This window comes from Streptomyces sp. ISL-12 (genome assembly GCF_018614415.1).
Lineage (GTDB): Bacteria > Actinomycetota > Actinomycetes > Streptomycetales > Streptomycetaceae > Streptomyces.
The window spans coordinates 57,672-114,549 of the sequence record NZ_JAGGOO010000006.1 but is presented as its reverse complement, the minus strand read 5'-3'; the positions used below and the strand labels follow the sequence as shown (position 1 = coordinate 114,549).

Here is a 56,878-nt window from a genome sequence, read left to right as displayed (position 1 = left end):
TCCCGCCTGCACTACGACCGCCCGACGGCGACCTTCACCAGGCCCCGCACCTTCGAACTCCTCGGCCATGTACGGGACGTGCTGAACGCGGCCCTCGCCGTCGGCGGCACCAGCTTCGACAGCCTGTACGTCAACGTCAACGGGGAGTCCGGCTACTTCGACCGGTCGCTGGACGCGTACGGCCGCGAGGGACTGCCCTGCGGCCGCTGCGCAACGCCGATGCGCCGCCGGCCGTGGATGAACCGCTCCAGCTACTACTGCCCGAAGTGCCAGCGCCCGCCGCGCGTCACCCCCTAGGTCAGCGCTAGCGCTGGGCGGCGCGCTCGGCGTCGTAGCGCTCGCGGGCGGCCAGCACCTCGTCCATGCTGCCTTCGAGGCACTCGATGAGGGCGACCAGCCGCCGGGCCGTCTCCCGGCCGAGCGGGGTCAGTTCGTAGTCGACGCGGGGCGGGTTGGTCGGCTGGGCCTCGCGGTGCACCAGGCCGTCGCGCTCCAGCGCGTGCAGCGTCTGGGAGAGCATCTTCTCGCTGACGCCGTCCACCCGGCGCCGCAGTTCGTTGAAGCGGAACGAGCCCTCGGACAGGGCTCCGAGCGTGAGTGCGCCCCAGCGCCCGGTGACATGCTCCAGCGTGTCGCGCGAGGGGCAGCCCCGGGAGAACACGTCGTACGGAAGGTCCCGCCCCTCCGCGCGCTCCTGCGTGGTCGACATACCTCCAGCGTACGGCAGCACAGCGCCGCCCGGCAGGCAGCGCCGACCGGCGGAAAGCCCTCCCGGGGGCGCCCCGCCCGCTAGTAGCCGAAGTCCTGCGTCCACCACGGGCCGCCGGAGGCGAAGTGCACGCCGACGCCCAGTGTCCTGAAGTCGCAGTTCAGGATGTTGGCCCGGTGGCCCTCGCTGTTCATCCAGGCGTCCATCACCGCCGCCGCGTCCGCCTGGCCGCGGGCTATGTTCTCGCCGCCGAGGTTGGTTATCCCGGCCGCCTCGGCCCGGTCCCACGGGGTGGCGCCGCTCGGGTCGGTGTGGTCGAAGAAGTCCTGCGCGGCCATGGCCTCGCTGAAGTCCTCCGCCAGTTCGGTCAGCCCGCTGCTGGCGGCGACCGGGGTGCAGCCGACCTTGGCCCGCTCCTCGTTGACGAGCCTGACCACCTCGGCCTCGGCGGCGGTCGCCTGGGAGACCGTGACGGACCGGTCGGCCGCCGCCTCCGACTCCTGCGGTTCCTCCGTGGCCGTGCGCGACGGGGTGGACTCCGTCTTCCCGCCCGCGGTCGCCGCCGGCTTCTTCGGCTCGGCGGTGGTCTTCTCGGGCGCGGGCGAGGCGGAGGCGGACGGCGTCTTCGAGGCGGAGGCGGAGGCGCTGGGGGAGGAGGACGAGGCCGGGCTGCCGGTGCCGGACCCGGCGGACTCCTCGTCGCCGGCGACGCTGCCCGAGGTGCCGCCCTGCTCACTGGGCGTGCTGCCCGGCGAGTCCGCGGCCTGCACCTTGTCGCTGCCGCCGGGGCCCTGGCCGATCCGCAGGCCGTCGAGGCCGGGCACCGCCCCCGTGGTCACCGCGACCGCGCCGAGCGCGACGGCGGCCGAGACGCCGAGCAGTCCCGCACGGACCGGGACGGAGCCCGCCTTCTTCCGGCGGCGCCGGAACCCCGGCCGCCGGCCACCGCCCGCCGCCGCCTCGGGGCCTTCCGGGGTGCCGGGGCCCTCGGGCGGCAGACCGCCGGAGGAGAAGGCGACCGTGGTGCCGGCCGGGTCGTCCGTGCCGAACAGATAGGCGTCGCTCCTGGCCCGGGCCTCGGCGTACGCCTCCGGGTTCAGGTAGGGAGCGGTCCCCCTGAGTGGGACGTCCCCCGTGTAGGAGGCCTGCGGGTCGTGGTCCCGTGCTCCGGAACCGCCCGGCTGTGCGGCTCCCTCGGCGCGGCCGGCGGCGGAGCGTCGGTGGCGTCCCATGTACTGGCCTTCCTCGTCCTCGCGGTCGACTCGTCTCTTGATCAACACGAAACCCACACGATCGAGTGAGTTTCGTATGAGATTCATTGGGTCGGGACGGTACCGCATGGCCCTGGGGGAGGAAGTGCCCACAGGGGTATAGGCCCGTTAGGTTGCCTCCATGAGCGAGGATGTACGGCTGGTCGCCTGGGTACGCGGACACGTCCAGGGCGTGGGTTTCCGCTGGTTCACGCGGGCGCGGGCACTGGAGCTGGGCGAGCTGAGTGGTTTTGCTCTCAATCTGGGCGACGGACGCGTCCAGGTGGTCGCGGAGGGGCCCAAGGATCACTGCGAGGGGCTCCTCGACTGGCTGCGCGGCGACGACACGCCCGGCCGCGTGGACGGAGTCACCGAGATCTGGGACACACCCCGCGGCGGCTACGACGGCTTCGCCATCCGCTGACCCCGGACCCCGGACGGATCCGCGGAGCGGCGCCGGACCCGCCCTCCGGGAGCCGTCCGGAACGGAAACGAGCAGGTGGTTGCCGACAACCGCTTGCCATAACCGGCTCCGCACGGCAGGATCGGCGCCACGCCCCGACGGGCCCGCAGGAGTCGCAGCGCCGCCGTTCCCCGGCCGCGCGCCCCGGGCCGTACGCCAATACGGGGCGTGATCGTGTTGACCGTCAAACTTTTTGGTGAGACGCTGAAAGCCCCGCGCACCTCAGCTGTTTGGCATGGTTGAACGGCAGCAAAAACTCCAAAGTGCCAAGCACCGCGGGTGCGAATCCCTCACGACCCACACCGCATCGGTCGGTCACTCATTGTGGAGGACCATCCATCATGGCAAAGGCGCTTCTCGGTTACGTCGGCGGCTCCGACCCGCGACTCCTCGCCGAGATGCGACGGCTCCAGCAGCGCGTTCAGGATCTGGAATCCGAGCTCGTACGGATCCAGGCGGAGAAGGACGCGCTGGCGGCTGCCGCTTCTCACGACAGGATCATGGAGAGCGTTGACGCACACCAGGCGGAGCCTGCGCTGACCTGATCACTGCAACGCTCCACGCACAGCACCAGCAGTGGTCGGGCTGCCCGTACAGCCGCTCGGTTGCTCAGCATTGCAAGGGACGCTTCGGCGTCCCTTCTTCTTTGCCTCCCCGCAGGGCCCCTCGGCTTCTTTAACGTCTGATGTGCCCTGCGCGTTCAACGGTGAAACCGCAGGGGTCCGAGCGTTCATGGAGTGGGACTCCCCCGGAAGGTAGAGTCCGGCGGCGTGCACCTGAAGGCCCTGACCCTGCGCGGGTTCAAGTCGTTCGCCTCGGCGACCACGCTCCGGTTCGAGCCGGGCATCACGTGCGTCGTCGGACCGAACGGCTCGGGCAAGTCCAACGTCGTGGACGCGCTCAGCTGGGTCATGGGCGAGCAGGGCGCCAAGTCGCTGCGCGGCGGCAAGATGGAGGACGTCATCTTCGCCGGCACCACCGGCCGCCCGCCGCTGGGCCGCGCCGAGGTGTCGCTGACCATCGACAACTCCGACGGGGCGCTGCCCATCGAGTACGCCGAGGTCACCATCACGCGGATCATGTTCCGCAACGGCGGCAGCGAGTACCAGATCAACGGCGAGACCTGCCGGCTGCTCGACATCCAGGAACTGCTCTCCGACTCCGGCATCGGCCGGGAGATGCACGTCATCGTCGGCCAGGGCCAGCTCGACTCCGTACTGCACGCCGACCCCATGGGCCGCCGCGCCTTCATCGAGGAGGCGGCCGGCGTCCTCAAGCACCGCAAGCGCAAGGAGAAGGCGCTGCGGAAGCTGGAGGCGATGAAGGCCAACCTCGCCCGCGTCCAGGACCTCACGGACGAGCTGCGCCGCCAGCTCAAGCCCCTGGGCCGGCAGGCGGCGGTCGCGCGGCGGGCCGCCGTCATCCAGGCCGACCTCCGCGACGCCCGCCTCCGGCTCCTCGCCGACGACCTCGTACGGCTGCGGGAGGCACTGGCGGCCGAGATCGCCGACGAGGCCGCCCTCAAGGAACGCAAGGAGGCCGCCGAGCGGGACCTGGGCCAGGCACTGCGCCGCGAGGCGCTCCTGGAGGACGAGGTCCGCCGGCTCACCCCGCGGCTCCAGCGCGCCCAGCAGACCTGGTACGAGCTGTCCCAGCTGGCCGAACGGGTGCGCGGCACGATCTCGCTGGCCGAGGCACGGGTGAAGAGCGCCACCTCCGCGCCCGAGGAGGAACGGCGCGGCCGGGACCCCGAGGACCTGGAGCGCGAGGCCGCCCGGGTCCGAGAGCAGGAGGCCGAACTGGAGGCCGCCCTGGAAGCGGCCCGGCGCGCCCTGGAGGACACGGTCGCCCACCGCGCCGAGCTGGAACGCGAGCTGGCCGAGGAGGAACGCCGCCTCAAGGACGCCGCCCGCGCCATCGCCGACCGCCGCGAAGGCCTCGCCCGGCTCAGCGGCCAGGTCGGCGCCGCCCGCTCCCGCGCCGCGGCCGCGCAGTCGGAGATAGAGCGCCTGACCGCCGCCCGCGACGAGTCCCAGGAACGCGCCGTCGCCGCCCAGGAGGAGTACGAGGCGCTGAAGGCCGAGGTCGACGGCCTCGACGCCGACGACCACGAACTCGCCGAGCGGCACGAGGCCGCCAAGCGGCAGCTCGCCGAGGCCGAGGCCGCCCTCACCGCCGCCCGCGAGGCGGCCACCTCGGCGGAACGCTCCCGGGCCGCGACCCAGGCCCGGCACGACGCCCTCGCCCTCGGCCTGCGCCGCAAGGACGGCACGGGCGCGCTGCTCGCCGCGCGGGACCGGCTGACCGGGCTGCTCGGCCCGGCCGCCGAACTGCTCACCGTCACGCCGGGCCACGAGGTTCCGCTCGCCGCGGCGTTCGGCGCCGCCGCCGACGCCCTTGCCGTGACCTCCCCGTCCGCCGCCGCCGACGCCCTCCGCCTGCTGCGCAAGCAGGACGCCGGGCGGGCCGCGCTGCTGATCGGCGGCGCCGCCGGCGACGTACCGGACGAGCCCCGCGGGGACGGGCCGCCGTACGCCGCCGACCTGGTGCGCGGGCCGGACGGGCTGATGCCGGCCGTACGGCGGCTGCTGCGCGGGATCGTCGTCGTGGAGACCCTGGAGGACGCCGAGGAACTGGTGTACGCGCGGCCGGAGCTGACCGCCGTGACCGCGGAGGGCGACCTGCTCGGCGCGCACCTCGCGCAGGGCGGCTCGGCCGGGGCGCCCAGCCTGATCGAAGTACAGGCGTCCGTCGACGAGGCCGCCGCCGAGCTGACGGAGCTGGCCGTACGGTGCGAGGAACTGGCCGCGGCGCAGGAAGCCGCCGGGGAGCGGCGCCGGGAGTGCGCCGCGCTGGTGGAGGAGCTGGGGGAGCGGCGCCGGGCCGCCGACCGGGAGAAGTCGGCCGTCGCCCAGCGGCTCGGGCGGCTCGCCGGACAGGCCCGCGGCGCGTCCGGCGAGGCCGAGCGGGCCGCCGCCGCGGCCGGCCGGGCGCAGGAGGCGCTGGACAAGGCGCTCATGGACGTGGAGGAACTGGCCGAGCGGCTCGCCGTCGCCGAGGAGATGCCGGCCGAGGAGGAACCCGACAGCTCCCGGCGGGACCGGCTCGCCGCCGACGGGGCCAATGCCCGGCAGACCGAGATGGAGGCCCGCCTCCAGGCCCGTACGCACGAGGAACGGGTCAAGGGGCTGGCCGGACGGGCCGACTCGCTGGACCGCGCCGCCCGCGCGGAACGCGAGGCACGCGCGCGTGCCGAGCAGCGGCGGGCCCGGCTGCGCCACGAGGCGTCGGTCGCGGGGGCCGTCGCCTCGGGCGCCCGCCAGTTGCTGGCGCACGTCGAGGTCTCCCTCACCCGCGCCGACGCGGAGCGCACCGCCGCCGAGGCCGCCAAGGCCCAGCGGGAACAGGAACTGGCCGCGGCCCGCACCGAGGGACGTGATCTCAAGGCCGAGCTGGACAAGCTCACGGATTCAGTTCACCGGGGCGAGGTACTCGGCGCCGAGAAACGGCTGCGGATCGAGCAGCTGGAGACCAAGGCGCTGGAGGAACTCGGTGTGGAACCGACGGCACTGGTGGACGAGTACGGCCCGCACCAGCCGGTGCCGCCCTCGCCCCCCGCCCAGGGCGAGGAACTCCCCGACGATCCGGACCACCCGCGCAACCGGCCCCGGCCGTACCGGCGGGACGAGCAGGAGAGACGGCTGAAGGCCGCCGAGCGTGCCTACCAGCAGCTCGGCAAGGTCAATCCGCTGGCGCTGGAGGAGTTCGCGGCGCTGGAGGAGCGGCACCAGTTCCTCAGCGAGCAACTGGAGGACCTGAAGAAGACCCGCGCCGATCTGCTCCAGGTGGTCAAGGAGGTCGACGAGCGCGTCGAGCAGGTCTTCAGCGAGGCGTTCCGGGACACCGCCCGTGAGTTCGAGGGCGTGTTCGGCCGGCTGTTCCCCGGCGGGGAGGGGCGGCTGGTGCTGACCGACCCCGGCAACATGCTCAGCACGGGCGTGGACGTCGAGGCCCGGCCGCCGGGCAAGAAGGTCAAGCGGCTGTCGCTGCTGTCCGGCGGGGAGCGGTCGCTGACCGCCGTGGCGCTGCTGGTGTCGATCTTCAAGGCGCGGCCCAGTCCGTTCTACGTGATGGACGAGGTCGAGGCGGCGCTGGACGACACCAACCTGCAACGGCTGATCCGGATCATGCAGGAGCTGCAGGAGGCGTCGCAGCTGATCGTGATCACGCACCAGAAACGGACCATGGAGGTCGCGGACGCGCTGTACGGCGTGTCCATGCAGGGCGACGGGGTGTCCAAGGTCATCAGCCAGCGACTGCGTTGACGGCGGGTCCGTCACGGACGCCCTTCATCGGCCCGTCCCCCGAGCCCATCCCCGAGCCATCTTCAAGGCTCATCTTCAAGACTTGAACGCAAATGGATCATCGATCCCCTGCATGGTTCTCACTTCTCCCCCGCAGAACGTCTCGTAGCTCACACCTTTGACCCTATTGACTTCGAAACTTGAAGGCATAGTCTCTGCAACGTTGCTTTTACCTTCAGGAACCTTCAGGCGGTCCTCGAAGGGAGATCCACCCCGGCAGCGTTGCCGGTGGCCCGAGGAGTACACGTGACCAGCACTGCTGAGGCACCCAAGTCAGGAGCCAGAACGGCTCACCCCGATCATCTCGGGCACGTCATCTTCATCGCGGCGGCGGCCGCGATGGGCGGTTTCCTCTTCGGCTACGACAGTTCCGTGATCAACGGTGCCGTCGAGGCCATCCGGCACCGCTACGACGTCGGATCCGCGCTGCTGGCCCAGGTCATCGCGATCGCGCTGATCGGCTGCGCCATCGGCGCCGCCACCGCCGGCCGGATCGCCGACCGGATCGGCCGCATCCGCTGCATGCAGATCGCCGCGGTCCTGTTCACCGTCAGCGCCATCGGCTCGGCCCTGCCCTTCGCGCTGTGGGACCTGGCCATGTGGCGGGTCATCGGCGGCTTCGCCATCGGCATGGCCTCGGTGATCGGCCCCGCCTACATCGCCGAGGTCTCCCCGCCCGCCTACCGCGGCCGGCTCGGCTCCTTCCAGCAGGCCGCGATCGTCGTCGGCATCGCGGTGTCGCAGCTGGTCAACTGGGGTCTGCTGAACGCCGCGGGCGGCGACCAGCGCGGTGAGCTGATGGGCCTGGAGGCCTGGCAGGTCATGCTCGGCGTCATGGTCGTCCCGGCCGTCCTGTACGGGCTGCTGTCCTTCGCCATCCCCGAGTCCCCGCGCTTTTTGATCTCGGTGGGCAAGCACGACAAGGCCCGCCAGATCCTCGAAGAGGTCGAGGGCAAGAACGTCGACCTCGACGCCCGCGTCGCCGAGATCGAGACGGGCATGCACCGCGAGGAGAAGGCCAGCTTCAAGGAACTCCTCGGCGGCAGCTTCTTCTTCAAGCCGATCGTCTGGATCGGCATCGGCCTCTCCGTCTTCCAGCAGTTCGTCGGCATCAACGTCGCGTTCTACTACTCCTCGACGCTGTGGCAGTCGGTCGGTGTCGACCCGACGGACTCCTTCTTCTACTCGTTCACGACGTCGATCATCAACATCGTCGGCACCGTGATCGCGATGATTTTCGTGGACCGCGTCGGCCGCAAGCCGCTCGCCATCATCGGCTCGGTCGGCATGGTCATCGGCCTGGCGCTGGAGGCCTGGGCGTTCTCCGCCCACCTGGTCGACGGCAAGCTCCCGGCCACCCAGGGCTGGGTCGCCCTGATCGCCGCCCACGTGTTCGTGCTCTTCTTCGCCCTCTCCTGGGGCGTGGTCGTGTGGGTCTTCCTCGGCGAGATGTTCCCCAACCGGCTCCGTGCCGCCGCCCTCGGCGTCGCCGCCGCCGCGCAGTGGATCGCCAACTGGGCCATCACCGCGAGCTTCCCGTCGCTGGCCGAGTGGAACCTCTCCGGCACCTACGTGATCTACACGGTCTTCGCCGCGCTCTCCATCCCGTTCGTCCTGAAGTTCGTCAAGGAGACGAAGGGCAAGGCGCTGGAGGAGATGGGCTGAGCCTCGCTCCGAGGCCCCTCGACTCGAGGAGCCGGGCCAAGTCCCCGCTGCCCCGCTCCTCGACACCCGTAAGACGTACTGCCCGGTCCGGCACACGGACCGGGCAGTACGTCTTTGTCCGGGAAAAGGGGTGGTCGTCGCGGTTCTGCCGCAAGGGGGCGCCGCGATCAGGGCGGTGCCCCGTCCGCCCGCCGTGCGGGAGGGCGGCGCGAGCAGACGGCTCACCCAGCGCCTCCGGACGCTCCCGCGCGGGCTTGGTCCGCCGTGGCTCGACGCGGGACAGGTCCGGCGCGCCGCAGGGCTCCGGGAGCCCCTGCTCGACTTGCGGCCGGCCCATGAGGTGCGGGAACCCTCGGGCGGTGCCCGGGGCGGTGCCCGGGGCGGTCCGTGGAGGGAGGGGTCTGGGCCGGGGTGGCGGCGCACGGTACGCCGGGCCGGACCTGCACGACGCCATCGAGCGGCTGAACGAGGCGCCTGTCCGCACCACGGCCGCGGTCGCTCGCGCGCACCTCGGTCAGCATCCCGCTCACCCGGCTGCGGCAGCCCGGCCGCGGGCGCCGGCTGCGCCGACCAGGCCCCGTCCCACCCGCACGGCCCGACGGCTCCTGGGCCGCACGCCCACCGCCATCACGGCTCCCTGAGCCCGCAGGGCCCGCGGTCCGGGCACGGCCGAGGAACGCGGGCCGTCGGCCGTCCGAGACGCGAAACGGCCCGGCGCGCGGCACCGAGGCGCGCGCCGGGCCGGTCCACGTCTCAGTAAGACAGCGGCTGAGGCTCCCCGCCCCGCTCCGCCGGAACCGTCACCGCCGGCTTGGGCAGCACCACGTACAGCAGGCCGGAGACCACGATCGTGGCCACCCAGCCGAGCCCGTACTCGCCGATGACATTGTTGCCGGCCAGCGGGCCGGTGAACCAGTCCGACGTGGTGAACATCAGGCCCGTCGCCAGACCCAGGGCCCACGCGGTCACCGCGGCGGGGGAGAAGCCGCCCCGGTACCAGTACGCGCTGGTGCGCCCCGTGTCGGAGAGGGCGGCGCCGTCGTACTCCCGCCGGCGCAGCATGTCCGCGCCGAAGACGCCGACCCAGGCCGAGAAGGCGACCGCCAGCAGCGACAGGAACGCGGTGAAGGAGCCCAGGAAGCTGGTCGCCGCCAGCATCAGCACGCTGCCGAAGACGAGGGAGATCACCGCGTTCACCGACACCGCCCAGTGGCGCGGCACCTTGAAGCCGAGGGTCTGCGCGGTGAAGCCCGCCGAGTACATCGACATGGCGTTGATCAGCAGCATGCCGATCAGCGCGATCAGCAGGTACGGCACCGCGATCCAGGTCGGCAGGATCTCCCCGAGGAAGGAGACCGGGTCGGCCGTCGAGGCCAGGTCCGGCGTGGAGACCGCCATGACCGCGCCCATCAGCACCATCGGGAGTACGACGATCCCGGCACCGCCGACCGTCACGCCCACGATCCCCTTCGCGGACGCGGTACGCGGCAGGTAGCGCGTGAAGTCCGGGGCGGACGGGATCCAGCTGACGCCGCCCGCCGCGATCAGACCGATCCCCGTGATCATCGCGGCCACCGACCCGGCGGGCCGGCCGAAGACCGCCGACCAGTCGGTCTCCGCGACCAGATAGCCGAGCACCAGCACCGAGAAGGCGCCGAAGAGGTAGGCCGCGTACTTGTTGCACTTCTGCACGGCGTTGATGCCGAGCCCCGAGATCGCGAACGTGGCGATCACGAAGGCCAGCAGCGTCACCATGTCCAGCAGGGCGTTGGCCCGCACGCCGAACAGGATGTCCAGCACCGTGAGCAGCGCGTACGCGCCGGTCACCGCGTTGATCGTCTCCCAGCCCCAGCGGGCCACCCAGATCAGCGAACCGGGCAGCAGATTGCCCCGCTGCCCGAACACCGCCCGGGACAGCGCCATCCCGGGCGCCCCGCCGCGCTTGCCGGCGATGCCGATCAGCCCGACCAGTCCGTACGAGACGACGGGCGCGCACACCGCGACGACCACCGCCTGCCAGAAGCCGAGCCGGTACGCCACGACCAGGCTCGCGCCCATCGTGAGCAGCAGCACGCTGATGTTGGCGCCGACCCAGGTCGGGAAGAGCCCGCGGACGCGGGCCGTGCGTTCGTGATCGGGCACCTGCTCGATGCCGCGGGTCTCCAGGCCGTGGGCGCCGTCGGTCGCGGCGGCGGTTTCGCTCATGTGGGGGTCCGTGCCTCAAGGGCCCGTGCCTCGTGGGGGAGGGACGGGCGGCGGTCGGGTGATCTACGCGCGTCGCTGCGGGCCCCGCCATCGTACTTTGCTCCCATCGCGTCCCACCAGTGACCTTTGTCCCTTGGAGGAAGTGCCAAGACGGGTGTGCCGCGGGGCCCTGACCGACAGGGGCCATGACTGATACTGGAGCCGTTATGGACATCGTCATCCTTGCTGTAGTCATCGCCGTGGTCGTGATCGGCGCGATCGGCGGGCTGGTCGTCGGCAGCCGCCGTAAGAAGCCGCTGCCGAAGCCGCCGCCCGCCGCGCCCGACATCACCGCCCCTCCGGCCGAGCCGCACGTCGGCGAAGAGGCCGAGACACCGCGCGACGAAACGCGCCGGACGATAGAGGAGGTCGACCTCCCGAGCGGCAGCGGCGCCACCCTCGCCGAGCCGCCCGTCGTCGAAGAGCTCGAAGTACCTCAGCTGGAGGTCCCCGAGCCCACCGCCGGCCGACTGGTCCGGCTCCGTTCCCGCCTCTCCCGTTCGCAGAGCGCGCTCGGCAAGGGCCTGCTCACGCTGCTCTCCCGCGAGCACCTCGACGAGGACACCTGGGAGGAGATCGAGGACACGCTGCTCACCGCCGACGTCGGCGTGCAGCCCACCCAGGAGCTGGTCGAGCGGCTGCGCGAGCGCGTCCGCGTCCTCGGCACCCGCACCCCGGAGGAGCTGCGGGGGCTGCTGCGCGAGGAGCTGATCACCCTGGTCGGCCCCGAGATGGACCGCGCCGTCAGGACCGAGCCTCCCTCCGGCAAGCCCGGCATCGTGATGGTCGTCGGCGTCAACGGCACCGGCAAGACCACCACCACCGGCAAGCTCGCCCGCGTCCTGGTCGCCGACGGCCGCAGCGTCGTGCTGGGCGCCGCCGACACCTTCCGGGCAGCCGCCGCCGACCAGCTCCAGACCTGGGGCGAGCGGGTCGGCGCCCACACCGTGCGCGGCCCCGAGGGCGGCGACCCGGCCTCCGTCGCCTTCGACGCCGTCAAGGAGGGCAAGGAGATCGGCTCCGACGTCGTCCTCATCGACACCGCGGGGCGGCTGCACACCAAGACCGGCCTCATGGACGAGCTGGGCAAGGTCAAGCGCGTGGTGGAGAAGCACGCCCCGCTCGACGAGGTGCTGCTCGTGCTCGACGCCACCACCGGCCAGAACGGCCTCATCCAGGCCCGGGTCTTCGCCGAGGTCGTCGACATCACCGGCATCGTGCTCACCAAGCTGGACGGCACGGCCAAGGGCGGCATCGTGGTCGCCGTCCAGCGCGAGCTGGGCGTACCGGTCAAGCTGATCGGCCTGGGCGAGGGCGCGGACGACCTGGCGCCGTTCGAGCCGGAGGCGTTCGTGGACGCGCTGATCGGTGACTGAATCGATTCCTCCGCCCGCACCGGAAGCGCCCGCCCTCTCGGGGGACGGGCGCTTCCGGGCGTCAGGGGCCAGTACGCCCGGTACGCCCCCGGGCGACCGCCGCCGCTACCCCCGGGACCGGTGCGCCACGTACGCCAGGGTCCCCAGCAGCAGCCGCGCCTCCGGGGGCCGGGTCGCCGAGTCCAGGGCCGGTGGGCGCAGCCACCGCACCGGGCCCCGGCCGCCGCGGTCGGAGGGCGGGGCGGTGATGTGCGCGCCCCGGCCGAGGCCGCGCAGATCGAGGGCGGAGGGCGCGTCCCAGCCCATCCGGTAGAGCAGCCGGGGCAGCTCGGCGGCGCCGCCGGGGGCGACGAAGAAGTGGGCGCGGCCCTGCGGGGTCGCCGTGACCGGGCCGACCGGCAGCCCCATGCGCTCCAGCCGGGCCAGCGCCCGGCAGCCCGCGGGCTCGGCCACCTCGATCACGTCGAACGTCCGGCCGACCGGCAGCATCACCGAGGCGCCCGGGAACCGCGCCCACGCCTCGCTCACCTCGTCCAGCGTCGATCCGGCGGGCACCTCGGGCGCGAAGTCCAGCGGGTGCGCGCCCGGCGCCGGGCAGTCGGCGCGGCCGCAGGAGCAGGCGCCCGCGGCGGCCCGTGCCCCCGGCACCGCGTCCCACCCCCACAGGCCGGTGAACTCGGCCACGGCCGTGCACTCCGACGGGCGGCCGCGGCGCCGCGCGGCGGTCCGGAGGTCGCGAATCCCCCGACTGCTGCCGATCGTGAAGCCCATGCCCCCTCCAACGGGTTCGGCGCACCGGTGGTTACGAAGTGGGTGCGCGCGGTGACTCTGTGTTCCCACCTCCCCAGTGCCGAGCGTTTCAGACGGCGCCTGGAAGCATCCCGGGTGGTGCGCCTGGCGGCGCACGCCCCTGCCGTGCTCCGTTGCACCCACTCCCGAGTGGCTGATGTCAAGTGAATCGCGAGGCCCGCGCCGCGAGTTCATTCGAAGGGGTGGCGAATGGTGGCGTTTGTGGAATCGCCATGGCCGTATGCGTGATCGTGAAATTACTTTGTGTTCATGGCACCTGGGGGCCCATGCGCACGTGGGTATGCCGGAGGCAACTCGGCTTTCCGTTCGAAGAGTGACAACTCTGGGACGGACGGTCCGAACACCGGCATCCTGATAGGGCTTGGCGCACTCGGCGACAGGTGGTCTTGAGGGATGGGGGCGTTCCAGTGAGCGGCAACGGTGGCGGCGGAACGAGCGCTGGGGACGCTGAACACCCCGGGCACGCCGACAAGCGTCCCAACGAGTTGCTCACCTCGTGGTTCGTGCGCAGCGGCTGGTCGAAGGGCGAGCTGGCCCGCCAGGTCAACCGCCAGGCACGCCGGCTGGGCGCCAAACACATCTCCACCGACACCTCCCGCGTACGCCGCTGGCTGGACGGCGAGAACCCCCGCGAGCCGATCCCGAAAATCCTCTCGGAGCTGTTCTCCGAGCGCTTCGGCGTCGTCGTCTCCGTCGAGGACCTGGGCCTGCGCACCGGCCGCCCGACACCCTCCGCGACCGGCGTCGACCTGCCCTGGACGGGCCCGCAGACCGTGGCCCTGCTCAGCGAGTTCTCGCGCAGCGACCTGATGCTGGCGCGGCGCGGCTTCCTCGGGACCTCGCTGGCCCTCTCCGCGGGCCCGTCCCTCATCGAACCCATGCAGCGCTGGCTCGTGCCCACGCCCCCGCCCACCGCGCCGGACCCCGAGCCGGTGCCCGCCGGGCGCGCCCGGGGCCGGCTGTCCAAGCCCGAGCTGGACCTGCTGGAGACCACCACCGTGATGTTCCGGCGGTGGGACGCCCAGTGCGGCGGCGGTCTGCGCCGCAAGGCGGTCGTCGGCCAGCTGCACGAGGTGACCGACCTCCTCCAGGAACCCCAGCCGGAGGCCACCCGCCTCAAGCTGTTCAAGGTCGCCGCCGAGCTGGCCGAGCTGGCCGGCTGGATGTCGTACGACGTCGGGCTCCAGCCCACCGCGCAGAAGTACTTCGTGCTCGCGCTGCACGCCGCCAAGGAGGCGGGGGACCGGCCGCTCGGCTCGTACATCCTGTCCAGCATGAGCCGCCAGATGATCCACCTCGGCCGGCCCGACGACGCCCTGGAGCTGATCCACCTCGCCCAGTACGGCAGCCGGGACTGCGCGAGTCCGCGCACCCAGTCCATGCTGTATGCGATGGAGGCCCGCGCCTACGCCAACATGGGGCAGCCCGGACGCACCCAGCGGGCCGTGCGGATGGCCGAGGACATCTTCGCGGACGCCGACGAGTGGGACGAGCCGGACCCCGACTGGATCCGCTTCTTCTCCGCGGCCGAACTGCACGGCGAGAACAGCCACTCCTTCCGCGACCTCGCCTACGTCGCCGGCCGCAGCCCCGCCTACGCCTCACTGGCCGAGCCCCTGATGAAACAGGCCGTCGGCCTCTTCGCCGAGGACGAGGAGCACCAGCGGTCCTACGCGCTCAACCTGATCGGCCTGGCCACCGTGCACCTGTTGCGCCGCGAGCCCGAGCAGGGCGCCGCCCTCGCCACCGACGCCATCGGGATCGCCAAGAAGGTCCGCTCCGAACGCGTCAACACCCGTATCCGCAAGACCGTCGACACGGCCGTACGCGACTTCGGCGAGCTGGCCGACGTCGTCGACCTCACCGAGCTGCTCGCCAAGGAACTCCCGGAGACCGCCGAGGCGGTCTGAACCCCCGAGAATTCCCACGAACCCCGGCCGCGGCCGGCCCTCCCGAACTGCCCGACTCGGCTCCCCCCACGCCAGGTCACCGGAGGGCCCGCCGCGGCCGGCCTGTGCAGGTTGCGCCACGATAACGATCGCCCGTACCGAGATCAGGCAGTTCATCGACGCGTAACACGCACGGTGTCTTCGTCACGGCGGTGAAACAACGAGGGGCGCCCAACGAAACCGCGCTGCGCCAGTCTCATGGCGCATAACCGGCCCACCCCTCACTCCGCCCAGGCTTCCGCCCGCACGGGGCCGTACCAACGACGAGGAGACGCCGATGGCACCAGCCATCACCCTTGCCGCAGAGGCGCCGACGCTCTCTGCCGCCAACACAGGGTTCATGCTCATCTGTTCCGCCCTGGTGATGCTCATGACCCCCGGCCTGGCCTTCTTCTACGGGGGCATGGTCCGGGTCAAGAGCACGCTGAACATGCTGATGATGAGCTTCATCAGCCTTGGCATCGTCACCGTCCTGTGGGTGCTGTACGGGTTCTCCATGGCGTTCGGCACGGACTCCGGCTCGGTCATCGGCTGGAACTCCGACTGGGTGGGCTTGAGCAACATCGGCCTGACGGAACTGTGGGACGGCTACACCATCCCGGTCTTCGTCTTCCTGGTCTTCCAGCTGATGTTCGCCGTCCTCACCCCCGCCCTGATCAGCGGCGCCCTCGCGGACCGCGTGAAGTTCACGGCGTGGGCGCTGTTCATCGCCCTGTGGGCCACGATCGTGTACTTCCCGGTCGCCCACTGGGTCTGGGGCGCGGGCGGCTGGGCCTTCGAACTGGGCGTGATCGACTTCGCCGGCGGTACGGCCGTGCACATCAACGCCGGTGCCGCGGCGCTCGGCGTCATCCTCGTCATCGGCAAGCGGGTCGGCTTCAAGAAGGACCCGATGCGCCCGCACAACCTGCCGCTGGTCATGCTCGGCGCCGGTCTGCTGTGGTTCGGCTGGTTCGGCTTCAACGCCGGCTCCTGGCTCGGCAACGACGACGGCGTCGGCGCGCTGATGTTCGTCAACACCCAGGTCGCCACCGGCGCCGCCGTCCTCGGCTGGCTCGCCTACGAGAAGATCCGGCACGGCGCCTTCACCACCCTCGGTGCCGCCTCCGGCGCGGTCTCCGGCCTGGTCGCCATCACCCCGGCGGGCGGCGCGGTCTCCCCGCTCGGCGCGATCGCGGTCGGCGTCATCGCCGGTGTCCTGTGCGCCATGGCCGTCGGCCTCAAGTACAAGTTCGGCTACGACGACTCCCTCGACGTCGTCGGCGTCCACATGGTCGGCGGCATCCTCGGCTCCCTGCTCATCGGCTTCTTCGCCACCGGCAAGGGCCAGTCCGACGTCGCGGGCCTCTTCTACGGCGGCGGCCTCGACCAGTTCTGGAAGCAGTGCGCCGGTGTCTTCGGCGTCCTCGCCTACTCCCTGGTCGTCTCCGCGGTCCTCGCCTTCCTGCTGGACAAGACGATCGGCATGCGGGTATCCGAGGACGTCGAGGTGGCCGGCATCGACCAGGCCGAGCACGCCGAGACCGCATACGACTTCAGCGGCGCCGGCGGCGGGGCCGCCCGCACCAGTGCCCTGCCCACGACCGTCGTCGGCGCCGAGAGCAAGAAGGTGGACGCATGAAGCTCATCACCGCCGTCGTCAAGCCGCACCGGCTCGACGAGATCAAGGAAGCCCTCCAGGCCTTCGGAGTACAGGGCCTGACCGTCACCGAGGCCAGCGGCTACGGCCGTCAGCGCGGCCACACCGAGGTCTACCGGGGCGCCGAGTACACCGTCGACCTGGTCCCCAAGATCCGCATCGAGGTGCTGGTCGAGGACGACGACGCCGAACAGCTCATCGAAGTCGTCGTCAAGGCCGCCCGCACCGGCAAGATCGGTGACGGCAAGGTCTGGGCGGTCCCCGTCGAGACGGCCGTCCGGGTCCGCACCGGCGAGCGCGGCCCGGACGCCCTCTGACACGACAGACGAACAGGAGTCGCTGGGTGACGAGCACGGACGTGGCGAACGAAACAGAGGACTCGGGACCCAGCGGCTACGCGGCGGCCCGGCTGCGCCTCCTCACCGAGGGGGCGCGGTCCGGGCCGCCGCGCCGTTCCGCCCTCTCCGCGCTGACCGACGACTGGCTCACCGGCCTCTTCGACCCGGCGGCCGAGGGACTGCGGGGCGTGTCGCTGGTCGCGGTCGGCGGATACGGGCGCGGTGAACTCTCCCCGCGCAGCGACCTCGACCTGCTCCTGCTGCACGACGGCCACGACGACAAGGCGGTCGCCGCCCTCGCAGACCGCCTCTGGTACCCGGTCTGGGACCTCGGTCTCGCCCTCGACCACTCGGTCCGCACACCGGCCGAGGCACGGAAGACGGCCGGCGACGACCTCAAGGTCCACCTCGGCCTCCTCGACGCCCGCCACCTCGCCGGCGACCTCGGCCTGACCGCCGCGCTCCGTACGACGATCCTCGCGGACTGGCGCAACCAGGCCCCCAAGCGCCTGCCCGAACTCCAGGAACTCTGCGCCGAGCGCGCCGAACGCCAGGGCGAGCTGCAGTACCTGCTGGAACCCGACCTGAAGGAGGCGCGCGGCGGACTGCGCGATGCCACCGCCCTGCGCGCCGTCGCCGCCTCCTGGCTCGCCGACGCCCCGCGCGAGGGCCTCGCCGACGCCCGCCGCCGCCTCCTCGACGTCCGCGACGCCCTGCACCTGACGACGGGCCGGGCCACCGACCGGCTGGCCTTGCAGGAGCAGGACCAGGTCGCCGCCGAACTCGGCCTCCTCGACGCCGACACCCTGCTCCGCCAGGTCTACGAGGCCGCGCGCCTCGTCTCGTACGCCAGTGACGTCACCTGGCGCGAGGTGGGCCGGGTGCTGCGGGCCCGGTCGGTGAGACCCCGGCTGCGCGCCATGCTGGGGGGCGGCAAACCCGCGCCCGAGCGCTCCCCGCTCGCCGAGGGCGTCGTCGAACAGGACGGCGAGGTGGTGCTCGCCCGCGCCGCACGCCCCGAACGCGACCCCGTCCTCCCGCTGCGCGCCGCGGCCGCCGCCGCGCAGTCCGGTCTCCCGCTCTCCCTGCACGCCGTACGCCGCCTCGCCGCCACCGTGCGCCCCCTGCCCACGCCCTGGCCCGCCGAGGCCCGCGAGCAGCTCGTCACCCTGCTCGGCTCCGGCCGCCCCACCGTCGAGGTCTGGGAAGCCCTGGAGGCCGAGGGCCTGATCACCCGGCTGCTGCCCGACTGGGAACGGGTGCGCTGCCGCCCCCAGCGCAACGCCGTGCACGTGTGGACCGTCGACCGGCACCTCATCGAGACGGCGGTGCGCGCCTCCTCGTTCACCCGCCGCGTCCACCGCCCCGACCTGCTGCTGGTCGCCGCCCTGCTGCACGACATCGGCAAGGGCTGGCCCGGCGACCACTCGGTGGCCGGCGAGATCATCGCCAAGGACGTGGCCGTACGCGTCGGCTTCGACCACGCCGACGCCGCCGTCCTGGCCACCCTCGTACGCCACCACCTGCTGCTCATCGAGACCGCCACCCGGCGCGACCTCGACGACCCCGCCACCGTACGGGCGGTCGCGGAGGCGGTCGGCACCCAGAGCACGCTGGAACTGCTGCACGCCCTCACCGAGGCGGACGCCCTCGCCACCGGGCCCGCCGCCTGGTCCGCCTGGCGCGGCTCCCTCGTCGCCGACCTGGTCAAACGGGTCTCCGCGGTGCTCTCCGGAGACCCCCTGGAGGACCCGGAGGCCGCCGCGCCCACCGCCGAGCAGGAGCGGCTCGCCCTGGAGGCGTTCCGCACCGGCGGCCCGGTGCTGGCGCTGCGCGCGCAGACGGAGGCACCGGCCGAGGTGCCGGACGCGGCGTCGGGCTCGGTGTCGGGCTCGGTGTCGGGCGGGCAGGAGCCGCTCGGCGTGGAACTGCTGATCGCCGTCCCCGACCAGGCGGGCGTGCTCCCCGCCGTCGCCGGCGTCCTCGCCGTGCACCGGCTGACCGTCCGCACCGCCGAACTGCGCTCCCTGTCGCTGCCGGACGGCGTCGACGGCTCCGTCCTGCTCCTCGACTGGCGGGTCGCCGCCGAGTACGGCTCGCTGCCGCAGGCCGCCCGGCTCCGCGCCGACCTGGTCCGCGCGCTGGACGGCTCCCTGGACATCGCCGCCCGCCTCGCCGAACGGGACGCGGCCTATCCGCGCCGCCGGGGCGTGGTCGCGCCGCCGCCGCGGGTGACGGTCGCCCCGGCGGCCTCCCGCTCCGCGACGGTGATCGAGGTCCGGGCCCAGGACGCGCCGGGGCTGCTCTTCCGCATCGGGCGGGGCCTGGAGGAGGCGGGGGTGCGGGTGCGCAGCGCGCACGCCGGCACGCTGGGGTCCAACGCCGTCGACGCGTTCTACGTGACCGCCGCCGAGGGCGGGCCGCTGCCGGGGGAGGAGGCGGTGTCGGTCGCACGCGGGCTGGAGGAGCTGCTGCGGGGGTGACCGCGCGCTCCCCGTCCGCTCTCCGCAGCGGGCAGGGACGATTTGCTCGCCGGGCCGGATACCCTGGAGAGCGACCCACACCACCGCCGACGCGAGGACCTACGCCGCCGTGTTCGATACTCTCTCCGACCGCCTCTCAGCCACTTTCAAGAGCCTGCGCGGCAAGGGACGGCTGTCCGAGGCGGACATCGACGCCACGGCCCGCGAGATCCGCATCGCGCTGCTGGAAGCGGACGTGGCCCTGCCGGTCGTCCGGGCCTTCATCAAGAAGGTCAAGGAGAGGTCGCTCGGCGCCGAGGTCTCCAAGGCCCTCAACCCGGCCCAGCAGGTCCTCAAGATCGTCAACGAGGAACTGGTCACGATCCTCGGCGGCGAGACCCGCCGGCTGCGGTTCGCCAAGCAGCCGCCCACCGTGATCATGCTGGCCGGTCTCCAGGGCGCCGGTAAGACCACCCTCGCGGGCAAGCTCGGCCGCTGGCTCAAGGAGCAGGGCCACTCGCCGCTGCTGGTCGCCTGTGACCTCCAGCGCCCCAACGCCGTCAACCAGCTCAGCGTCGTCGCCGAGCGGGCCGGCGTCGCGGTCTACGCCCCCGAGCCGGGCAACGGCGTCGGTGACCCGGTCAAGGTCGCCAAGGACTCCATCGAGTTCGCCAAGTCCAAGGTCCACGACCTGGTCATCGTCGACACCGCCGGCCGCCTCGGCATCGACGCCGAGCTGATGCGGCAGGCCGCCGACATCCGCGACGCGGTCTCGCCCGACGAGATCCTCTTCGTCGTCGACGCGATGATCGGCCAGGACGCCGTCAACACCGCCGAGGCGTTCCGCGACGGCGTCGGCTTCGACGGCGTCGTCCTCTCCAAGCTCGACGGCGACGCGCGCGGCGGTGCCGCCCTGTCGATCGCCTCGGTGACCGGCAAGCCGATCATGTTCGCCTCCAACGGCGAGAAGCTGGAGGACTTCGACGCCTTCCACCCGGACCGGATGGCCTCCCGCATCCTCGACATGGGTGACCTGCTCACCCTGATCGAGCAGGCGGAGAAGACGTTCAGCCAGGAAGAGGCCGAGAAGATGGCCTCCAAGCTGGCGTCCAAGAAGGGCCAGGACTTCACCCTGGACGACTTCCTGGCCCAGATGGAGCAGGTCAGGAAGATGGGCTCCATCTCCAAGCTGCTCGGCATGCTGCCCGGCATGGGGCAGATCAAGGACCAGATCAACAACCTGGACGAGCGGGACGTCGACCGCACGGCCGCCATCATCAAGTCGATGACCCCGGCCGAGCGCCAGGAGCCGACGATCATCAACGGCTCGCGCCGGGCCCGTATCGCCAAGGGCTCCGGGGTCGACGTCAGCGCGGTGAAGAACCTGGTCGAGCGGTTCTTCGAGGCCCGCAAGATGATGTCCCGCATGGCCCAGGGCGGCGGCATGCCGGGCATGCCGGGGATGCCGGGCATGGGCGGCGGTCCGGGCCGGCAGAAGAAGCAGCAGAAGAAGGCCAAGGGCAAGCAGCGCTCCGGCAACCCGATGAAGCGCAAGCAGCAGGAGCAGGAGGAGGCGGCCCGCCGCGCCGCCGCCGCGCAGAACGGCGGCGCCCTCGGCCTGCCGCAGCAGGGCGGCCAGGACTTCGAGCTGCCGGACGAGTTCAAGAAGTTCATGGGCTGACCCGCCGGGTCGGTACGTCGCCGGTTTCCGGCCGTATGTCACTGGGGGCGCCCCTCGCGCAAGGGGCGCCCCCAGTGACGTACCCGCGCGGGCGTACGCGCCCTTCCTGTCGTAACGTCCGGATATGACCCATCCCTCCCCGCCGCGCAAGGCCCCCGAGCCGCCCTGGCGTACCGAGGGCACGCCTCCCGAGCCGCCGAAGCCCCCCGGCGGCGGACGGCGGCTGCGGGGCGGCTGGTGGAACCTGGTCCTCGCCGCGCTGGTCGTCTATCTCGTCGCCAACCTGGTGCTGTCCTTCTTCGACGGGGGCGACGAGCCGACCATCTCGTACACGGAGTTCAGCGAGCAGGTCGACCAGGGCAACGTCAGCAAGATCTACGCCAAGGGCGACGCGATCCAGGGCCAGCTGAAGAAGGCCCGGGACAACCCCGAGGGCGAGGGGACGTACACCAAGTTCCAGACCGAGCGGCCGACCTTCGCGGACGATCAGCTCTGGTCGGACCTGACCAAGAACAACGTCACGGTGACCGCCGAACCGGTCGTCCAGCACCGCGGCACCCTCGCCAACCTGCTGATCTCGCTGGCGCCGATGCTGCTCCTGGTCGTGCTGTGGGTGTTCATCGCACGGCGCATGCGGGGCGCCCTGGGCGGCGGCGCGGGCGGCATGCTCGGCCGCAAGGCGCCGCCGAAACCGGTCGAGCTGGAACCGGGACAGGAGCGCACCACGTTCGCGGACGTGGCCGGCATCGACGAGGTCGAGGGCGAGCTGAGCGATGTCGTCGACTTCCTGAAGAACCCCGACGCCTATCGGAGAATGGGCGCCAAGATGCCTCGGGGCGTACTGCTGTCCGGCCCGCCCGGTACCGGCAAGACGCTGCTGGCGCGGGCGGTCGCGGGGGAGGCGGGGGTGCCGTTCTTCTCGGCGTCGGCCTCCGAGTTCATCGAGATGATCGTCGGAGTGGGCGCCTCCCGGGTGCGGGAGCTGTTCGCGGAGGCCCGCAAGGTGGCGCCGTCGATCATCTTCATCGACGAGATCGACACCATCGGCCGGGCCCGGGCCGGCGGCTCCGGCATGGGCGGCCACGACGAGCGCGAACAGACCCTGAACCAGATCCTCACCGAGATGGACGGCTTCTCCGGCGCCGAGGGCGTGATCGTCGTCGCCGCCACCAACCGCGCCGACATCCTCGACCCCGCCCTGACCCGCCCCGGCCGCTTCGACCGGGTCGTCACCGTCTCCCCGCCCGACCGCGGCGGCCGCGAGGCCATCCTGCGCATCCACACCCGCGAGATCCCGCTCGCCGACGACGTGGACCTCGCGCGGGTCGCCCGCACCACCCCGGGCATGACCGGCGCCGAACTGGCCAACCTCGCCAACGAGGCCGCCCTGCTCGCCGTCAAGCGGCAGCAGAACCGGGTGACGCGCGCCGACCTCTCCGACGCCCTGGAGAAGGTCCAGCTCGGCGCGGAACGCCCCCTGGTGATGCCCGAGGAGGAGCGGCGGCGCACCGCGTACCACGAGAGCGGGCACGCCCTGCTGGGCATGCTCCAGCCCGGCGCCGACCCGGTCCGCAAGATCACCATCGTGCCGCGCGGCCGGGCGCTCGGGGTGACGCTGTCGACGCCGGACTCGGACAAGTACGCGTACACCGAGGAGTACCTGCGCGGCCGGATCATCGGCGCGCTCGGCGGCATGGCGGCCGAGCACGTCGTCTACGGCGTCATCACCACCGGCTCCGAGAACGACCTGGAACAGGTCACCCGCATCGCCCGCGGCATGGTGGGCCGCTGGGGCATGAGCGAGAAGGTCGGCAGGCTGTCCGCCCTGCCGGACGACGCCCAGCAGGCGTACGGACTGGCCGCCGCCCCGGAGACGCTGGACGTCATCGACGGCGAGATGCGGCGGGTCGTCGACGACTGCTACCAGGAGGCGTGCCGCAAGCTGCGCGAGCACCGCGGACAGCTCGACGCGCTGGCCGAGGCGCTGCTCGCGAGCGAGACGCTGGACGAGTCGGACGCCTACCGCATCGCCGGGATCGGCCGGCCGGCCAAGGACACCCCGCAGAGCTGAGACCAGGGCCCGGTGCTCAGGGCTTGCGCGCGATCAGGTACCGGAAGACGTTCGGCATCCACACCGTGCCGTCCGGCCGCCGGTGCGGATGGAGCGCCTCCGTCACCTCCTTGTCCACCTGAGCCTGGTCGGTGGCGCCGATCGCCGCGTCGAACAGGCCCGTGGACAGCAGGCCGCGCAGCGCGCTGTCCGCGTCGGCGTACCCGAAGGGGCAGGCCACCCGGCCCGAGCCGTCCGGTTTCAGCCCGGCCCGCTGGGCGACCTCCTCCAGGTCGTCACGGAGGGCGGGGCGCCAGCTGCCCGGGCTGCGCAGCGGGTCCGCGAGCTTGGTGGCCACCCGCAGCACCGACGAGGTGGCACACCGCTCCGGCGGCCCCCAGCCGGCCAGCACCACGGCCGCCCCGCGCTCGGCCAGCGGGGTCGCCTCCGCGAGCAGCTCGACCGTGCCCTCCGCGTCACCCGCGAGGCACCCGATGGGTTCGAACGCCGTCACCAGTCCGAACGCCGGTACGCGCGCGTGCCGCACCTCCTGCGGCGAGCCCTCGACGATCCGGGCGCCGCCGGGTGCCCGCGCGTCACCGGCCGCCGGCGCGTCCCACGCCCGCGGCCGCAGCCGCTCGCGCGCCAGGGCCAGGTGCTCGGCCCGGCCGGCGTCCACCCCGGTGACCGCGGCGCCCCGGGCGGCCGCCATCAGCAGGGCCAGTCCGGAACCGCAGCCCAGGCCGAGCAGGCGGGTGCCGGGTCCCACGGCCAGTCGTTCGTAGACCGCCTCGTAGAGCGGTACGAGCATCCGCTCCTGGATCTCGGACCAGTCACGCGCGCGTGCACGCAGGTCCACGCGGGGTTTCGCACCCGCGTGAGGCCGGTTCTGCCGCACGAGCGTAGGTGTCATAGGTAAGCGCCCCAATCGCCGAGTGTCGCCGCTGTGCCCGATCGCTCCGAATACGTGGCCCCCGTGAGATGCGCCCGCGCTCCCCCCGTATGCCAGGAAACTCCGGGCTCGCCGTGGCGTCCAGTGGTAGAGGGCCCCGCTTCGGCCCGAACCCCCGGAAAGGGGCGAGATTTCACATTCCGGTAACCGGTGGCTCCGCTTCACGCCCACGAGGCGATTCCGGTCAAGGTCCACGGGCGGCGACCGGCGGACCGTGACCGTAGGGCGTCTGGCCGCCCGGACGGGGGCGGTGCCGAACGCCCGTGACGCACCAGGTAACTTGGCCGTCATCGCCCGGGCATACTGAGGGAAGGCCTTCCGGCGCGAGGGCGGCCGAAAGGTCTCTTGCGCCCGCGCACACCTCACGCACACCGGCGCATGGACCCGGACTACACGCCGGCGCGTACGGTGGACTACGCACCACCTTGGTACGAGCTGTGCGGCTTCTCCGCAGATCAGCGCACCCGTCGTCGTCGTGACGCATCAACGGATACTGACGGGTACGAGCAAAATATTTGGGATGCCCCGGAATAGGAACACAGGGGCACCCCGGGTCGTTGTCATTACGTGAGCACGACACCACCTGTTCTCGCCGCAGAGCTGGCGCAGGCGTGGGCCGATATTCAGCGGCACCACCCCGAGCTGCCCGATCTTGCCGCGCCCGAGTCCCTGATCGGAGAGTCGTCGTCCGCCTGCGGGCACGAGCTCTCCTTCGAACGACTGCTCCATGAGGCAGTCCACGGCATCGCCGCCGCGCGCGGCGTCCGCGACACATCCCGCGCCGGCCGCTACCACAACCGCAGATTCCTCGCGATCGCCGAGGAGCTGGGCCTGGACCATCCCGAGGAGCCGCACCCCAGCAGCGGCTTCTCGCTGGTCACGCTCACTCCCGACGCCAAGCGCCGCTACCGTCCGACGATCGAGCGCCTCCAGCGCGCCCTGAAGGCGCACACGGCGGCGACCGCGACCGACTCCGCCCGCACCTTCCGCGGCCCGGCCGCCCGGCACGGCTCCTCCGGGGGCGGCGTACGGGTGAAGGCGGTCTGTGACTGCGGGCGCAACGTACGGGTCGTCCCGTCCGTCCTCGCCCAGGCCCCGATCGTCTGCGGCGGCTGCGGCAAGCCGTTCCGCATCCCGGAGGTGGTGGGCGCGGCGGCCGGGTGAAGGGCGGCCGTCCCGGTGCCACACCCTCGGCCGGAAGCGGGCCGCCGGGTGTGGCACAATGGCTAGCTGTACTCGACAGCCGCACAGGACCCCTCTCTCCTCCGGCTGACGCGTCCGTCGGGCACTCGGGTACCGCAACCCCACGCGGCATCTCCGCCGTGCCCAACCACGTCAATTCCAGGAGAACCCACTCCCGTGGCAGTCAAGATCAAGCTGAAGCGTCTGGGCAAGATCCGTTCGCCTCACTACCGCATCGTCGTCGCCGACTCCCGCACCCGCCGTGACGGCCGTGCGATCGAGGAGATCGGCAAGTACCACCCGACGTACAACCCGTCGGTGATGGAGGTCGACGCCGAGCGCGTGGCCTACTGGCTCGGTGTCGGCGCCCAGCCGACCGAGCCCGTGCTCGCCATCCTGAAGAAGACCGGCGACTGGCAGAAGTTCAAGGGCGAGCCCGCCCCGGCTCCGCTGCTCGTGGCCGCCGAGAAGCCGGCCCGTCCGTCCTTCGACGCCTTCGGCGGCGAGGACGACGGCAAGGGTGAGGCCATCACCCAGAAGAAGAAGGCCGACAAGAAGGACGAGGCTGCCGCCGAGTCCGCGTCGTCCGAGGCCTGAGCATGCTCGAGGAGGCTCTCGAGCACCTCGTGAAGGGCATCGTCGACAACCCTGACGATGTGCAGGTCGCCTCGCGCACCCTGCGCCGCGGGCGCGTGCTCGAGGTCCGGGTCCACCCGGACGACCTCGGCAAGGTGATCGGCCGCAACGGCCGCACCGCACGCGCCCTGCGCACCGTCGTGGGCGCCATCGGCGGCCGCGGCATCCGCGTCGACCTCGTCGACGTGGACCACGTCCGCTGACGCTTCGCAACGCAGCACCGGCTCGGGCCGGGGAAGGCCGCTCAAGGGCCGTCCCCGGCCCGTAGTCGTATCCGACATCAGGAGATCAAGCACCGTGCAGCTGGTAGTCGCTCGCATCGGCCGCGCCCATGGCATCAAGGGCGAGGTCACCGTGGAGGTCCGCACCGACGAACCGGAGCTGCGGCTCGCGCCCGGCGCCGTCCTGGCCACCGACCCCGCCGCCACCGGGCCGCTCACCATCGCCACCGGCCGCGTCCACAGCGGCCGGCTCCTGCTGCGCTTCGAGGGCGTCACCGACCGCACCGGCGCCGAGGCCCTGCGCAACACCCTCCTCATCGCCGAGGTCGACCCGGACGAGCTGCCCGAGGAGGAGGACGAGTACTACGACCACCAGCTGATGGACCTCGACGTGGTCCTCGCCGACGGCACCGAGGTCGGCCGGATCACCGAGATCTCCCACCTGCCCACCCAGGACCTCTTCGTGGTGGAGCGGCCCGACGGCAGCGAGGTGTACGTGCCGTTCGTCTCCGAGATCGTCACCGAGATCGACCTGGAGGAGCAGCGGGCCGTCATCGACCCGCCGCCGGGGCTGATCGACGACCGGGCCGAGATCGCCTCCTCCCGTGACCAGGACGCCGACGCATGAGGCTCGACGTCGTCACGATCTTCCCCGAGTACCTGGAACCGCTGAACGTCTCCCTGGTCGGCAAGGCACGCGCGCGTGGACAGCTGGACGTCCACGTCCACGACCTGCGCTCCTGGACCTACGACCGGCACAACACCGTCGACGACACCCCCTACGGCGGCGGCCCCGGCATGGTGATGAAGACCGAGCCGTGGGGCGACGCGCTGGACACGGTGCTCGCCGACGGCTACGAGACGGGCTCCCACGCGCCCGCCCTCATCGTGCCCACGCCCAGCGGCCGGCCCTTCACCCAGGAACTCGCCGTCCACCTCTCCGAGCGCCCCTGGCTGGTCTTCACCCCCGCCCGCTACGAGGGCATCGACCGCCGCGTCATCGACGAGTACGCGACCCGGATGGACGTCTACGAGGTGTCCATCGGCGACTACGTGCTGGCCGGCGGCGAAGCGGCCGTCCTGGTCGTCACCGAGGCCGTGGCCCGGCTGCTGCCCGGCGTCCTCGGCAACGCCGAGTCCCACCGCGACGACTCCTTCGCGCCCGGCGCCATGGCCAACCTCCTGGAGGGCCCCGTCCTCACCAAGCCGCCGGTGTGGCGCGGGCGCGGCATCCCCGATGTGCTGCTCAGCGGCCACCACGGGAAGATCGCCCGCTGGCGCCGCGACGAGGCACTCAAGCGCACGACCACCCACCGGCCCGACCTGATCGAGCGCTGCGACCCCAAGGCCTTCGACAAGAAGGACCGGGAGATGCTCTCCATCCTGGGCTGGCAGCCGGACCCGGCGGGGGAGCCGTACGGCCGATTTTGGCGCAGGACGTCCGACGTGGAAGAATAGGTCGCTGTTGTGCGCCCGTCCGGCGTGCGCCCCTGCCACAGGGGGAGACGACGCCCGCCCGGCTCGCACGACGCTCATTCATCGAAACACCTAGTTTCCGTTGATGACCTGTGGCATCAGCGAGGAAAGCAGACGAAATGTCTCACCTGCTCGACACCGTCGACGCCGCGTCGCTGCGCAGCGACATCCCCGCCTTCCGTCCGGGCGACACGGTCAACGTGCACGTCCGCGTCATCGAGGGCAACCGCTCGCGTGTGCAGCAGTTCAAGGGCGTCGTGATCCGCCGCCAGGGCTCCGGCGTGCGCGAGACCTTCACGGTCCGCAAGGTCTCCTTCTCCGTCGGCGTCGAGCGCACCTTCCCGGTGCACACCCCGATCGTCGAGAAGATCGAGCTCGTGACCCGCGGTGACGTCCGTCGCGCCAAGCTGTACTACCTCCGTGAGCTGCGCGGCAAGGCCGCGAAGATCAAGGAGAAGCGCGAGAGCTGAGCGCACTTCGAGGTCCACATCGGAGCCGGATAGCATCTGGCTCCGATGGACAGCGAAACACAGCCGACGGAGCGCGACCGCTCCTCCCACCCCTCCGACTCCGGGACACCCCCGGATCCGAAGGCCCGGGAGGGACGGTCGCGTTTCGCGTTCCCGGGCAGCCGGTCGCGTTCCGTGAACCCGGGTGGACGGCCGGGTCCTGCGGCACGGGGTGGACGGCCGGGCGCTGGGGACCGGGGCGGACGGTCGCCTTCCGTGGACTCGGGCGGGGTCGCCGCGTGGGTGCCGGGCGGGTGGATCACCCTGACCCTGCTGGCCTGCCTGGTGTTCCTGCTGCTGCTCTCCGCCTTCGTGCTCCAGCCGTTCCGGATTCCGAGCGGTTCCATGGAGCGCGGATTGAGGATCGGCGACCGCGTTCTCGTAAACAAGTTGGCGTACCGTTTCGGTGCCGGGCCGCAGCGGGGCGACATCGTGGTGTTCGACGGCACCGGGACCTTCGGTGCCGGTGACTACATCAAACGGGTCGTCGGCGTGGGAGGGGACCACGTGGTCTGCTGCGACGAGGAGGGGAGGGTCCAGGTGAACGGCCGGTCGGTCGACGAGTCGGCCTTCCTGTATCCCGGGGACAGCCCCTCCACGGTCCGCTTCGACGTCGTGGTGCCCGACGGCACCCTCTTCGTCCTCGGCGACCACCGCGCCCGCTCCAGCGACTCCCGCGACCACCTGGGCTCGCCCGGCGGCGGCATGGTCCCGGTGGACGACGTGACCGGCCGCGCCGACTGGATCGTCTGGCCCTTCGGGCACACCACCGGCCTCGGCCGTCCCGACGCCTACGCGCGCGTGCCCGCCGCGGGGGACTCGGATGGGTAGCCGCGGCAAACCCCGGGGGACGCCCAGCAGCCCCGCGGAGAACCTGTTGCCGACCGGCTCACGGCGTACGTCCGGCCCGTCGGGCCCGTCCGGCGGCGGTCGCAGTCGCGCCGAGCGGCGCAAGCTCCAGCGCAAGGTCAAGCGGCGCCGCCGGCGCGGCGCCGTCAAGGAGATACCGCTCCTCGTCGGGGTCGCCGTCGTGATAGCGCTGGTCCTGAAGACGTTCCTGGTGCAGGCCTTCGTGATCCCGTCGGGCTCGATGGAGCAGACGATCCAGATCGGTGACCGCGTCCTGGTCGACAAGCTCACGCCCTGGTTCGGTTCCGAGCCGCAGCGCGGGGACGTCGTCGTCTTCCGGGACCCCGGCGGCTGGCTCCAGGACGAGCAGACCACCACGAAGGACGACCCCGTCGTCGTCAAGCAGGTCAAGGAGGCCCTGGTCTTCATCGGCCTGCTGCCGTCCGACGACGAGAAGGACCTGATCAAACGGGTCGTCGGGGTCGGCGGCGACCGGGTCAAGTGCTGCGACACCCAGGGCCGCATCACCGTCAACGGCGTCCCACTCGACGAGGACGACTACCTCTATCCCGGCAACGCCCCCTCCGACACCCGGTTCGACGTGACCGTCCCCGAGGGGCGGCTGTGGGTGATGGGCGACCACCGCGCCAATTCCGCCGACTCCCGCTACCACCAGGACACCGACTCCGGGACGGTCTCCGAGGACGAGGTGGTCGGCCGCGCCATGGTGATCGCCTGGCCGTTCGGGCACTGGAGCACCCTGGAGGAGCCGGAGACCTTCGCCTCGGTGGCCGACGCGGCCTCCGGAACGACCGCCGCTCCCGCGCTGTCGCATAGTGTGGCCCCCGAGAATTCGAACGAGATGATCCAGCTCCCGACCCCTGCGGAACTCCCGCTCGTTATGGGAGTGGTGGGCCTGCGCCGTGCAAGGGGCAGGCGGCGGCACGGAGTAAGGAGTTGGCGTGGGGGATGTGGCGGTGGGCGCACGGTCCGGACACGGTGGCGAGGAGGACCGCGGGCGCCCCGTGGATGCGGCCCCCCCGGCGACGGACGCGGCCCCGGCCCCCGGGAGTGGTGCCGGGACGGACGGGAACGGCGGCGCGGTGACGGACGGCCGGGTGGGCTCGAGCAGCCCTAGCGGTGTGAACGGTCCTGGCGGGCTGAACGGTCCCGGCGGTGGTGTGAACGGTCCTGGTGGGCCGAGCGGACCTGGTGGCGCGGACGGTCCGGGCGGCGGTCTGAGCGGGCCTGGTGGTCCGGACGGTTCCGGCGGTGGTGTGAACGGTCCCGGTGGCCCGAACGGGACCGGCGGCCGGCGGCAGGGCGACGCACCGCCCCCGTCCGCCAAACCGGCCAAGAAGCAGCGCTCCTTCTGGAAGGAACTGCCCATCCTGATCGGCATCGCGCTGGTGCTCGCGCTGCTGATCAAGACCTTCCTGGTGCAGGCCTTCTCGATCCCCTCGGCGTCGATGCAGAACACCCTCACCATCGGTGACCGCGTCCTGGTCGACAAGCTCACGCCCTGGTTCGGCTCCGAACCCGAGCGCGGCGAGGTCGTCGTCTTCCACGACCCGGCCGACTGGCTGGCGGGCGAGCCGACGGCCGACCCCAACGCCCTGCAGACGTTCCTCAGCTGGATCGGCCTGATGCCGTCCGCGGAGGAGAAGGACCTCATCAAGCGCGTCGTCGGCGTCGGCGGCGACACCGTCGAGTGCAAGGGCACCGGCCCGCTCAAGGTCAACGGCACGGCCCTGGACGAGACGTCGTACGTCTACGCGGGCAACACGCCGTGCAGCGTCGACGACCAGGGCGGCCAGTTCAAGGTCAAGGTGCCCGAGGGCTACCTGTGGGTCATGGGCGACCACCGGCAGAACTCGCGGGACTCCCGGTACAACCAGTCCGACAAGAACAGCGGCATGGTCCCGGTGGACGAGGTCATCGGCCGCGCCATCGTCGTCGCCTGGCCGGTCAACCACTGGAGCACCCTTCCGGTGCCGGACACCTTCGACCAGAGCGCGCTGAACGACGCGTCGTCGGCCGCCGGCGCCCTGACGGTGGCGCCCCAGGGCCTGGCCCTGGCCGGAGCCGTGCCGTTCGTCCTGTGGCGGCGTCGGCGGGCCGGCGCCGCCGAGACGCGCTGAAGAGTCCCCGTGCCGGGGATCCGCGGGGCTGACCGCCCCGGGTCCGCCGGGTAGGGTGCGGATCCATGGGTGGCGAGAGCACGACAGACACGGCCCCGCGCGGGAGCGGTGCGACCACGGGCCCGGCCGGCAGCCGGACCGGGCAGCGACTGTCCGGTCTCGTCGTCGCGCTGGGGCTGGTGCTGTTCCTCGGCGGGTTCGTCTGGGGAGCGGTGGTCTACCAGCCGTACACCGTGCCCACCGACTCGATGACACCGACCGTCGGCGCCGGTGACCGGATACTGGCCGAGCGCGTCGACGGCACCGACGTGCGCCGCGGTGACGTGGTCGTCTTCAGGGACGCCACCTGGGCCGACAGCCCCATGGTCAAGCGCGTGGTCGCGGTCGGCGGTGACACCGTCTCCTGCTGCCAGGACGGCAAGCTCAAGGTCAACGGCAAGGAGATGGACGAGCCGTACCTGCCCTCCGGGACGGCTGCCGAGAGCAGTCACTTCGCCGGCGTCACCGTCCCCGAGGGACGCCTGTTCCTGCTCGGCGACGAGCGCCGTACCTCGCTGGACTCCACCGCCCACCTGACCGACGCGGCGGGCGGCACCGTGGCGCGCTCCGCCGTGGACGCCCGGGTCGAGGCCGTCGTCTGGCCGCTGGACGGCATGCTGCCCCGCCCGTCCGGTTTCGCGGAACTCGGCGCCCTGTCCCCGCCCGGCCCGCTGCGCCTCGTCCTCGGGGCGGTGGCCGCCGGGGTCGTGCTGATCCTCGCCGGGGCCGCCTACGGGCCCGTGGCCCAGCGGGCGGCCCGCTCCCGCGCCCGGACGGGATCCGACGGTGTCCGCTGAGGCGGAGCGTGTCGGCTCAGCGGCGGAACCGGGGCTGCCGGCGCCCGCCGCGGACACGTACACCGGCGGCCTGCGCAAGGTGGCCCGGGTCGTGCTCCTGGACCCCGAGGACCGTGTCCTGCTGCTCCACGGCCACGAGCCGGACGATCCGGCCGACGACTGGTGGTTCACCCCGGGCGGCGGTGTGGAGGGCGACGAGACCCGCGAGGAGGCAGCCCGCAGGGAACTCGCCGAGGAGACCGGCATCACCGAGATCGACCTCGGGCCGGTGCTGTGGCGGCGCCGCTGCTCCTTCCCGTTCGCCGGCCGCCGCTGGGACCAGGACGAGTGGTACTACCTGGCCCGCACCACCCAGACCGCGACCGCGGCCACCGCGCTGACCGAGCTGGAGCGGCGCAGTGTGGCGGGAGCGCGCTGGTGGACGTGCCGGGAACTGGCACGGGCCCGTGAGACGGTGTACCCGACCAGACTCGCCGAGCTGCTGCGCACGCTGCTCGACGAGGGTCCACCGGCCGGGCCGGTGACCCTTGACACCGAAATCGTCTAGCGGTTCACGGACCTGGCGCACAATGGTGGGATCGCACGGCTGAAGGGGAACATGCCATGAGCGCCGAGGACCTCGAGAAATACGAGACCGAGATGGAGCTGAAGCTCTATCGGGAGTATCGAGACGTCGTCGGTCTGTTCAAATACGTGATCGAGACCGAGCGGCGCTTCTACCTGACCAATGACTACGAGATGCAGGTGCACTCGGTCCAGGGAGAGGTGTTCTTCGAGGTGTCCATGGCGGACGCCTGGGTGTGGGACATGTACCGGCCGGCTCGGTTCGTGAAGCAGGTGCGGGTCCTCACGTTCAAGGACGTGAACATTGAGGAGCTGAACAAGAGCGATCTGGAGCTGCCGGGCGGGTGACGCGTCCGTACCTCACCCGCGGGGGTGACGGAGTTTTCCACAACCGGTGAGTAATTCACCATGATCAACATGAGCGGCCGGTCTGCGTGACGGTTGGCGCCGGAGGTGGTGCCGACATGAACGCACGCAGTGCGATGGGCAGGTACGGCGAGACGCTCGCCGCCCGCAGGCTGGCCGAGGCCGGGATGAAGGTCCTGGAGCGCAACTGGCGCTGCGGCAGGACCGGCGAGATCGACATCGTGGCCCGGGACGGGGACGTCCTGGTCGTCTGCGAGGTGAAGACCCGCAGGGCCGGCTGCTTCGAGCATCCGATGGCCGCGGTGACCCCGGAGAAGTCCGAGCGGCTGCGCGATCTCGCCCAGCGCTGGATCCAGACCCACGGAGGGGCACCGCCCGGCGGCGTCCGCATCGACCTGGTGGGCGTGCTCCTGCCGCGGCGCGGCGCACCCGTCGTCGAGCACGCGCGGGGGGTGGCGTGATGGCCTTCGCCCGTACGTGCTCGGTGGCCCTCGTCGGAGTCGAGGGCGTCGTCGTCGAGGTCCAGGCCGACCTGGAACCCGGCGTCGCGGCGTTCACCCTGGTGGGGCTGCCCGACAAGAGCCTGACGGAGAGCCGGGACCGAGTCAGGGCGGCGGTGGTCAACTCGGGCGTCCAGTGGCCGCAGAAGAAGCTCACGGTGGGACTGAGCCCGGCGTCCGTGCCCAAGAGCGGCAGCGGGTTCGACATCGCCGTCGCGGCGGCCGTCCTCGGCGCCGCCGAGCGGATCGACCCCCGGGTGCTCGCCGACATCGTCATGATCGGAGAGCTGGGCCTCGACGGCCGGGTACGGCCGGTACGGGGCATCCTCCCGGCGGTGCTGGCCGCCGCGGACGCCGGGTACGAACAGGTGGTGGTGCCCGAGAGCGCCGCCGCCGAGGCGTCGCTGGTGCCCGGCGTCTCCGTACTCGGTGTGCGCAGCCTGCGGCAGCTGATCGCCGTCCTCGCCGACGAACCGGTGCCGGACGAGGAACCCGACCAGCAGGGCCGTCCCGACCCACTGCTGTCCGGGCTGCGGGCGCCGGGCGCGGCCGGAATGCTCGGGGCCATGCCGTGCGACCAAGGGCACGACCTCGCCGACGTCGTGGGGCAGCAGGCGGCGCGCACGGCCGTGGAGATCGCCGCGGCCGGCGGACACCACCTGTTCCTGGAGGGCCCGCCCGGCGCCGGCAAGACCATGCTCGCCGAGCGGCTGCCCGCGATCCTGCCCGGGCTCGGCCGCCAGGAGTCGCTGGAGGTGACGGCGGTGCACTCGGTGGCCGGGCTGCTGCCCACGGGCAGGCCCCTGATCGACACCGCGCCCTACTGCGCACCGCACCACTCCGCGACCATGCAGTCGCTCGTCGGCGGCGGTCCCGGCATCGCCCGGCCCGGAGCGGTGTCGCTCTCACACCGAGGTGTGCTCTTTCTGGACGAGGCCCCGGAGTTCAGCGGCCAGGCGCTCGACGCCCTGCGCCAGCCGCTGGAGAGCGGCCACGTCGTCATCGCGCGCAGCGCCGGCGTGGTGCGGTTCCCCGCCAGGTTCCTGATGGTCCTCGCCGCCAATCCCTGTCCGTGCGGGCGCTTCTCGCCGCAGGACCAGCTCTGCGAGTGCCCGTCCCCCGCGATCCGCCGCTACCAGGCCCGGCTGTCCGGGCCGCTGCTGGACCGGGTCGACCTGCGGGTCGAGGTGGAGCGCGTCACCCGTGCCGGGCTGGCCGCGTGCGGCACACCCGGTGAGTCCACCGCCACGGTCGCCGACCGGGTGCGGTCGGCCCGGGAACGGGCCGCGGCCCGCCTCGACGGCACCCCGTGGCGCACCAACAGCGAAGTCCCCGGACGTGAGCTGCGCCGCCGCTGGTACGCCGTGCCGGGCGCGCTGGACGAGGCGGAGCGCGGTCTGGAGCGGGGCGCCCTCACGGCCCGCGGCCTCGACCGGGTGCTGCGCGTCGCCTGGACCGTCGCCGACCTCGCCGGCCACGACCGGCCGGACGCCACGGACGTCGCCCTGGCCCTGCACCTGCGCACCGGCGTGCCGCGCGGCACACCCATGAGGATCGAGGCGATCGGGGCGATGACATGAGCGACATGGGCGCGGGCGAGGCATTGAGTGCGGGTGAGGCGGTGCGGACGGGTGAGGCGAAGAGTGCGGGTCAGGCCGTGCGGACAGGTGAGGCCGTGCGGACAGGTGAGGCCCTGAACGCAGGCGAGGCCGTGCGGACAGGTGAGGCCATGAGTGCCGGCGGGGCCATGAGGACGGGTGAGGCCGTGAGCGCGTGCACGAGCGCGGGTGAGGAGTGGGACGAGACGTTGCTGGACCGGGTCTTCCTCACCCGGGTCATCGAGCCCGGGGACGAGTCGGGCGGGCGGTGGGTGCGGGAGTGCGGGGTGCGGGAGGTGGCCCGGCGGCTGCGGCGGGGCGGGCCCGTGCTGCCGGGCGTGAGCGACCGGCGCTGGGCGGGGCTGCGGGCGCGGGCCGAACGGGCCGACCCGTGCCGGGACGTGGCCACCGCCGCGGCGGCGGGGGTGCGGTTTGTCGCGCCGGGACAGACCGAATGGCCGGGGCAACTCGACGACCTGGGGGACGCCCGGCCGCTGGGCCTGTGGGTCCGCGGCCGGCCCAGCCTGCGGATGTGGGCGCTGAAGTCCGTCGCCCTGGTCGGCGCCCGCGCCTGCACCGCGTACGGGGCGCACATGGCGGCCACACTCGCCGCCGACCTCGCCGAGCGCGGCTGGGTGGTGGTCTCCGGCGGGGCCTACGGCGTGGACGGCGCCGCCCACCGGGGCGCCCTCGGGGCCGGCGGGGCCACCGTCGCCGTCCTCGCCTGCGGGGTCGACCGGCCCTACCCGCGCGGCCACGCCGAGCTGATCAGAAGGATCGCGGAACAGGGGCTCGTGGCCGGGGAACTGCCGCCCGGAGAGCATCCGACGCCGAGCAGGTTCATCCTGCGCAACCGGGTGATCGCCGCGCTGACCCGCGGCACGGTCGTCGTCGAGGCCGCCCACCGCAGCGGCTCCCTCGTCACGGCACGGGCCGCCCGGCGCCTGGGCCGGCACACGATGGCGGTCCCGGGACCGGCCACCAGCGCCCTCTCCGCCGGCGTCCACGAACTGCTGCGCGGCGACGCCGTCCTCGTCACCGACGCCGCCGAGATCGTCGAGCTGGTGGGTGACATGGGCGAGCTGGCCCCGGAGCGGCGCGGCCCGGTGCTCCCGACCGACCTGCTCGAACCCGGCGCCCGGCAGGTCCTGGCGGCGCTCCCGGCGAGCGGAACCGCGGCGCCGGCCGGGATCGCGCGCCGCGCCCAGACCTCCCAGGACGACGCGATCGCGAGACTGTACGAGCTTCGAGCACTCGGTTACGTCGAACGACACGACGACGGCTGGAAGTTGACACGCCAGGCGATGATCTCCGCCCGCGCCGGTCGCGACCCGTGCTGACCGAGCGTGTTCGGCCGTCCGGGGGAACCCCTACGCCCTTGGGAATTCCCGCAGTTGAGGTATTCGAGTGATCACGCTGAGCGATCGCGGTGCATCGGGAGGGCGTCGAGCGGAACGTATCTGCGTACCCTCCGGAGCCCTCTCTTCGCGCACCGCGACGGCTCAGTCACGCTACGCTCACGAAGGCCCCCACGTAGACCCTCACGCAGACAGGCACCCTCCAGACGGCGGACCGACAGTCCACAGACGGCACCAGAACACGGCAGAACGGCACAAGGCGACGAATGCCCCAGCACACCTCCGGGCCCGGACGGGCGGCGGTCCCCCCAGCCGCCCGCGACGGTGGCAGCGTGCGGCCGCCCGCCCCCTCGACGCTCGACGAGCTGTGGCGGTCGTACAAGACGACGGGGGACGAACGGCTGCGGGAGCAGCTGATCCTGCACTACTCGCCCCTGGTGAAGTACGTGGCGGGCCGGGTCAGCGTGGGTCTGCCGCCCAACGTCGAGCAGGCGGACTTCGTGTCGTCCGGGGTGTTCGGGCTGATCGACGCGATCGAGAAGTTCGACCTCGACCGGGAGATCAAGTTCGAGACGTACGCGATCACCCGGATCCGGGGCGCGATGATCGACGAGCTGCGGGCGCTGGACTGGATCCCGCGGTCGGTGCGGCAGAAGGCCCGGAGCGTGGAGCGGGCGTACGCCACGCTGGAGGCGCGGCTGCGGCGGACCCCTTCCGAAGGGGAGGTGGCCGACGAGATGGGCATCGCGGTAGAGGAACTGCACTCGGTCTTCAGTCAGTTGTCGCTGGCCAACGTGGTGGCGCTGGAGGAACTGCTGCACGCCGGCGGCGAGGGCGGGGACCGGCTCAGCCTCATGGACACGCTGGAGGACACCGCCGCCGACAATCCGGTGGAGGTGGCCGAGGACCGCGAGCTGCGAAGGTTCCTGGCGCGGGCGATCAACACGCTCCCGGAGCGGGAGAAGACCGTCGTCACGCTCTACTACTACGAAGGGCTCACGCTCGCCGAGATCGGCAATGTGCTGGGGGTCACCGAGAGCCGGGTCAGTCAGATCCACACCAAGTCGGTTCTGCAACTGCGCGCGAAGCTGGCCGGATTCGGACGCTGACCTGGCCCTGTGCGGCGAGGTCGGGCGGGGCGCCGATCGGCTGGACGGGGGCGGCGTCTCCCGTCCGGGGCGGTGCGTCCGTAAAGTGGTCGACGTGCCAAGGATTCGAGCGGCCTCTGTGGCCGAGCACCGGTCGATGCAGCGTGCCGCCCTGCTGGACGCGGCACGCTCCCTGCTGTCCGAGGGCGGGACGGAGGCGCTGACCTTTCCCGCCCTCGCCGAGCGGACGGGTCTCGCGCGGTCGTCCGTGTACGAGTACTTCCGGTCGCGGGCCGCGGTCGTGGAGGAGCTGTGCGCGGTCGACTTCCCGGTCTGGGCGGCCGAGGTGGAGGCCGCGATGGCCGCCGCCGACCGGCCGGAGGCCAAGGTCGAGGCGTATGTGCGCAAGCAACTGGAGCTGGTCGGTGACCGGCGGCACCGGGCCGTGGTCGCGATCTCGGCCAGCGAACTGGACGCCGGGGCCCGGGAGAAGATCCGGGCTGCGCACGGCGGTCTGGTCGCGATGATCGTCGAGGCGCTCGGCGACATGGGCCACGCGGAGCCGCGGCTGGCGGCGATGCTGCTCCAGGGCGTGGTCGACGCTGCCGTGCGCCGGATCGAGCTGGGCGCGGCGGAGGACCCGACGGTGATCACGGACGCGGCGGTGTCGATGGTGCTGCGGGGTGTACGGGGCTGACCCGGCGGGCCTGCCTGCCGGGCTGACCCGGCGGGCCGACCTGCCCGGCCGGGACCGGCGGGAGCTGTCCTGTCCCGGGCGATCAGCCCAGTAGCCCTGGCTGGTCAGCCCAATCCTGGCCGGTCAGCGCAGTTCTGGCCGGTCAACCGCAGGCGGTCGGCGGCTGTGCCGGCCGACGTCACGACTGCCTGGGCCCGGACGGGGCCGGTCGCAGGGCATGAACGATGCGGGCCACAGGGCCGGAACGGCACCAGCCCCAAGGCTGAGCCGGGGAACCGGGTCGACCCCGAGACGTGAACGGGTCCCACCGCCCGTCTGTCTCCGCGCCCCGCCCTCCGGTGAACGCCGATGACAGCCGCGCCGCCCTCCGCCACCATGGACGCCATGGACACACCCGGCAGCGAATGGATCACCGTGGCGGCCTACGAGAACGTGCCGGGCTGCCGCTCACCGAGGGCGGCCGTGCGCGCCTGACTGCGTGAGCGCGGGATCGACTGGTCGCCTTTCGGTCCGGACGAGATCCGCTGGGACCTGGCCTGCGGTCCCGGCCCGGACGGCCGCTGGCGCGGCTGGTTCGGCGTACAGGTGCGTGCCGACGCCCTGCGGCGCCTCGGGCTCCATCCCGATCAGCCCTCTTCCGGGGCCGTGGGGCCGTCCCCGCCCGGCTGGTGGCACGCCGCCGCCGAACGCGAGGCCCGTCGCACCGGCCCCTGACGACTCCGCGACCCGGCGATCCCGCGGCTCCCCGGACCGGCACCGGTCACGGTGGCGGTACGCCCAGCACCGGCAGCAGCCGGGACGGACCGCCGTCGAGCAGCCACGGCGGCAGCAGGGACAGCGGGTTCAGGTAGGTGTCACCGGCGCGCAGGCCCCAGTGCAGGCAGCCGGCCGGACAGTGGGCGCCCGGCGCCTCCACCCTGCCGACCGGGTCGCCGGCCGTCACCACGTCGCCCTTCTCCACCGAGGCCCGTACCGGCTCGTACGTCGTGCGCAGCGGCGGCTCACCGGTCTCCGCCAGTTCGACCGAGACCACGCCCCGGCCCGCCACCCGGCCGGTGAACGTCACCCGGCCCGCCGCCACCGCCCGTACCGCCGCCCCGGGCGCGGCCGCCAGGTCCACCCCGCGGTGGCCCGGCCCGTACGGCGTCGCCGGAGGTGACCAGCCCCGCAGGACGGCGGCGCGCCCGCCGGTCGGCCAGTTCCGGGCGACGGCCGGAACCGCCGGGTCGGACACCGCGCTCGGCACCGCGGACCCCGGCACGGCCCCTCCCGCAGGCAGCCCCGCAAGGAACAGGGCCGGCACCGTCAGCGACCACACCCACCCACGCGTCCATCGCCTCACTCGCATGCCGGAACCGTCCCCCGAAAGGCCCGTCCCCCGCCCGGAGCTGTGGACTACTCGCCGGTTGTGGACAGCGGCGTCACCCGGTGCTCCCCGGGTCCCGTACACTTCTGGTGGCGACCCGGGTGACCGGGTCGACTTCGCACGCCCCGGCACGAGACAGCACCAGGCCTCGTGTCAGCGCCCCTCGGTCCTCTGTGGCACGGCGCGTATCGGGCGTCAGGCGCGGGAGCCGTCCGGCACCCGCGGCACAACCGAGAAATTCGAGGAGATACGGCCATGGCCGTCGTCACGATGCGGGAGCTGCTGGAAAGCGGCGTCCACTTCGGTCACCAGACCCGTCGCTGGAACCCGAAGATGAAGCGCTTCATCTTCACCGAGCGCAACGGCATCTACATCATCGACCTGCTCCAGTCGCTGTCGTACATCGACCGCGCCTACGAGTTCGTCAAGGAGACCGTCGCCCACGGCGGCACGGTCATGTTCGTCGGCACGAAGAAGCAGGCGCAGGAGGCCATCGCCGAGCAGGCCACCCGCGTCGGCATGCCCTACGTCAACCAGCGCTGGCTGGGCGGCATGCTCACCAACTTCTCGACCGTCTACAAGCGTCTGCAGCGCCTCAAGGAGCTCGAGCAGATCGACTTCGAGGACGTCGCCGCGTCCGGTCTGACCAAGAAGGAGCTTCTCGTGCTCTCGCGCGAGAAGGCCAAGCTGGAGAAGACCCTCGGCGGTATCCGTGAGATGTCCAAGGTTCCCAGCGCCGTCTGGATCGTGGACACCAAGAAGGAGCACATCGCGGTCGGTGAGGCCCGGAAGCTCAACATTCCGGTCGTCGCGATCCTCGACACCAACTGCGACCCCGACGAGGTCGACTACAAGATCCCCGGCAACGACGACGCGATCCGCTCCGTCACGCTGCTCACCCGTGTGATCGCCGACGCGGTCGCCGAGGGCCTCATCGCCCGCTCCGGTGTCGCCACCGAGGGCAAGGGCGAGAAGGCCGCGGGCGAGCCGCTGGCCGAGTGGGAGCGCGACCTGCTCGAGGGCGAGAAGAAGGCGGACGAGGCCCCGGCCGAGGCCGAGAAGCCCGCCGAGGCCCCCGCCGCCGAGGAGGCCCCGGCTGCCGAGGCCCCCGCCGCCGAGGCTCCGGCCGCCGAGGCCCCCGCCGCGGACGCCGAGCAGGCCTGACCCCTCACACCCTTCGGGTTCTGGACGGCGGGGGCCCACGAAGCCCCCGCCGTTTCGGCCCGTAGATCTTCAGACTTCGAGAGAGATTCCTGAATCATGGCGAACTACACCGCCGCCGACGTCAAGAAGCTCCGTGAGCTCACGGGCGCCGGCATGATGGACTGCAAGAAGGCGCTGGACGAGGCCGAGGGCAGCGTCGAGAAGGCCGTCGAGGCGCTCCGTATCAAGGGCCAGAAGGGCGTCGCCAAGCGCGAGGGCCGCTCCGCCGAGAACGGCGCCGTGGTCTCGATCATCGCCGACGACAACTCCTCCGGCGTCCTCGTCGAGCTGAAGTGCGAGACGGACTTCGTCGCCAAGGGTGACAAGTTCCAGGCCGTCGCCACCGCGATCGCCGAGCACGTCGCCAAGACCTCCCCGGCCGACCTGGAGGCCCTGCTCGCCTCCGAGATCGAGGCCGGCAAGACCGTGCAGGCGTACGTCGACGAGGCCAACGCCAACCTCGGCGAGAAGATCGTCCTGGACCGCTTCGCGCAGTTCACCGACGGCTACGTCACCGCCTACATGCACCGCACCATGCCCGACCTGCCCCCGCAGATCGGTGTCCTGGTCGAGCTGGACAAGCCGAACGCCGAGATCGCCAAGGGCGTCGCCCAGCACATCGCCGCGTTCGCGCCGAAGTACCTCTCCAAGGAGGACGTGCCGGCCGAGGTCGTCGAGTCCGAGCGCCGCATCGCCGAGGAGACCACCCGCGCCGAGGGCAAGCCCGAGGCCGCCCTGCCGAAGATCGTCGAGGGTCGCCTCAACGGCTTCTTCAAGGACGCCACGCTGCTCGGCCAGCCGTACGCGCTGGACAACAAGAAGTCGGTCCAGAAGGTCCTGGACGAGGCCGGTGTCACCCTGAAGCGCTTCTCGCGCATCAAGGTCGGCATCTGAGTCCGCACCGCGACGGACGCCCGGCCCCGGTAGGGTCGGCAGCAGTCGTCCGCGCACCCGCGCGTCGCGGACGACAGCAGATCTGACGAGGAGGCCATTGCCGCGCAGGGATGAACCCACCCCCCGGCAATGGCCTCCTTCGTATGTGTGACCCACGTAAAGAGGCGAGATCTCCATGACCACCACCAAGGCCGAGAAGAGCGACGACGGCAAAGTGAGCGGCCGGTTTCTGCTGAAGCTGTCCGGGGAGGCCTTCTCCGGCGGCGGGGGCCTGGGCGTCGACCCCGACGTGGTGCACGCCATCGCGCGCGAGATCGCCGCCGTCGTCCGGGACGGCGCGCAGATCGCGATCGTCATCGGCGGCGGGAACTTCTTCCGCGGCGCCGAACTCCAGGTGCGCGGCATGGACCGCGCCCGCTCCGACTACATGGGCATGCTCGGCACCGTGATGAACTGCCTCGCCCTCCAGGACTTCCTGGAGAAGGAGGGCGTCGACTGCCGCGTGCAGACCGCCATCACCATGGGGCAGGTCGCCGAGCCTTACATCCCGCTGCGCGCCGTGCGCCACCTGGAGAAGGGCCGCGTGGTCATCTTCGGCGCCGGTATGGGCATGCCGTACTTCTCCACCGACACCACGGCCGCCCAGCGCGCCCTGGAGATCGACGCCGAAGCGCTGCTCATGGGCAAGAACGGGGTGGACGGGGTCTACGACTCCGACCCGAAGACCAACCCGGACGCGGTGAAGTTCGACGCCCTCGGCTACGGCGAGGTCATCACCCGGGACCTGAAGGTCGCCGACGCCACGGCGGTCACGCTCTGCCGTGACAACAAGCTCCCGATCGTGGTCTTCGAGCTCCTGAAGGAGGGCAATATCGCCCGCGCCGTCAAGGGTGAGAAGATCGGCACGCTCGTGGGGGACCAGGACAGCCGTACCTGACCCCCTGGCCGGGGGATGGACAATGTCCTGCCGGTCGGGAACCGTGCAGGAAGAAGACGCGACGCAGCCGGCCGCCGCCCCTCGAGGGGAGCAGCGGCCGGGCCTACTCAAGACACGCAGGAGCAAGTGGTGATCGAAGAGAGCCTCCTCGAAGCCGAGGAGAAGATGGAGAAGGCCGTCGTGGTCGCCAAGGAGGACTTCGCCGCGATCCGCACCGGCCGTGCGCACCCGGCGATGTTCAACAAGATCGTGGCCGACTACTACGGCGCGCCGACGCCGATCAATCAGCTGGCCTCGTTCTCCGTGCCCGAGCCGCGGATGGCCGTGGTGACGCCGTTCGACAAGACCGCCCTGCGCAACATCGAGCAGGCGATCCGCGACTCCGACCTCGGCGTCAACCCGAGCAACGACGGCAACATCATCCGCGTGGTGTTCCCGGAGCTGACCGAGGAGCGCCGCCGCGAGTACATCAAGGTGGCCCGGGGCAAGGGCGAGGACGCCAAGGTCTCCATCCGCTCCGTGCGCCGCAAGGCCAAGGACGCCATCGACAAGCTGGTCAAGGACGGCGAGGTCGGCGAGGACGAGGGCCGCCGCGCGGAGAAGGAACTCGACGACACCACCGCGAAGTACGTCGCCCAGGTGGACGAGCTCCTCAAGCACAAGGAAGCGGAGCTGCTCGAGGTCTGATGAACGACTCTTCCTGGGGGGCGCCGCCACAAGCCGGGTACTGGGGGCCGTCCGAGCGGGGACCTGTCCAGGGGGCTGCCCCGGCGGGTCCCGCCTACGATGCGCAGTACGCGCAGCAGACTCGCCCCATGCCCATCGTGCCCGACGTACCCGACTTCGGCGGAGACCAGGATGACGACCGGGGGGCCGCGCGGCCGGGTGGACCCCCGATCCGACAGGAACCCCAGTCCATGCAGGACGCCGCACCGCAACCGGCGCCCCCGCCGCAGAAGAAGAGCGCGGGGCGCGACCTGGGTGCGGCGATAGGGGTGGCTCTCGGGCTCGGCGTGGTGATCGTCGCGTCGCTGTTCTTCGTCAAGGCCGTGTTCGTGGGCGTGATCGTCGTCGCCGTCGTGGTCGGGCTGTGGGAGCTGACCCAGCGGCTGGACGAGCGCAAGGGCATCCACGCGCCGCTCGTCCCGCTGGCGGTCGGCGGTGCGGCGATGGTGATCGCCGGCTATGTGTGGGGCGCCGACGGCGCGTGGGTCGCCATGGCGCTGACGGCGCTCGCCGTCCTCGTCTGGCGGATGGCGCGGCCACCGCAGGACTACCTGCGGGACGTCACGGCGGGTGTCTTCGCGGCGTTCTACGTGCCGTTCCTGGCCACGTTCGTCGCCATGATGCTGACGGCGGACGACGGTGCATGGCGGGTGCTCACCTTCCTGATACTGACGGTCGTCAGCGACACCGGCGCCTACGCGGTCGGCTGGCGCTTCGGCAAGCGGAAGCTCGCGCCGCGCATCAGCCCCGGCAAGACCCGCGAGGGCCTGGCCGGAGCGGTGGCCTTCGCGATGGCCGCGGGCGCGCTGTGCGTGCAGTTACTGATCGACGACGGTGCCTGGTGGCAGGGCCTGCTCCTGGGCCTGGCCGTCGCGGTCAGCGCCACGCTGGGTGACCTCGGCGAGTCGATGATCAAGCGCGACCTCGGCATCAAGGACATGGGCACCCTGCTGCCGGGCCACGGCGGCATCATGGACCGCCTGGACTCGCTGCTGCCCACGGCGCCGGTGGCCTGGCTGCTGCTGGTGGTCTTCGTCGGGAGCGGCTGACCGTTCCCCGGCTCGTGTGCGGGCCCCGTCCTCCGGTGAGGGCGGGGCCCGTCGCCGTTGCTCTACCCTGCGGTGCGTGGACGATCTCCTGGGACACGGACCGCCGGACGACCAGGCGTACGAGGACGCCTACCGCGCCTGGCGGTCGTCGCTGTCGACGCTGCTGGCGGATGCCGCACGGCTGGCGCAGTGGCAGGAGCGCCGGTACCGGTTCGCCCACCGCGTGGGGTCCCTGCTGACCGAGGAGTACGGGGACAGCCCGGCCACTGTCGGCGCGGTGCTCTACGGAGTCTTCGCCTCCGGCGCGGGGCTCTGCTACGTGGGGCAGACACAGGAGGCCGGGCGCCGGCTGCGTGACCTTCCCGTGGGTGAGAGTCATCACCTCGCCAACACGGTGCCGCCCGAGGTGTGGGAGCGGGTGGTGGTGATCCGCTGGCCGCTGCTGCTCCCCGCGGCGCCGGCGGCCGAGCGGTCGGAGGTCGGGAAGATGGGCTCCGAAGTCTGCGGGCTGGCGCTGGAGCACGCTCTGCAAGTGGCGACGGCCCCGCCGCTGAACAGCCGCCGGCGGCGGACCTCCGGCGACTGGCAGTCGCGCAACCTGGCGCAGAGCCGCTCCCGCGGCGCGGTCCATGCGCAGCGCATACCGGAACTCGCGCGCCTCACCCTCACCGCCTGGCAGGCGCTCGCAACGGCACGAGCACCGGCAGGCTCGGCCGTAGTGGCCGACGGGGTCGGACGGGTGGTGTTCCCGGCGGCACTGCACGAGCTGCCCGGCAGCTCCGGGGCGCCACCGCGTGCCGCGGGGCATGCGAGTTGATCTGCGACACTGGTACAGCCATGCCTAAGCCCGGAGAACTCACTTTCGTCGCCCCGCGCGGAGCCAAGAAGCCGCCGCGGCATCTCGCCGACCTCACGCCCGCCGAGCGCAAGGAGGCGGTCGTCGCGGCCGGTGAGAAGGCGTTCCGGGCCAAGCAGCTGTCGCAGCACTACTTCGCGCGGTACGCGCACGACCCGGAGCAGTGGACCGACATCCCCGCCGGTGCGCGGGAGAAGCTGCGGGAGGCGTTGCTGCCCGAGCTGATGACCGTCGTACGGCAACTGTCGACGGACGAGGGGACCACCCGCAAGACGCTGTGGCGGCTGTTCGACGGGACGCTCGTCGAGTCGGTGCTGATGCGGTACCCGGACCGGGTCACCATGTGCATCAGCTCGCAGGCCGGGTGCGGGATGAACTGCCCGTTCTGCGCGACCGGGCAGGCGGGGCTGGACCGGAACCTGTCGACCGCCGAGATCGTGCACCAGATCGTGGACGGTATGCGGGCGCTGCGGGACGGAGAGGTGCCGGGAGGCCCGGCGCGGCTCAGCAACATCGTGTTCATGGGGATGGGCGAGCCGCTGGCCAACTACAACCGCGTGGTCGGGGCCATCCGGCGGCTCACCGACCCCGAGCCGGACGGTGTCGGGCTGTCGCAGCGCGGGATCACCGTGTCGACGGTCGGTCTCGTGCCGGCCATCCACCGGTTCGCCGACGAGGGCTTCAAGTGCCGGCTCGCGATCTCGCTGCACGCCCCCGACGACGAGCTGCGCGACACCCTCGTGCCGGTCAACACGCGGTGGAAGGTGCGGGAGGTGCTGGACGCCGGGTTCGAGTACGCCGCGCGGTCCGGGCGCCGGCTGTCGATCGAGTACGCGCTGATCCGGGACATCAACGACCAGGCCTGGCGGGGTGACCGGCTCGGCCGGCTGCTCAAGGGCAAGCCCGTGCACGTCAACCTCATCCCGCTCAACCCGACGCCGGGCTCCAAGTGGACCGCCTCGCGGCCCGAGGACGAGAAGGCGTTCGTCGAGGCCATCGCGGCGCATGGTGTGCCGGTGACCATCCGGGACACCCGGGGGCAGGAGATCGACGGGGCGTGCGGCCAGCTCGCCGCGAGCGAGCGGTAACCTGATCGACGTAGGACATCAGAAAAACACATCTTCATATTCCGACAGGGGAGCGCCACAGCGCTGAGAGTGCGGCACCGGCCGCAGACCCTCCGAACCTGGCCCAGGTCATTCTGGGTAGGGAGATCGGTCACCACTCGAGCTGTTGCGCCCTGCCCGGGATCCCGACGAGGGGTTCCGGGCAGGGCCGCGTCTTCTCCTGGTCCACCCCAGGAGGAATTCAGTGAGCATCACCAAGAAGGCCACGGTCCTGGTCGTCGGGCTCGGTCTGGTCACGCTGTCCGCGTGCGGGTCGTCGTCCGGCGACGGGGCGTCCGGCGACACGAAGACCGTGACGCTGGTCAGCCATGACTCGTGGGCCGTGTCCAAGAGCGTCATCGCCGCCTTCGAGAAGCAGTCCGGGTACCGGGTGAAGGTCCTGGAGGACGGCGATGCCGGGCAGGCCGTCAACAAGGCGATCCTGACCAAGGACAACCCGCAGGGCGACGTCCTCTTCGGCGTCGACAACACGCTGCTCTCCCGCGCCCTCGACAACGGCCTGTTCCAGCCGTACGAGGCGAAGGGGCTGGACCGGGTCGACGAGCGGTTCCAGCTCGACGCCGAGCAGCACCGCGTCACGCCCGTCGACTACGGCGACATCTGCGTCAACTACGACAAGGCGTACTTCAGCGAGCACGAGATCGATCCGCCGGCCTCCTTCGCCGACCTGACCGAGCCCGCGTACAAGGATCTCCTCGTCACCGAGAACGCCGGGACCTCCTCGCCGGGGCTGGGCTTCCTGCTCGGGACGGCCGCCGCGTACGGGGATGGGGGCACCTCCCGCTCGAGCGAAGCCGAGAGCGGGGGAGGGTGGCAGGAGTACTGGAAGAAGCTCAAGGCCAACGGAGTCAAGGTCGTCGACGGCTGGGAGCAGGCGTACAACGAGGAGTTCTCCGGGTCGGCCGGGGGCAAGAAGGCCGGCGGGGACCGGCCGCTGGTCGTCTCCTACGCCTCCTCCCCGCCGGTGGAGGTGGTCTACGCCGATCCGCAGCCGAAGACCGCGCCCACGGGTGTGGCGACCGGCACCTGCTTTCGGCAGACCGAGTTCGCCGGGCTGCTGAGCAACGCGAAGAACCCCGAGGGCGGCAAGGCGCTGATCGACTTCCTGATCAGCGAGAAGTTCCAGGAGGACATGCCGCTGAACATGTTCGTCAACCCGGTCGTCGACGGCGCCGAGCTGCCCGCCGTCTACACCGACAACATGCCGGACGTCACCGATCCGCGGACCATGGCCCCGGCGAAGATCGCCGAACACCGGGACGACTGGGTCAAGTCGTGGACCTCGCTCGTACTGAAGTAGCCGTGCGGCGGCGGTCGAACGGGGCGCGGCTCGCCCTGATGGCGGTGCCCGTCGCGTTCTTCGCCGTCTTCTTCGCCTGGCCCGTCGCCGCGATCGTCGGCCGGGGTCTCAAGGACGACGGCGGCTGGCACCTGGGCCGGATCGGGGAGGTGGTCGCCGCCTCCGACGTCCGGCACGTGCTGTGGTTCACCACCTGGCAGGCGCTGGCCTCCACGGCGCTCACGCTGCTGATCGCGCTGCCGGGCGCGTATGTCTTCGCCCGGCTGGAGTTCCCCGGCAAGCAGGTGCTGCGGGCGGTGGTGACGGTGCCGTTCGTCCTGCCGACCGTCGTGGTCGGTACGGCGTTCCTGGCCCTGGTCGGGCGCGGGGGACTGCTCGACGACCTGTGGGGGGTGCGGCTGGACACCACCGTGTGGGCCATCCTGCTCGCGCACGTCTTCTTCAACTACGCCGTCGTCGTCCGCACTGTCGGCGGTCTGTGGGCGCAGCTCGACCCGCGGCAGGAGGAGGCCGCGCGGATGCTGGGCGCGTCGCCGTTCGGTGCCTGGCGCCGGGTCACCCTGCCGGCGCTGGCACCCGCCGTGGCCGCCGCCGCGCTGATGGTGTTCCTGTTCACCTTCACCTCCTTCGGCGTCGTGCAGATCCTCGGCGGGCCCACCTTCTCCACCCTGGAGGTGGAGATCTACCGGCAGACCTCGCAGCTCTTCGACCTCTCCACGGCCGCCGTGCTGACGCTGGTCCAGTTCGTCGCGGTCGCCGCGATCCTCGCCGTGCACGCCTGGACGGTGCGGCGACGGGAGACCGCGCTGAAGCTGGTGGACGCCTCGGTCACCGCGGGCCGGCCGCGCGGCGCCGGGCAGCGGGGGCTGCTGGCCGGGGTGCTGGCCACCGTCGTCGTACTGATCCTGCTGCCGCTGGCCGTGCTGGTGCAGCGGTCGGTGGACGGGGGGTTCGGCTATTACCGGGCGCTCACGCGCGAGGACGGCGGAACCTTCCTCGTCCCGCCGATCGACGCCGTCGGCAACTCCCTCCAGTACGCCGTCGCCGCCACCGCCGTCGCCGTACTCGTCGGCTCGCTGGCCGCCTTCGCGCTGGCCCGCCGGGACGCGGGCCGTCTGGTGCGCGGCTTCGACGCGCTGCTGATGCTGCCGCTCGGGGTGTCGGCGGTGACCGTCGGGTTCGGGTTCCTGATCGCGCTGGACGAGCCGCCGCTGGATCTGCGGTCGTCCTGGATGCTGGTGCCGCTGGCGCAGGCGCTGGTCGGGGTGCCCTTCGTCGTACGGACCATGCTGCCGGTGCTGCGGGCGGTGGACGGACGGCTGCGGGAGGCGGCGGCCGTGCTCGGGGCGTCGCCCTGGCGGGTCTGGCGGGAGGTGGACCTGCCGCTGGTGCGGCGGGCGCTGCTGGTCGCGGCCGGGTTCGCGTTCGCGGTGTCGCTGGGGGAGTTCGGGGCGACGGTGTTCATCGCGCGGCCCGACAACCCGACGCTGCCGGTGGCCGTGGCCCGGCTGCTGGGACGGCCGGGGGACGTCAACTACGGGCAGGCGATGGCCCTTTCGACGATTCTGATGATCGTGTGCGCGGTGGCGCTGCTGGTCCTTGAGCGGCTGCGCACCGACCGGAGTGGGGAGTTCTGAGCATGCTGAGCCTTGAGGGCGCCACCGTCCGCTTCGGTGGGCGGGCCGTGCTGGACGCCGTCGGTCTGACGGTCGCCGAGCACGAGGTGGTATGTGTGCTCGGGCCCAGCGGCAGCGGCAAGTCGACGCTGCTGCGGGCGGTGGCCGGGCTCCAGCCGCTGGACGACGGGCGGGTACTGCTCGACGGGCGGGACCAGGCGGGCGTACCCGCGCACCGGCGCGAGGTCGGGCTGATGTTCCAGGACCACCAGCTCTTCCCGCAGCGGGACGTGGCCGGCAACGTCGGCTTCGGGCCCCGGATGCGGGGCGCGTCGCGCGATGAACAGCGGGGGCGGGTCGCGGAGTTGCTGGAGCTGGTCGGGCTGCCGGGGGCCGGACGCCGGTCCGTGGCCGCGCTGTCCGGCGGTGAACAGCAGCGGGTGGCGCTCGCGCGGGCGCTGGCGGCCCGGCCCCGGCTGCTGATGCTGGACGAGCCGCTCGGCCAGCTCGACCGGTCGCTGCGGGAGCGGCTGGTGGTGGAACTGCGGGAACTGTTCGGCCGGCTGGGCACGACGGTGCTCGCGGTGACGCACGACCAGGGCGAGGCGTTCGCGCTGGCCGACCGGGTGGTGGTCATGCGCGACGGGCGGATCGCCCAGCAGGGCACGCCCCTCGACGTGTGGCAGCGCCCGGCCGACGCGTTCGTCGCCCGGTTCCTCGGGTTCGACAACGTCGTCGAGGCGACGGTGACCGGTCAGGCCGCCGACACCCCGTGGGGCAAGGTGCCGGTGCCCGAGGGCAGCGCTCAGGGCACGCGTCCGGTACTGGTCCGGCCGGCCGGTGTCCGGCTGGTCGCCGCCGGTGAGGGGCTGCCCTGCACGGTCGCCGCCCGGACCTTCAAGGGCACCCATGTCGCCGTGCGCCTCCAGCCCGAGGGGTCCGCACGGCCCGAGGGGTCCGCACGGCCCGAGGAGCCCGGGAGGCCCGAGGAGCCCGGGAGGCCCGGGAGGCCCGGGAGGCCCGGGAGGCCCGAGGACGCGCCCCGGCTGGAGGCGGCCTGTGCGCTGCGGGCCGCACCGGAGATCGGGGAGCGGGTCGGGGTGGAGTTCGACGTGGCGGAAATCGTCGTACTCGGGTGATCACCCGCTCGTAGGGTGAGGGCATGACACTGCTCACACACGACCGTTACTGCGACGAAATCGCCCATCAGGCGGGGCAGTTGGGGGAGCTGCTGACCGCCGGCGCCGACCTGGGCGCCACCGTGCCGACCTGCCCGGAGTGGACCCTGGAGGACCTGCTCCTGCACGTCGGCCGGGCCCTGCGCTGGACGGAGCACACCGTCCGTACCCGCGCGCAGGCGGAGATCCCCATGGACCAGGTGTCCGGCATCGAGGGGCCCGCGGCCCGGGGCGACGCCGCCGCACTGGCGGAGTGGTTCGCGCAGTCCACCGACGCGGTGACCGGCGCGCTGCGGGCGGCCGGACCGGACGCGTACGCCTGGTCGTGGATGGGGAAGCACGACGCCGCGTTCTGGGCCCGCCGGATGTGCCACGAGCTGATCGTGCACGGCGCGGACGGGGCGCTCGCGGCGGGCCGCGCGCCCGGGACGGTGGCGCCCGAGGTGGCCGCCGACGCGCTGGACGAGTGGCTGGAGATCGTGGAGTTCGTGCAGCGGGCCCTGCCCGACGGACCGGCGAAGGACCTGCGCGCCCCCGGCCGCACCATCCAGCTGCACGCCACCGACACCGCCCCCGCGCTCGGCGCCGACTGGCTGGTCGGCCTCACGCCCGACGGCGTCACCTGGCGGCGCGGCCACGAGGAGGCGACGGCCGCGGTGCGCGGGCCGCTGGCCTCCGTGCTGTACCTCTTCTACCGGCGGCTGCCGCTGGACGCGCCGGACCTGGAGGTGGTGGGCGACCGGGAGCTGCTGGAGTTCTGGCTTGCGAAGGCGAGCTTCGGCTGACCTGAGGGCCGGCTCGGCAGCCGACTCGGCAGTCGGCCCGGAGCCGGCGTGACGGTGGCCCGCCCCCCGGAGAACCGCGACAAAGGGGGACGGGCCACCACCCGTACTGACGTGACGTCAGCTCTCGCTCTTCGCGCCACGGCGGCGCATGCCGAAGAACACCGCGCCACCGCCGACCACGACCAGGGCGGCCGCGACCCCGGCGATCACGCCGGTGTTGGAGTTGGCGCCGGTCTCGGCGAGGTTGGAGTCACCGGCCGCGGGCGACGGAGCGTTGCTCGCGGTGTCCTCCGCCGGAACGGTGGACTCGCTCTCCGAGGCCGCCGGGGTCGACGGAGACGGAACCGGGGTCTCGGACTCCTCCTCGGCCGGGGTCGAGGAGGACTCGGACGGCGTCGGGGTCGGAGTCGGGGACTCCTCCTCCTCGCCGCCGCCACAGGCGGTGGCCGGCGTGACGAGGTTCGGCTTGATGTCCTCGTCCACGTACGGCGCGGCCTTGACGTGGATGCGGTACTCGGTGCTCGGCTTCCAGTCCTCGGTGAAGGTGATGGTGGTGCCCTCGCGGGACCCCTTCACCTCCTGCTCGCCGACCTTCTCCTCGCCGCCGTCGCTCTGACGGAAGACGGTGACGACGGCGTTGACGCCACCGGCGTCCACGTCGGTCACGGTGATGACACCCTTGGCGCCGTCGCACGTGGCGTCGGCGCTGAACTCGCCGATGTTGCAGGCGAGTGCGTTGCCGGCGGCGCCGACGGCCAGGGCGACCGCGGCGGTCGCCACACCGAGGGCACGAACGCTACGGCGGGACGCCGCACTTCTGAGTATGGGCAGGGGCACGTTGGTCCTTTACCGGATGCTGGGTGCGGGGGGTTGCCCGGGGCCGGTGGTCACACTTCCGCGACACCGCGGTCCCAGGAGACTCACAGGTCTATTGGCAGTACACCGGCAGTGTCAACGCGTAGAGGCCATACGGACATTGGCTTTGCCCTCTTATTAACCTCGAATAAGTTTCAGTGCCGCCGGTGCGTCCTCGATCCGGTCGACCAGAGTGATCCGCGACTCCATCGACCGCCCCCGGGCCAGCGCCCGCAGCAGCGGCCACGCCGGCAGCTTCTCGGTCCAGTGCGCCTCATTCACCAGCACCATGGGCGTGGGCTCGCCGCGCGACTCGTAGTAGTTCGGCGTGGCGTTGTCGAAGACCTCCTGTACGGTCCCGGCGGCGCCCGGCAGGAAGACGACCCCCGCGTTGGAGCGGGCCAGCAGGCCGTCCTCGCGGGTGGCGTTGGCGAAGTACTTGGCGATGTGCGCGGCGAAGGCGTTCGGCGGCTCGTGGCCGTAGAACCAGGTCGGGATGCCGACCGAGGCGCCGCCGTCCGGCCAGCGCTCGCGCACCTCGAAGGCGGCCCGCGCCCACTCCTCGATCGACGGCGTGAAGGAGGGGGCCTTGGCGAGCAGCAGCAGCGCCTCCTCCAGCATGGCGTCGGCGAACGGGGCGGCGTAGGCACCCAGGTTGGCCGCCTCCATGGCACCGGGGCCGCCGCCGGTGGCCACGGTGAAGCCGGCGCGGGCCAGCTCGCGGCCGAGGCGGGCCGCTCCGGCGTACGCCTCGGTGCCGCGCGCCATCGCGTGGCCGCCCATGACGCCCACCACCCGGGCGCCGGCGAGGAGTTCGTCGACCGCGTCGGAGACGGCGTCGTCGTGGACGGCGCGCAGCATGGAGGCGAAGATGTCGCCGTCCGCCTTGGTCCGCTGGAACCAGGCGTAGGCCAGCGCGTCCGGTGTCGTCCCGTAGCCGTCGGACAGACCGGCGTACAGGTCGTCGGGGGAGTAGACGGACGCGCGGTAGGGATCGAAGGGCAGGCCGGGCACGGGCGGGAACACCAGGGCCCCGGCGGCGCGTACGGCGGTGGCGGCCTTGTCGTCCATCGGGCAGCCGAGGAAGACGGCGCCGGTGGCCCCCACGGTCAGGAGTGCGTCCGTACGGTCCGTCAGGTCGACGGCCTGGACGCGGTAGTGCGCGAGGCCCGCGCCGCGGGCGAGGACCTCGTCGAACTCGGCGAGGCTCTCTATCTCACGGTCGTGGGCGGCATGGTACGGCTGGGCGGGTGTCAGGTCATCCACCCGCCCATGCTAGGCGCGGGCGGCTGTCAGCCCTCCACCGCGGCCGGGTCCATCCACACGACCTCCCAGGTGTGGCCGTCGAGGTCGTCGAAGGCGCGGCCGTACATGAAACCGTGGTCCTGGGGCTCGCCGGTGACCGAGCCGCCGGCCGCGACCGCCTTCTCGACCAGCTCGTCGACCTTCTCGCGGCTCTCGGCGCTCAGCGCGAGCAGCACCTCGCTGCTCTTGCGGGAGTCGACGATGTCCTTCTTCGTGAACACGCCGTACTTCTGCGGGGTGTGCAGCATGACCACGATGGTGTCGCTGAGCGGGATCGAGGCGGTCGAGTCGTCGCTGAACTGGGCGTTGATCGTGTACCCGAGCGCGGTGAAGAACCTCTTGGAGGCGTCGAGGTCGTCGGTGGCCAGGTTCACGAAGATCATCTGCTGGTACATGCGGGCCTCTCCCGTCGGTGTCGTGTCGTTCGCAGGAGTAGACCGGGGACCGGGCGCGAACTCATCGCCGATCGGAAGATTCCCTCGATCTTTTTTGCGAACGGTCCTTCTTACGGGCGGGCCAGCGGAAGCGCCGCCAGCTCCGCGATCGCCAGCGTCAGCGGACCGAACGCGGCCAGCAGGGCGACCGCGCGCAGCGCGGCGGCACCGCGCAGCACCGTGGCCGGCGCCCCGAGCCGCACCAGCGCTGACGTGGCGTCGGCGCGGGAGTGCTTGGCCTCGACGGCGGTGGTCAGCAAGGTGGCCACCGCGCAGCCCGACACGAGGAGGGCGCCGAGGGTGCTGAGCGGGCCGAACGACGATCCGTCCGCGCCGCGCAGCACCGCCGCCGCGTACGCCGCCGAGGCGACCGCGCAGACCACGCCCAGGGGGCGGCCGAGACGGTGCGCCTCCTCCATGAGGCCCCGGCCGGCCAGCAGCCGCAGGGCACCCGGGCGGACCGCCTGGAGCAGGCGCCCGCACAGATGGGTGAGGCCGGGGCCGGCGAGCGCCAGGCCGAGGGCGGTCAGCGCCCAGCCGACGAGCACACCGGCGGCGGGGGCGCCGGTGCCGCCGGTGCGGTCCGCCATGGCCTCCACGGCCAGACCGGCGGCCAGTACGGAGATGCCCCAGGGGAGGGCGGCGGTGGCCGGGCGGGCGTGCGCGGTGCCCGCCGGGCCGGTGACCGGGACGGCTGGGGCGCCGTGGCCCGCCGGGCTGCTGTCCGCGGCGGCCGGGGCAGGGCCTGCTGGGCCGTTGTCCCGGGCGGTCTGCGCGTGGCCTGCCGCCGTGCCGTCGGCTGCGGCGGTCTGCGCGTGGTCTGCCGGGCCGGTGAGGGTGACGGGCTGTGCGGTGCGTGCTGGGCTGCTGTCCGTGGCGGCGGGGGTGGGGCCTGCTGGGCCGTTGTCCCGGGCGGTCTGCGCGTGGCCTGCCGCCGTGCCGTCGCCCGTGGCGGTCTGTACGTGGCCCGCAGAGGCGTGGCCCGATGCGGTCAGGACGCCTCCCGGCGGCGCCGGGGTGCCTCCCGCCCCGCCGGCGGTGGCGTCCGTCGTGGCCGGGGCGAGCGCGGAGCGTCCGGTACCCGTGCTCGCCGGGACGGCAGCCGCGGGAGCCGTCGCCCGGCGGGCGCCGAAGCGGCCGTACGCCCCGAAGGTCTCCCGCGCCGCCAGGCCGTACGCCCCGAAGCGGCCGTACCGCCGCCCCGCGCCGCCCGCCGGGGCGGACCGGGGTGTCTCACGCGGGCGCAGGGCCACGGCCACCGACGCCGACGCCGCCACCGGCACCAGCGCCAGCAGGGTCAGGACCGCCGGGAGCGGCAGGGTCAGGCCCACGGCGCAGGTGTCGGCGAGGGCGCCGGTGACGGGCCGGCCCGCCAGGTCGCCGCGCAGCCGGAGGAGGACGAGCAGCGCCACGACCGAGCCGAGGACGCAGGCCGCGGCCGTGGTGGTCGCCGATGCGGCCATCAGCCGGCCCGGCCCCAGGCCGACCGCCGACAGCCCGGTACGGGGCCGGGTGCCGGGGTCGGTACGGGCCACCGCGACCGCGAGGTACACCGTGGCGGCGAGCGGCGCCGCGCACCAGGCCAGCCGGAGGGCGGAGTCGCCCACGGTGTCCGGGTGGGTCAGCGCGTGGCCGAGGGAGCACAGCAGCAGGAAGCCGGTGCCCGCCGACGCGACCGCCACCAGCAGCCTGCGCAGCCGCACGGCGAGGCCCGCGGCGCGGGTCAGGCGGAGAGCGAGCACGCCGCCCGGCCTTCCGTTCCGGTGCCGCCGGAGGCCCCCGCGCTCTCCGCCGCGTCGGTGACCGGGGGCAGGTGCAGGGTCGTGACCCGGCGTCCGTCCAGCAGGGTCACCGCGCGGTCGGCGAGGGCGGCGCCCTGCGGACCGTGGGCGGCGAGCACGACCGTGACGCCGTGAGAGCGGGCCGCCGTGGTCAGGGTGCGCAGCACCTGGGCGCTCTCGGCGCGGTGCAGCGGGGCGGTCGGCTCGTCGGCGAACAGCACCGAGGGGACGACGGCGAGCGCGCGGGCCACGCAGACCCGCTGCCGTTCGGACTGCCGCAGTTCGTGCGGCCGCAGCCGTGCCTTCCCGTCGACGTCGAGGCGTTCCAGCCACTCCAGGGCGGCCTGCCGGGCCCGGCGCCGGCCGGTGCCGCGCAGCATCAGGGGGAGGGCGGCGTTCTCCCAGGCGGTCAGCTCGGGTACGAGCACCGGGGCGGGGTCGATCCAGCCGAACCGGTCGCGGCGCAGCCGCTCACGGGCGAGCGGGCTCAGGGTGTGCACCGCGACGCCGTCGAACCACACCTCGCCGCGCTGCGGCCGGTCCAGTCCGGCGAGGCACCGCAGCAGTGACGTCTTGCCGCTGCCGCGCGGGCCGCGCACGGCGAGGACCTCGCCCTTGCGGACGCCGAGGGAGACGCCCTGGAGCGCGGGGGAGCCGTCGTGGTGCTCAAAGTGCAGGGCGCTTGCCCGGATCACGTCGTTGTCCGGCTTGTCCGGCTTGTCCGGCGGGGCCACCATCGGCGTACACCTCGTTCTGATCCGTTTCCCCGCCGCCCGTCCCCCTTCCGGGCGAACGAGGGCGGGGGCCATCGGTCAGTGGCACGCTAGGGACTCCCCGGAGCCGCCGCGGACAGCACACAGCCCCGGGCCGCCGTTTCTCACTCGAACGGTCGGCGCCGGGGCCGCGGATGATCATGACGTCAGATGGTCACAGCTTGGTCCACGCCTCCGTCAGCGTCGCGCGCAGGATCTGCTCGATCTCGTCGAACGTCTCCTGGTTCGAGATCAGCGGCGGGGCGAGCTGGACGACCGGGTCGCCGCGGTCGTCGGCCCGGCAGTACAGGCCGTTGTCGAAGAGCGCCTTGGAGAGGAAGCCGTACAGGACGCGCTCGGTCTCCTCCTCGTTGAACGACTCCTTGGTGTTCTTGTCCTTCACCAGCTCGATGCCGTAGAAGAAGCCGTTGCCGCGGACGTCGCCGACGATCGGCAGGTCGAGGAGCTTCTCCAGGGTGGCGCGGAAGGCGCCCTCGTTGTCCAGGACGTGCTGGTTGAGGCCCTCCCGCTCGAACAGGTCGAGGTTGGCGAGGCCGACGGCGGCGGAGACCGGGTGGCCGCCGAAGGTGTAGCCGTGCAGGAAGGTGTTGTCGCCCCGGTAGAACGGCTCGGCCAGCCGGTCCGAGACGATGCACGCGCCGATCGGGGAGTAGCCCGAGGTCATGCCCTTGGCGCAGGTGATCATGTCCGGGACGTAGCCGAACTTGTCGCAGGCGAACG

Annotated in this window: 54 protein-coding genes and 1 riboswitch (2 of these 55 only partly in view); of the genes, 42 read left to right on the top strand and 12 right to left on the bottom strand. The window is 72.3% G+C overall.

Translation table 11 applies throughout. From position 1 onward, the window contains the following. Positions 1-297, top strand: partial view of a bifunctional DNA-formamidopyrimidine glycosylase/DNA-(apurinic or apyrimidinic site) lyase gene (gene mutM, locus J7I94_RS01310; protein WP_215164553.1) — the 3' end only. It extends 564 nt beyond the left edge of the window; the window shows 297 of its 861 coding nt (coding positions 565-861); the start codon falls outside the window, past its left edge; it ends in the stop codon at positions 295-297. Between the two features lie 7 nt (positions 298-304). On the opposite strand, the gene J7I94_RS01305 is transcribed toward mutM, so the two are convergent. Both J7I94_RS01305 and J7I94_RS01300 read right to left on the bottom strand, forming a co-directional pair. Then, positions 305-709, bottom strand: a complete 405-nt coding sequence (locus tag J7I94_RS01305) for a helix-turn-helix domain-containing protein (RefSeq protein ID WP_215164552.1) — start codon at positions 707-709, stop codon at positions 305-307. Between the two features lie 80 nt (positions 710-789). After that, on the bottom strand, positions 790-1,941 hold the full coding sequence (locus J7I94_RS01300; protein WP_215164551.1) for a CAP domain-containing protein: 1,152 nt from the start codon (positions 1,939-1,941) through the stop codon (positions 790-792). A 160-nt stretch (positions 1,942-2,101) separates the two neighbouring features. Between J7I94_RS01300 and J7I94_RS01295 the strand changes: the two genes are divergently transcribed. From J7I94_RS01295 to J7I94_RS01280, 4 genes are all read left to right on the top strand, one after another. After that, entirely contained in the window at positions 2,102-2,383 is a 282-nt protein-coding gene (locus tag J7I94_RS01295) for an acylphosphatase (protein ID WP_215164550.1), read from the top strand. Between the two features lie 380 nt (positions 2,384-2,763). Next, on the top strand, positions 2,764-2,967 hold the full coding sequence (locus tag J7I94_RS01290; RefSeq protein ID WP_030824772.1) for a hypothetical protein: 204 nt from the start codon (positions 2,764-2,766) through the stop codon (positions 2,965-2,967). 225 nt (positions 2,968-3,192) lie between these two features. After that, the gene (gene smc, locus J7I94_RS01285) at positions 3,193-6,747 is read left to right on the top strand and encodes a chromosome segregation protein SMC (protein ID WP_215164549.1); all 3,555 of its coding nucleotides are present in this window, start codon (positions 3,193-3,195) and stop codon (positions 6,745-6,747) included. A gap of 285 nt (positions 6,748-7,032) precedes the next feature. Next, on the top strand, positions 7,033-8,451 hold the full coding sequence (locus J7I94_RS01280; RefSeq protein ID WP_215164548.1) for a sugar porter family MFS transporter: 1,419 nt from the start codon (positions 7,033-7,035) through the stop codon (positions 8,449-8,451). Between the two features lie 753 nt (positions 8,452-9,204). On the opposite strand, the gene J7I94_RS01275 is transcribed toward J7I94_RS01280, so the two are convergent. Beyond that, positions 9,205-10,656, bottom strand: a complete 1,452-nt coding sequence (locus tag J7I94_RS01275) for a cytosine permease (RefSeq protein ID WP_215164547.1) — start codon at positions 10,654-10,656, stop codon at positions 9,205-9,207. Between the two features lie 206 nt (positions 10,657-10,862). On the opposite strand from J7I94_RS01275, the gene ftsY reads away from it, so the two are divergent. Further along, the gene (gene ftsY / locus J7I94_RS01270; RefSeq protein WP_215164546.1) at positions 10,863-12,071 is read left to right on the top strand and encodes a signal recognition particle-docking protein FtsY; all 1,209 of its coding nucleotides are present in this window, start codon (positions 10,863-10,865) and stop codon (positions 12,069-12,071) included. Between the two features lie 105 nt (positions 12,072-12,176). Here ftsY and J7I94_RS01265 read toward each other — a convergent pair whose 3' ends face one another. Beyond that, entirely contained in the window at positions 12,177-12,842 is a 666-nt protein-coding gene (locus J7I94_RS01265) for a bifunctional DNA primase/polymerase (protein ID WP_215164545.1), read from the bottom strand. 446 nt (positions 12,843-13,288) lie between these two features. Between J7I94_RS01265 and J7I94_RS01260 the strand changes: the two genes are divergently transcribed. From J7I94_RS01260 to ftsH, 6 genes are all read left to right on the top strand, one after another. Continuing rightward, positions 13,289-14,791 carry a hypothetical protein gene (locus tag J7I94_RS01260; protein ID WP_215164544.1) on the top strand — a complete coding sequence of 501 codons (1,503 nt, stop codon included), beginning with the start codon at positions 13,289-13,291 and terminating at the stop codon, positions 14,789-14,791. Between the two features lie 316 nt (positions 14,792-15,107). After that, positions 15,108-16,451 carry an ammonium transporter gene (locus tag J7I94_RS01255; RefSeq protein WP_215164543.1) on the top strand — a complete coding sequence of 448 codons (1,344 nt, stop codon included), beginning with the start codon at positions 15,108-15,110 and terminating at the stop codon, positions 16,449-16,451. After that, positions 16,448-16,786 carry a P-II family nitrogen regulator gene (locus tag J7I94_RS01250; protein ID WP_215164542.1) on the top strand — a complete coding sequence of 113 codons (339 nt, stop codon included), beginning with the start codon at positions 16,448-16,450 and terminating at the stop codon, positions 16,784-16,786. Before J7I94_RS01255 ends, J7I94_RS01250 begins: the two co-directional genes overlap by 4 nt. 26 nt (positions 16,787-16,812) lie before the next feature. After that, entirely contained in the window at positions 16,813-19,290 is a 2,478-nt protein-coding gene (locus J7I94_RS01245; protein ID WP_215164541.1) for a [protein-PII] uridylyltransferase, read from the top strand. Positions 19,291-19,399: 109 nt separating this feature from the next. Then, positions 19,400-20,950: a signal recognition particle protein gene (ffh, locus tag J7I94_RS01240; RefSeq protein WP_215164540.1), complete on the top strand. Its 1,551-nt coding sequence runs from the start codon at positions 19,400-19,402 to the stop codon at positions 20,948-20,950. 124 nt (positions 20,951-21,074) lie between these two features. Beyond that, the gene (ftsH, locus tag J7I94_RS01235) at positions 21,075-23,021 is read left to right on the top strand and encodes an ATP-dependent zinc metalloprotease FtsH (protein ID WP_215164539.1); all 1,947 of its coding nucleotides are present in this window, start codon (positions 21,075-21,077) and stop codon (positions 23,019-23,021) included. Positions 23,022-23,037: 16 nt separating this feature from the next. Here ftsH and J7I94_RS01230 read toward each other — a convergent pair whose 3' ends face one another. Beyond that, complete coding sequence (locus J7I94_RS01230) at positions 23,038-23,913, bottom strand: SAM-dependent methyltransferase (protein WP_215164538.1); 876 nt, start codon at positions 23,911-23,913, stop codon at positions 23,038-23,040. Between the two features lie 606 nt (positions 23,914-24,519). On the opposite strand from J7I94_RS01230, the gene J7I94_RS01225 reads away from it, so the two are divergent. The 19 genes from J7I94_RS01225 (at position 24,520) to J7I94_RS38075 (ending at position 38,687) form a co-directional block, all read left to right on the top strand. Further along, the gene (locus tag J7I94_RS01225; RefSeq protein ID WP_215164537.1) at positions 24,520-25,116 is read left to right on the top strand and encodes a hypothetical protein; all 597 of its coding nucleotides are present in this window, start codon (positions 24,520-24,522) and stop codon (positions 25,114-25,116) included. A 195-nt stretch (positions 25,117-25,311) separates the two neighbouring features. Continuing rightward, complete coding sequence (gene rpsP, locus J7I94_RS01220; protein WP_215164536.1) at positions 25,312-25,731, top strand: 30S ribosomal protein S16; 420 nt, start codon at positions 25,312-25,314, stop codon at positions 25,729-25,731. 2 nt (positions 25,732-25,733) lie between these two features. Beyond that, a complete protein-coding gene (locus tag J7I94_RS01215) occupies positions 25,734-25,973 on the top strand; it encodes an RNA-binding protein (protein ID WP_189419670.1) in 240 nt (79 codons plus the stop codon). Between the two features lie 94 nt (positions 25,974-26,067). Next, positions 26,068-26,619, top strand: coding sequence for a ribosome maturation factor RimM (gene rimM, locus J7I94_RS01210; RefSeq protein WP_215164535.1), 552 nt, complete (start codon positions 26,068-26,070; stop codon positions 26,617-26,619). Then, the gene (trmD, locus tag J7I94_RS01205) at positions 26,616-27,449 is read left to right on the top strand and encodes a tRNA (guanosine(37)-N1)-methyltransferase TrmD (protein WP_215164534.1); all 834 of its coding nucleotides are present in this window, start codon (positions 26,616-26,618) and stop codon (positions 27,447-27,449) included. The genes rimM and trmD overlap by 4 nt, the downstream gene beginning before the upstream one ends. Positions 27,450-27,586: 137 nt before the next feature. After that, a complete protein-coding gene (gene rplS, locus J7I94_RS01200; RefSeq protein WP_070022289.1) occupies positions 27,587-27,937 on the top strand; it encodes a 50S ribosomal protein L19 in 351 nt (116 codons plus the stop codon). Positions 27,938-27,982: 45 nt separating this feature from the next. Beyond that, positions 27,983-28,807 (top strand): signal peptidase I, encoded by an 825-nt coding sequence (gene lepB / locus J7I94_RS01195; RefSeq protein ID WP_215164533.1) that lies wholly within the window; start codon positions 27,983-27,985, stop codon positions 28,805-28,807. Further along, on the top strand, positions 28,800-29,963 hold the full coding sequence (gene lepB / locus J7I94_RS01190) for a signal peptidase I (protein WP_215164532.1): 1,164 nt from the start codon (positions 28,800-28,802) through the stop codon (positions 29,961-29,963). Before lepB (J7I94_RS01195) ends, lepB (J7I94_RS01190) begins: the two co-directional genes overlap by 8 nt. A gap of 139 nt (positions 29,964-30,102) precedes the next feature. Further along, positions 30,103-30,966, top strand: a complete 864-nt coding sequence (lepB, locus tag J7I94_RS01185) for a signal peptidase I (protein WP_308114472.1) — start codon at positions 30,103-30,105, stop codon at positions 30,964-30,966. A 65-nt stretch (positions 30,967-31,031) separates the two neighbouring features. Next, positions 31,032-31,802 carry a signal peptidase I gene (lepB, locus tag J7I94_RS01180; RefSeq protein ID WP_215164530.1) on the top strand — a complete coding sequence of 257 codons (771 nt, stop codon included), beginning with the start codon at positions 31,032-31,034 and terminating at the stop codon, positions 31,800-31,802. 34 nt (positions 31,803-31,836) lie between these two features. Further along, positions 31,837-32,349, top strand: a complete 513-nt coding sequence (locus tag J7I94_RS01175; RefSeq protein ID WP_215164572.1) for an NUDIX hydrolase — start codon at positions 31,837-31,839, stop codon at positions 32,347-32,349. Between the two features lie 56 nt (positions 32,350-32,405). Beyond that, positions 32,406-32,714 carry a DUF2469 domain-containing protein gene (locus J7I94_RS01170; RefSeq protein WP_003965949.1) on the top strand — a complete coding sequence of 103 codons (309 nt, stop codon included), beginning with the start codon at positions 32,406-32,408 and terminating at the stop codon, positions 32,712-32,714. Positions 32,715-32,830: 116 nt separating this feature from the next. Next, entirely contained in the window at positions 32,831-33,193 is a 363-nt protein-coding gene (locus J7I94_RS01165; protein WP_215164529.1) for a YraN family protein, read from the top strand. Further along, complete coding sequence (locus tag J7I94_RS01160; protein ID WP_215164528.1) at positions 33,193-34,812, top strand: YifB family Mg chelatase-like AAA ATPase; 1,620 nt, start codon at positions 33,193-33,195, stop codon at positions 34,810-34,812. Before J7I94_RS01165 ends, J7I94_RS01160 begins: the two co-directional genes overlap by 1 nt. 167 nt (positions 34,813-34,979) lie before the next feature. After that, positions 34,980-36,170, top strand: coding sequence for a DNA-processing protein DprA (dprA, locus tag J7I94_RS01155; RefSeq protein WP_215164571.1), 1,191 nt, complete (start codon positions 34,980-34,982; stop codon positions 36,168-36,170). A 284-nt stretch (positions 36,171-36,454) separates the two neighbouring features. Then, a complete protein-coding gene (gene whiG, locus J7I94_RS01150) occupies positions 36,455-37,297 on the top strand; it encodes an RNA polymerase sigma factor WhiG (RefSeq protein ID WP_215164527.1) in 843 nt (280 codons plus the stop codon). A 118-nt stretch (positions 37,298-37,415) separates the two neighbouring features. Beyond that, on the top strand, positions 37,416-37,973 hold the full coding sequence (locus J7I94_RS01145) for a TetR/AcrR family transcriptional regulator (protein WP_215164570.1): 558 nt from the start codon (positions 37,416-37,418) through the stop codon (positions 37,971-37,973). Positions 37,974-38,321: 348 nt separating this feature from the next. Next, entirely contained in the window at positions 38,322-38,447 is a 126-nt protein-coding gene (locus J7I94_RS38925; protein WP_285442372.1) for a hypothetical protein, read from the top strand. A gap of 15 nt (positions 38,448-38,462) precedes the next feature. After that, the gene (locus J7I94_RS38075; protein WP_308114474.1) at positions 38,463-38,687 is read left to right on the top strand and encodes a hypothetical protein; all 225 of its coding nucleotides are present in this window, start codon (positions 38,463-38,465) and stop codon (positions 38,685-38,687) included. A 46-nt stretch (positions 38,688-38,733) separates the two neighbouring features. On the opposite strand, the gene J7I94_RS01140 is transcribed toward J7I94_RS38075, so the two are convergent. Beyond that, positions 38,734-39,321: a peptidoglycan DD-metalloendopeptidase family protein gene (locus J7I94_RS01140; RefSeq protein ID WP_215164526.1), complete on the bottom strand. Its 588-nt coding sequence runs from the start codon at positions 39,319-39,321 to the stop codon at positions 38,734-38,736. 273 nt (positions 39,322-39,594) lie between these two features. On the opposite strand from J7I94_RS01140, the gene rpsB reads away from it, so the two are divergent. The 11 genes from rpsB (at position 39,595) to J7I94_RS01085 (ending at position 51,010) form a co-directional block, all read left to right on the top strand. Continuing rightward, positions 39,595-40,503, top strand: a complete 909-nt coding sequence (gene rpsB / locus J7I94_RS01135; RefSeq protein ID WP_215164525.1) for a 30S ribosomal protein S2 — start codon at positions 39,595-39,597, stop codon at positions 40,501-40,503. Positions 40,504-40,599: 96 nt separating this feature from the next. Continuing rightward, entirely contained in the window at positions 40,600-41,436 is an 837-nt protein-coding gene (gene tsf, locus J7I94_RS01130; RefSeq protein ID WP_215164524.1) for a translation elongation factor Ts, read from the top strand. Between the two features lie 175 nt (positions 41,437-41,611). After that, positions 41,612-42,373, top strand: a complete 762-nt coding sequence (gene pyrH, locus J7I94_RS01125) for a UMP kinase (RefSeq protein WP_215164523.1) — start codon at positions 41,612-41,614, stop codon at positions 42,371-42,373. 129 nt (positions 42,374-42,502) lie between these two features. After that, positions 42,503-43,060 (top strand): ribosome recycling factor, encoded by a 558-nt coding sequence (frr, locus tag J7I94_RS01120; protein ID WP_215164522.1) that lies wholly within the window; start codon positions 42,503-42,505, stop codon positions 43,058-43,060. Beyond that, complete coding sequence (locus tag J7I94_RS01115; protein WP_215164521.1) at positions 43,060-44,148, top strand: phosphatidate cytidylyltransferase; 1,089 nt, start codon at positions 43,060-43,062, stop codon at positions 44,146-44,148. Before frr ends, J7I94_RS01115 begins: the two co-directional genes overlap by 1 nt. Before the next feature lie 76 nt (positions 44,149-44,224). Beyond that, on the top strand, positions 44,225-44,965 hold the full coding sequence (locus J7I94_RS01110; protein ID WP_215164520.1) for a hypothetical protein: 741 nt from the start codon (positions 44,225-44,227) through the stop codon (positions 44,963-44,965). A gap of 20 nt (positions 44,966-44,985) precedes the next feature. After that, on the top strand, positions 44,986-46,092 hold the full coding sequence (rlmN, locus tag J7I94_RS01105; protein WP_215164519.1) for a 23S rRNA (adenine(2503)-C(2))-methyltransferase RlmN: 1,107 nt from the start codon (positions 44,986-44,988) through the stop codon (positions 46,090-46,092). 36 nt (positions 46,093-46,128) lie between these two features. Beyond that, a riboswitch (TPP riboswitch) is annotated at positions 46,129-46,234 on the top strand. 81 nt (positions 46,235-46,315) lie between these two features. Then, positions 46,316-47,431: a thiamine ABC transporter substrate binding subunit gene (locus J7I94_RS01100; RefSeq protein ID WP_215164518.1), complete on the top strand. Its 1,116-nt coding sequence runs from the start codon at positions 46,316-46,318 to the stop codon at positions 47,429-47,431. A gap of 38 nt (positions 47,432-47,469) precedes the next feature. Beyond that, positions 47,470-49,068 carry an iron ABC transporter permease gene (locus J7I94_RS01095; RefSeq protein WP_215164569.1) on the top strand — a complete coding sequence of 533 codons (1,599 nt, stop codon included), beginning with the start codon at positions 47,470-47,472 and terminating at the stop codon, positions 49,066-49,068. A gap of 2 nt (positions 49,069-49,070) precedes the next feature. Beyond that, on the top strand, positions 49,071-50,186 hold the full coding sequence (locus J7I94_RS01090) for an ABC transporter ATP-binding protein (RefSeq protein WP_215164517.1): 1,116 nt from the start codon (positions 49,071-49,073) through the stop codon (positions 50,184-50,186). 23 nt (positions 50,187-50,209) lie between these two features. Then, on the top strand, positions 50,210-51,010 hold the full coding sequence (locus J7I94_RS01085) for a maleylpyruvate isomerase family mycothiol-dependent enzyme (RefSeq protein WP_215164516.1): 801 nt from the start codon (positions 50,210-50,212) through the stop codon (positions 51,008-51,010). 117 nt (positions 51,011-51,127) lie between these two features. On the opposite strand, the gene J7I94_RS01080 is transcribed toward J7I94_RS01085, so the two are convergent. The 6 genes from J7I94_RS01080 to J7I94_RS01055 form a co-directional block, all read right to left on the bottom strand. Then, the gene (locus tag J7I94_RS01080; protein ID WP_251074484.1) at positions 51,128-51,841 is read right to left on the bottom strand and encodes an LAETG motif-containing sortase-dependent surface protein; all 714 of its coding nucleotides are present in this window, start codon (positions 51,839-51,841) and stop codon (positions 51,128-51,130) included. A gap of 162 nt (positions 51,842-52,003) precedes the next feature. Then, on the bottom strand, positions 52,004-53,131 hold the full coding sequence (locus J7I94_RS01075; protein ID WP_308114471.1) for a Rossmann fold nucleotide-binding protein: 1,128 nt from the start codon (positions 53,129-53,131) through the stop codon (positions 52,004-52,006). Positions 53,132-53,157: 26 nt separating this feature from the next. Then, entirely contained in the window at positions 53,158-53,565 is a 408-nt protein-coding gene (locus J7I94_RS01070) for a VOC family protein (RefSeq protein WP_215164515.1), read from the bottom strand. Positions 53,566-53,675: 110 nt separating this feature from the next. Next, positions 53,676-55,346, bottom strand: coding sequence for a hypothetical protein (locus tag J7I94_RS01065; protein ID WP_215164514.1), 1,671 nt, complete (start codon positions 55,344-55,346; stop codon positions 53,676-53,678). Then, positions 55,328-56,122, bottom strand: a complete 795-nt coding sequence (locus tag J7I94_RS01060; RefSeq protein WP_215164513.1) for an ABC transporter ATP-binding protein — start codon at positions 56,120-56,122, stop codon at positions 55,328-55,330. Before J7I94_RS01060 ends, J7I94_RS01065 begins: the two co-directional genes overlap by 19 nt. 190 nt (positions 56,123-56,312) lie before the next feature. Continuing rightward, on the bottom strand, positions 56,313-56,878 hold the 3' end of the coding sequence (locus tag J7I94_RS01055; protein WP_215164512.1) for an aspartate aminotransferase family protein. It continues 808 nt past the right edge of the window; only the last 566 of its 1,374 coding nucleotides appear in the window; its start codon lies off the right edge, out of view — the gene reads right to left on this strand; it ends in the stop codon at positions 56,313-56,315.

Excerpts from the sequence above, each read along its gene's own strand:
- J7I94_RS01305 (WP_215164552.1), bottom strand. The coding sequence starts at position 709 with ATGTCGACCACGCAGGAGCGCGCGGAGGGGCGGGACCTTCCGTACGAC.
- J7I94_RS01300 (WP_215164551.1), bottom strand. The coding sequence starts at position 1,941 with ATGGGACGCCACCGACGCTCCGCCGCCGGCCGCGCCGAGGGAGCCGCA.
- J7I94_RS01295 (WP_215164550.1), top strand. The coding sequence starts at position 2,102 with ATGAGCGAGGATGTACGGCTGGTCGCCTGGGTACGCGGACACGTCCAG.
- J7I94_RS01290 (WP_030824772.1), top strand. The coding sequence starts at position 2,764 with ATGGCAAAGGCGCTTCTCGGTTACGTCGGCGGCTCCGACCCGCGACTC.
- J7I94_RS01275 (WP_215164547.1), bottom strand. The coding sequence starts at position 10,656 with ATGAGCGAAACCGCCGCCGCGACCGACGGCGCCCACGGCCTGGAGACC.
- ftsY (WP_215164546.1), top strand. The coding sequence starts at position 10,863 with ATGGACATCGTCATCCTTGCTGTAGTCATCGCCGTGGTCGTGATCGGC.
- J7I94_RS01265 (WP_215164545.1), bottom strand. The coding sequence starts at position 12,842 with ATGGGCTTCACGATCGGCAGCAGTCGGGGGATTCGCGACCTCCGGACC.
- J7I94_RS01255 (WP_215164543.1), top strand. The coding sequence starts at position 15,108 with ATGGCACCAGCCATCACCCTTGCCGCAGAGGCGCCGACGCTCTCTGCC.
- J7I94_RS01250 (WP_215164542.1), top strand. The coding sequence starts at position 16,448 with ATGAAGCTCATCACCGCCGTCGTCAAGCCGCACCGGCTCGACGAGATC.
- ftsH (WP_215164539.1), top strand. The coding sequence starts at position 21,075 with ATGACCCATCCCTCCCCGCCGCGCAAGGCCCCCGAGCCGCCCTGGCGT.
- J7I94_RS01230 (WP_215164538.1), bottom strand. The coding sequence starts at position 23,913 with ATGACACCTACGCTCGTGCGGCAGAACCGGCCTCACGCGGGTGCGAAA.
- J7I94_RS01215 (WP_189419670.1), top strand. The coding sequence starts at position 25,734 with ATGCTCGAGGAGGCTCTCGAGCACCTCGTGAAGGGCATCGTCGACAAC.
- trmD (WP_215164534.1), top strand. The coding sequence starts at position 26,616 with ATGAGGCTCGACGTCGTCACGATCTTCCCCGAGTACCTGGAACCGCTG.
- rplS (WP_070022289.1), top strand. The coding sequence starts at position 27,587 with ATGTCTCACCTGCTCGACACCGTCGACGCCGCGTCGCTGCGCAGCGAC.
- lepB (WP_215164533.1), top strand. The coding sequence starts at position 27,983 with ATGGACAGCGAAACACAGCCGACGGAGCGCGACCGCTCCTCCCACCCC.
- lepB (WP_215164532.1), top strand. The coding sequence starts at position 28,800 with ATGGGTAGCCGCGGCAAACCCCGGGGGACGCCCAGCAGCCCCGCGGAG.
- lepB (WP_215164530.1), top strand. The coding sequence starts at position 31,032 with ATGGGTGGCGAGAGCACGACAGACACGGCCCCGCGCGGGAGCGGTGCG.
- J7I94_RS01170 (WP_003965949.1), top strand. The coding sequence starts at position 32,406 with ATGAGCGCCGAGGACCTCGAGAAATACGAGACCGAGATGGAGCTGAAG.
- J7I94_RS01165 (WP_215164529.1), top strand. The coding sequence starts at position 32,831 with ATGAACGCACGCAGTGCGATGGGCAGGTACGGCGAGACGCTCGCCGCC.
- J7I94_RS01160 (WP_215164528.1), top strand. The coding sequence starts at position 33,193 with ATGGCCTTCGCCCGTACGTGCTCGGTGGCCCTCGTCGGAGTCGAGGGC.
- dprA (WP_215164571.1), top strand. The coding sequence starts at position 34,980 with ATGAGGACGGGTGAGGCCGTGAGCGCGTGCACGAGCGCGGGTGAGGAG.
- whiG (WP_215164527.1), top strand. The coding sequence starts at position 36,455 with ATGCCCCAGCACACCTCCGGGCCCGGACGGGCGGCGGTCCCCCCAGCC.
- J7I94_RS38925 (WP_285442372.1), top strand. The coding sequence starts at position 38,322 with ATGACAGCCGCGCCGCCCTCCGCCACCATGGACGCCATGGACACACCC.
- J7I94_RS01140 (WP_215164526.1), bottom strand. The coding sequence starts at position 39,321 with ATGCGAGTGAGGCGATGGACGCGTGGGTGGGTGTGGTCGCTGACGGTG.
- rpsB (WP_215164525.1), top strand. The coding sequence starts at position 39,595 with ATGGCCGTCGTCACGATGCGGGAGCTGCTGGAAAGCGGCGTCCACTTC.
- tsf (WP_215164524.1), top strand. The coding sequence starts at position 40,600 with ATGGCGAACTACACCGCCGCCGACGTCAAGAAGCTCCGTGAGCTCACG.
- pyrH (WP_215164523.1), top strand. The coding sequence starts at position 41,612 with ATGACCACCACCAAGGCCGAGAAGAGCGACGACGGCAAAGTGAGCGGC.
- J7I94_RS01115 (WP_215164521.1), top strand. The coding sequence starts at position 43,060 with ATGAACGACTCTTCCTGGGGGGCGCCGCCACAAGCCGGGTACTGGGGG.
- rlmN (WP_215164519.1), top strand. The coding sequence starts at position 44,986 with ATGCCTAAGCCCGGAGAACTCACTTTCGTCGCCCCGCGCGGAGCCAAG.
- J7I94_RS01095 (WP_215164569.1), top strand. The coding sequence starts at position 47,470 with ATGGCGGTGCCCGTCGCGTTCTTCGCCGTCTTCTTCGCCTGGCCCGTC.
- J7I94_RS01090 (WP_215164517.1), top strand. The coding sequence starts at position 49,071 with ATGCTGAGCCTTGAGGGCGCCACCGTCCGCTTCGGTGGGCGGGCCGTG.
- J7I94_RS01085 (WP_215164516.1), top strand. The coding sequence starts at position 50,210 with ATGACACTGCTCACACACGACCGTTACTGCGACGAAATCGCCCATCAG.
- J7I94_RS01070 (WP_215164515.1), bottom strand. The coding sequence starts at position 53,565 with ATGTACCAGCAGATGATCTTCGTGAACCTGGCCACCGACGACCTCGAC.
- J7I94_RS01060 (WP_215164513.1), bottom strand. The coding sequence starts at position 56,122 with ATGGTGGCCCCGCCGGACAAGCCGGACAAGCCGGACAACGACGTGATC.